Below are 56,042 nucleotides of genomic sequence, written 5' to 3' on the forward strand. Positions count from 1 at the left end.
CCCGTCGATCCATCGCCACCATCGACAAGCCCCCACCCATCAATCCCAGCATTCGCAAACCTCCAACCTCCCCAAACCAGATGGAGTTCTGCTATGGCTGATCTTCCCCGGACAGCCCTGCCCCTTGTGGGAGAGGGTGGACCGAATGAGCGTAGCTCATTCGAGACGGGTGAGGGGTCTGTCTCCGCGGAAACAACCCCTCATCCGCCTTCGCTCCGCGAAGGCACCTTCTCCCACAAGGGGAGAAGGGAAGGAACTACTCCCCCGCCTGCAGCTTGCGCGGGGCGGGGAACAGTTCGGGGGTGCTGTTCTTGACGAAACGCGGCACTTCCACCGGCGCATCGGTTTTGCTGAAATCGAGTTCCTCGATCCGTCCGGCACGCTTTTCGATCTTGTCAGCGGAGATCAGGATCTGGCGGACGTCCTCGTTGACGTCGCTAAAATGCTTTTGCAGCTTCAGCACGCGGTCGCGCAAGCGGCCCAGATCGTCGCCGAGGTTGAGAACTTCGGTGCGGATCTGGTCGGCGGCATCGCGCATGCGCGCGTCTTTCAGGATCTGCTGCATCACCTGGATCGCCAGCATCAATAGCGAGGGCGACACCAGCACGACGCGGGCGCGGTAGGCTTTCTGAATCACGTCGTCAAAGCCGTCGTGGATTTCGGCATAGACCGATTCCGACGGCACGAACATCAGCGCCGTATCCTGGGTCTCGCCGGCGATCAGGTACTTCTCGGCGATATCATTGACGTGTTTCATCACGTCGTTGCGCAGGCGCTGCGTGGCGAATTTGCGCTCCTCGTCGCTGCGCGCGTCGTGCAGCGCGGTCATCGCCTCCAGCGGAAATTTGGCGTCGATGCAGAGCGGGCGCTGATCCGGCAGGAACACCACGCAATCCGGCCGCTTGCCCGAGGACAGCGTGTATTGGAACTCGTAAGAACCCTGCGGCATGCCGTCCTGCACGATTGCTTCCATCCGCGCCTGGCCGAAGGCGCCGCGCGACTGCTTGTTGGCGAGGACGTCGCGGAGCGTGGTCACTTGAGAGGTCAGGTCGGTGAGGTTCTTGTGCGCATTGTCGATGATGCCGAGCCGCTCATGCAGCACGCGCAAGCTATCCATGGTGTGGCGCGTGGTCGCTTCCATCGACTGGCCGACACGGTGCGTCACCGAATCCAGCCGCTCGTTGACCGCGCGCGCCATCTCGGCTTGGCGTCCGGCCAGCGCCTGCGCCATCGCGTCGACCCGCCCCGTCGATTCGCTTTGCGCCCGCAGCATCTCGCTCAGCCGCTCTTCCAGCTCGTCGGCGCGGATCGCCTGGGCCATTGCCAGTTCCGCGCCGCGACGGCCGGAGCGGGCGATGACGATGGCAATCGCCAGCAGCAGCACCAATGCGAGCGCCGCGAAGCCCGCCAGCGCCTCGCCCACGTGAATCGGCAGGTCGCCGACGGTGAAGAGAATTTCCTTCATGTCAGCCTTGTAGCCCGATTCGCCGCTCGAGGCGAACGAAGAGGGAACGTTTATGGTAAACGATGGACCAATTTTCGTGGTTAACGCCGCCTTAAAAATCATGGTTAAGGCCGCCTTAACGGCTGCCGAGGCGGATTGACCCCGGCAGGTCAGCGGCTTAAATCCCGCGCCAGAGAAAAATCATGGCCATCAGAGAAATCATCATCCTGCCGGACAAGCAGTTGCGGCTCGTCTCCAAACCTGTCGAAAAGGTGACGACGGAGATCCGTAAGCTCGCCGACGACATGTTTGAAACCATGTACGACGCGCCCGGCATCGGTCTGGCCGCGATCCAGGTCGCGCAACCTTTGCGATTGATCACCATGGATCTCGCCAAGAAGGACGAGAACGGCGAGACCAAGCCGAAGCCGCGGGTGTTCATCAACCCGGAAATCATCTCCTCGTCCGAGGAAATGTCGATCTACGAGGAGGGCTGCCTTTCGATCCCCGAATATTACGAGGAGGTCGAACGCCCGGCGCGGGTTCGCATCCGCTACACCGATCTCGACGGGAAGGTGCATGAGGAGGACGCCGATGGCTTGTTCGCCACCTGCATCCAGCATGAGATCGACCACCTCAACGGCGTGCTGTTCGTGGACTACCTGTCGAAGCTGAAGCGCGACCGCGTGATGAAGAAGTTTACGAAAGCCGCCAAGCGCGCGGCGGGGTGATTTGCATCTCTCTCAGCCGTCATGCCCGGGCTTGTCCCGGGCATCCGCGCCTTTCTTTCTGGCTGCACTAAAGACGTAGATGGCCGGGACAAGCCCGGCCATGACGGAATAAACTAACGCCGTCCCGGGATTTTTCACCTCATGCCACTCCGCCTGATCTTCATGGGCACGCCCGACTTCGCAGTGCCGACGCTGCTCGAACTCGTGGCCCACGGCCATCAGGTCGTGGCGGTCTATACCCGTGTGCCAAAGCCGGGCGGTCGCCGTGGGCTGCAATTGCAGCCGACCCCCGTCGAGCAGGAAGCGCGGCGGCTTCGGATTCCCGTGCTGACGCCGGCGACGCTGAAGACACCGGAAGCGCTCGCCGAATTCCGCGCGCACAATGCCGACGCCGCCGTCGTCGTCGCCTACGGCATGATCCTGCCGCAAGCCATTCTCGACGCGCCGCGCTACGGCTGCTTCAACCTGCACGCTTCGCTGCTGCCGCGCTGGCGCGGTGCCGCCCCGATCAATCGCGCCATCATGGCAGGTGATGCCGAGACCGGCGTGATGGTGATGAAGATGGATGTTGGCCTCGACACCGGCGACGTCGCGATGGCGGAGCGGCTCGCGATCACGGACGCCATGACGGCGGCCGATCTGCATGACGCGCTGGCGCCGCTCGGGGCCGACTTGATGGTTCGCGCCATGGGCGGGCTCGAGCGCGGCGGGTTACAGCTCCAAAAGCAATGCGAAGACGGCGTGACCTACGCCGCCAAGATAGACAAGGCCGAGGCGCGGATCGACTGGAAGCGACCGGCGGGCGAGGTGCTGCGGCATATTCACGGGCTGTCGCCGTTTCCGGGCGCCTGGTGCGAGTTGGCTACCGACGGCGAGCCGGCGCGGATCAAGATTCTGCGCTGCGAGTTGGCGAAGGGTTCAGGCGCGCCCGGCGAGGTGCTCGACGATGGTTTGACGATCGCCTGTGGCGACGGCGCGATCCGCATTCTGGAACTGCAACGCGAAGGCAAGGCGCGGATGAAGGCCGCAGATTTCCTGCGCGGCACGCCGCTGAAGGCTGGTGCGCGCCTCTCGTGACGCTGTCATACCCCGCGACCCGTCTCCGCCAAGGCTTCGCCGGGGTTTTTGGAAAAATGGGTCCGCCGGAGCTTTAGCGGAGGCGACAGGCGGGGTATCCAGTACGCCGCGGCTTTTGAGATTGAACCGAGGAGCCGCGGCGTACTGGATCATCCGCTTTCGCGGATGATGACAGTTCCATTGGATTGAGATGCCCCGCTACAAACTCATCATCGAATACGACGGCACGCCGTTCTCCGGTTGGCAGATCCAGGATAACGCGCCGACCGTGCAGGGCGCGCTGGAAACTGCGGTAAAGGCGATCTGCGGCGAGGACGTGCGCGTCCATGGCTCGGGCCGCACCGATGCCGGGGTCCATGCGCTGGCGCAGGTCGCGCATTGCGATATCCAAAAGCCGTTTCCGCCGGGCCGGCTGCGCGACGGGCTGAACGCGCATTTGCGCCCGCATCCGATCGGCATACTGTCGGCGGAGATTGTGGCCGATGATTTCGAGGCACGTTTCTCGGCCAAGAGACGCCACTACCGCTACCGGATCACCAACACCAGAGCCAATCTCGCGCTCGACATCAAGCGGAGCTGGCGGGTGCCGCGGCATCTCGATACGGACGCGATGGACGCCGCAGCCAAGAGGCTGCTCGGCAAGCACGATTTCACGACGTTTCGCGACACCGAGTGCCAGGCCAAATCGCCGGAGAAGACGCTCGACCAGCTCGACGTGATCAGGGAAGGCGATCAGGTTTCGATCCTCACCTCCGCGCGCTCGTTCCTGCACAGCCAGGTGCGCTCGATGGTGGGCTCACTGGTCTGGGTCGGCGAAGGCCGCTGGAGCGCCGACGATCTCGCCGCCGCTTTAGCCGCCCGCAACCGCTCCGCCTGCGGCCCCGTCGCCCCGCCGGAGGGACTGTATCTGGTGCGGGTGGAGTATTAGATGTGCTCTCTTAACCTCGCCCCGCTTGCGGGGAGAGGTCGGATCGCTCTTGCGATCCGGGTGAGGGGGTACAGATCTATCAACCGCACACGACTCGTGGAGAGAGCCCCTCACGCCGACCCTCTTCCCGCAAGAGCGGGCGAGTCACCCAAAATACCGCTCCAGCACCCCGCGATAAATCCTCGTCAGCTTTTCCAGATCCGACACCGGCGTGCGTTCGTCGATTTGGTGCATGGTCTGGCCGACCAGGCCGAATTCGATCACCGGGCAATAGCTCGAAATGAAGCGTGCGTCCGAGGTGCCGCCGGAAGTCGAGAGCTCCGGCTTGCGTCCGGTGACTTCCTCGATCGCGCTTGCCGCGAGATCGGTGAACGCGCCCGGCTTCGTCACGAACACGTTGGAGTTGGAATATTCCCACACGATGCGGGCGCGGATGCGGTTGCCGCAGGCCTTTGCCAGCCGCTCCTCGACCAGCGCGCGCAAGCTTTCCTGCGTGTGGTTGTCGTTGTAGCGGATGTTGAATTTTGCACGCGCCTGTCCGGGGATGACGTTGCTGGCGGTATTGCCGACATCGACGGAGGTGAACTCGAGGTTGGAGGCCTGGAATTGCGCGCTGCCATGGTCGAGCGGCTCGTCGGAGAGCGCTACGATCAGCCGCGAAATATCAGGCACTGGATTCGACGCGCGGTGCGGATAGGCGACATGGCCCTGCACGCCCTCGACATAGAGCGTGCCGGACTGCGAGCCGCGGCGGCCGATCTTGATGCAGTCGCCGAGCACTTCGACGTTGGAAGGTTCGCCGAGCACGCAATGATCGAATTTTTCGCCGCGCTCGGCGCACCACTTCAACAGCTTGATGGTGCCGTTGACCGAAATGTCCTCTTCGTCCCCGGTGATCAAAAACGAGATCGAACCTTTTGGCTTGCCGCCATTGTCGGCGAGATATTGCAGCACGGCTGCGACGCTGCAGGCAATGCCGCCCTTCATATCGACCGCGCCGCGGCCATAGAGAAAGCCGTCCTTGACCTCGCCCGAAAACGCGCCGAGCGTCCACGCGGCCTCGTCGCCGGGTGGCACCACGTCAGTATGGCCGGCAAAGGTGATGTGCGGCGCCTCGGTGCCGATCCGGGCATAGAGATTGTCGATATCGGCGGCGCCTGGCTCGCCGAAGGTGACGCGATGCACCTCGAAGCCGGCGCCCTTCAGCAGACGTTCGAGCACGCCGAGCGCACCGGCATCGGCAGGGGTGACAGAGGGGCAGCGGACGAGATCGCGGGTAATGGTAACGGCGTCATTCATACCCCCGCTTAACACGCCAAACCGGCGGCGGGCCAGCCTTGTAACTCCAGGCGGCGGCAAAGCGCGCGGCGCGGTGGTTGGTCGCCCCGGGACGACTTCAGGTTCGAGCCCTAGTCCCGCAGCAATTCGTTGATGCTGGTCTTGGCGCGGGTACGTTCGTCGACGCGCTTGACGATCACGGCGCAGGCCGTCGATGGGCCGGGCTGGCCGTTCTTCAGGGGTTTGCCGGGCAGGGCGCCGGGAACTACGACCGAATATTCCGGCACTTCGCCGATGAAGGTCTCGCCGGTCTCGCGGTCGACGATCTTGGTGGAAGCGCCGAGGAACACGCCCATTGCCAGCACCGCGCCCTTGCGCACGATCACGCCTTCGGCGACTTCCGAGCGCGCGCCGATGAAGCAATCGTCCTCGACGATCACAGGCTCGGCCTGCAGCGGCTCCAGCACGCCGCCGATGCCGACGCCGCCGGAAATATGCACGCGCTTGCCGATCTGCGCGCAGGAACCAACTGTCGACCAGGTGTCGATCATGGTCGCCTCATCGACATAGGCGCCGAGATTGACGAAGGACGGCATCAGCACGACGTTGCGGGCGATGAAGGCCGAGCGGCGCACGATCGCGCCGGGGACGGCGCGGAAACCGGCATCGCGAAAGCGGTTCTCGCCCCAGCCCTCGAATTTCGACGGCACTTTGTCCCACCACGACGCCTTGCCGGGGCCGCCGGGAATCGCGGCCATATCGTTGAGGCGGAACGACAGCAGCACGGCCTTCTTCAGCCACTGATTGACCTTCCACTTGCCCGAGGCCTCGCGCTCGGCCACCCGCGCTTCGCCCTTGTCGAGCAGTTCAAGCGCGTGATCGACAGCCTCGCGAACCTCGCCCTTGGTCGCCGTCGAGACGCCGTCGCGGGCATCGAAGGCGGAATTGACGGTGGATTCGAGCGCGGACAGGGACATCGGGATTCCTCGGGGGATTGGGCAAAGTCGGTGGGCTTTTTCGGGATTTGGGAGGTGAGAGTCAAGGCAGGATGTCGTCCCTGCTTTCGCATGCGTTCGCAGGGACGACGGCGAAGGTCTATAGGCCGCGCGCCAATCGCTCCAAAAATCCCGTCAAATCATCCGTGACATGGTCGACGTAAGCTGCATCGCGGCCTTCCAGCTCCCAATCCTCGCGCACCACTTCCTTGGCGCCGTCAGGCACCACCAGCACCGTGGTCATGCCGAGCTGGTGCGGCACCACGAGGTTGCGGGCGAGATCCTCGAACATCGCCGATCTCAGGGGATCGACGCCGTGGACGCGCAGGAACCTGTCGTAGGTCTGCGGCGCCGGCTTCGGCTCCAGCTCGGCGGCGATGATATCGAACACCGCCTCGAAATGCGCAGCCAGACCGAGCCGCTCCAACACCGCGCCGGCATGATCGGTCGAGCCGTTGGTCAGGATCAGCTTGCGCCCCGAAAGTTTTGCGATCGCAGCCCCCATCGCCGGGTTCGGCTCCAGCGGCGAATGATCGATCTGGTGCACATAGGCGAGGTAATCGTCGGCGCGCACGCCGTGCTCAGTCATCATGCCGCGCATGCTGGTGCCGTAACGGCGGTAATAATCCTTCTGGATCACGCGGGCTTCTTCCGCGGAGATCTTCAAGTAAGCGCTGATGAACTCGCCGATCCGCGCGTCGACCTGCTGCCACAGATTGACGTGATGCGGGTACAGCGTGTTGTCGAGATCGAACACCCAGGTGTCGATGTGGCTGAAGGAGCGCGGAGATCTCATTTTTGTCACTGCCCTATCTACCCGTCGTCCCTGCGAACGCAGGGACCCATACGCCGCGGCGGTTATTGGTGAGCACAGTGCGCATTGCCTTTTGTCGCGGGTAGGATCTTAGCCAAAACTCGGTTCGGTGGTTATGGGTCCCTGCGTTCGCAGGGACGACGATGTTCGCAGGGACGACGATAGAGTGTGCGCCGTGCTTCATCACGGCATCGCAAATCGCAGCGTCTTGCCGCCGCTACTCATATCGACCGGCGCAAACCCGATTGCGGCAAGCCCGCGCGTACCGCAATCGCCCTGTTCGGAAATCTCGAACTTGCTTTCGCGCGTGCAGAGCTGTTTCGGGCCGCCCCAGTTCAACGGCTTGTCCCGGTACTTGATGGCGCGGCTTTCGCCGTCGACGGCTTCGGCAAAGCTATAGACCTGTTTGGGCTGGCCGATCACATCGGGATGCAGGCACTTGCCGGGATCGATGCGGTACCAGCCGCGGCTGGTCACCGCTTTGCCGTCGTCGGTGGCGACCGCCGCCATGACCTTGTGCGGCGTGTCGTTGCACCAGGTTAGCCCTGCTGAGGAGGGCTTTTGCACAGCGTCGATCATGGTGGCGAAGAAGTTTTGCGACTGCACGATTTCGGCCGCCAGTCCGCGGCTCTTCAGAAAGGCGCTCAAGGCGGCTTGCGTCTTCGGCCCGTCGACGCCGTCGATCGGCGCGGCGTCATGGCCCGCGATCACCAGGAGCCGCTGGATGCCGGCGAGCCGTGCCTGCTCGTCGTCATACTCGGAATCTTCGGCCAGATAGGCGACAAGGGTGCCGTCGTCGGTCCGCGTCGGCGTGATCTGGGTGAACGGCGCCGGCGTCTGGTTGCCACGGCACTGGCGGGCGGCGGCGATGACGAAATTGTCCGGCGCGATGCACAGTGTGTCGCTGCCGTTCTGCGGGATCGGCGAGGCGCCGTAGACACCGAGCGCACGCGCGTTCAACAGGATGCGGTCGGCAGTCAGCGCGCCCTGCAGCACCACGCGGCAGGCGGCCGGATCGATCCGGAACCAGCCGCGCGTCGCGGTGGCCGATTTCTCGTCGATGCCGATCGCGGCCTCGACGACGTAGCTCATGCGGTTGCAGAGCTTTAAGTCGGCAAACGCGGGCAGTGAAGCAACGAACAACGAGATCATTGCAGCCGGCAGCGACATCAGAATGCGCGTGAGAGCGGATAGAGGGCGTGGCCTCGTTCTCCACTCGACAAGCCCGGCCATGATGGCCTTTGTTCGCCTCGCCGCTTTGCGCATCACTTATGGATCAGCGTGCCGGTGCCCTGGTTTGTGAACAATTCGAGCAGCACCGCGTGCCGCATCTTGCCGTCGATGATGACGACGCCCTGCACGCCCTGTTCCAGCGCGTAGATGCAGGTCTCGACCTTCGGAATCATGCCGCCGGAAATCGTGCCGTCGGCGATCAGCTTTCGCGCGTCCTTCACCGACAACTCCGGAATCAGCTTCTTCGACTTGTCGAGCACGCCGGGAACGTCGGTCAACAGCAGCAGCCGCTTGGCCTTGAGCGCGCCGGCCACTGCGCCGGCAAAGGTGTCGGCGTTGATGTTGAGCGTGTGGCCGTCATGCGAGGTCGCCAGCGGCGCCAGCACCGGGATCAGTTCATAGCCGATCAACTGGTTCAACAGCGTAAGATCGACCTTGTCGGGATCGCCGACGAAGCCGAGATCGATCGCCTTCTCGATATTCGAATCCGGATCGACCATGGTCCGCGACGTCTTGGTCGCCTTCACCATGTTGCCGTCCTTGCCGGACAGTCCGACGGCCTTGCCGCCGGCTTCGTTGATGTAGCCGACGAGTTGCTTGTTCACCGAGCCCGCCAGCACCATCTCGACGATCTCGATCGTGGCGGCATCGGTGATGCGCAGCCCCGCGGCAAATTCCGACTGGATGCCGAGCCGCTTCAGCATGGTCGCGATCTGCGGCCCGCCGCCATGCACCACCACCGGATTGATCGCGGTCTGCTCCAACAGCACGATGTCGCGCGCAAATGCCTTGGCAGTTTCCTCCGCGCCCATGGCGTGGCCGCCATATTTGATGACGATGGTTTCCTCGTCATATTGCTGCATATGCGGAAGCGCTTCCGACAGGATGCGGGCCTGATCGAGCGGGCTGATATCTTGCGCTGATGTCATGAAGCGGGTCTCGCCATTTTCGGATGTCGGGCCGGGTTCTATCCGATTGGCGGGCAGGGCGCAAAGTGCGGGAATTGCAGGGGCTCGTGCCCCGGACGCAGCGCAGCGCGCGAGCGGTGCGCTGCAGAGCCGGGGCCTATGTGGCTGCCACGGGTCCCGGCTCTGCGGAGCAGCGTTGCACGCTGCACCGCGTCCGGGACACGATATCTGGGCGTTACCTCTGCTTTGGCCAGGCCGCCGAAACCGCCAGCACCAGCCAACTCGCGATCAGCAGTGTCCCCCCGGTGGGTGCGGCCATCGTAAACAGCCCATGCCCGGCATAGTGCCGCAGCGTCAAATCGCCGGCGAACAGGCTCGCTGCGAGAACAAAGCCGAAAGCGGCCGCGATACCGATTTTCGCGTGAACCATCCCGCGCTCGGTCAACGCGACGGCTCCCAATACCGCGCTGGCGTGAAACAACAGCATCGACGACGCCGACACCAGCCGCGACGCATCCGCGCCATGGGCGGAGGCTGCCGCCAGCATGACACCATCAGCGCCCATGATGGCAGCGAGCACGATCAGGATGCGGCCGGCGCGGCTCATCAGCGACGCTCTTTCAACAGCCGCACCATCGCCGCGCGCAGTTCCGGCATGCCGGCGCTGGTGCGCGAGGAGGTCACCGATACGTCCGGAAACGCCGCCGGATGCTTGGCGAGCGCGGCCGTGGTCTCGGCGATGTTCTTTTGCAACTCAGCGGGCTTCACCTGATCCGCTTTCGTCAGCACCACCTGGTAGCTCACGGCGGATTTATCCAGCGTCTTCAGCACGTCCTGATCGACATCCTTGATGCCGTGGCGCGCGTCGATCAGCACATAGACCCGCGCCAGCGTGGCGCGTCCTAACAGGAATTGATGAATCAGCTTGGTCCAGGAGGCGACTTTGGTTTTCGGCGCCGAGGCATAGCCGTAGCCGGGCATGTCGACCAGCCGCAGCCCGGCCTTGTCGGGTCCTTCGAAGAAGATCAGTTCCTGGGTGCGGCCCGGCGTATGCGAGGTGCGCGCCAGCGCGTTGCGCCCCGTGAGCGCGTTGATGAGACTGGATTTGCCGACATTGGAGCGGCCGGCAAACGCCACTTCCATGCCCGCCATCGGCGGCAGTGTTTCGATCGAGGGCGAGGCCCAGACGAACTTCCACTCGCCGGCGAAGAGTTTTCGTCCCTCTTCGATCAGCTCCGCATCGGTTTCGGCGGTCATGCGAAGGTTCTTTCCCGGCGCGTCATTCCGGGATGGTGCGTCAGCACCAGACCCGGAATCTCGAGTTTCCGGGTTCGATGCTTCGCATCGCCCCGGAATGACGATGTCATATCACGTCTTCTCGGCGGCCTTCTTCGGCGCGAACGTCGCCTTGAGATTGTCGAGCAGCTCCACCTTCACGCCGTTCTTGCGCATGATGTAGCTCTGCTGGATCACCGAGAGCAGGTTGTTCCAGGCCCAGTAGATCACGAGACCCGCCGGGAAGCCGGCCAGCATGAAGGTGAAGATCAGCGGCATCCAGTCGAAGATCATCTTCTGGGTTGGATCCGGCGGCGTCGGATTCAGCTTCATCTGAATCCACATCGTGATGCCCATGATGATCGGCCAGACGCCGAGCGCGAGGTAGTAACCGATCACCGGTATATGCGTCGGATCGAAAGGCAGCAGACCGAACAGATTGAACAGGTTGGTCGGATCCGCCGCCGAGAGATCCTTGATCCAGCCATAGAACGGCGCATGCCGCATCTCGATGGTGACGAACAGCACCTTGTAGAGCGAGAAGAACACCGGGATCTGCAGCGCGATCGGAAGGCACCCGGCGATCGGGTTGATCTTCTCCTTGCGGTAGATCTCCATCATCTCCTGCTGCTGCTTCTGCCGGTCATCGGGATACTTGTCCTTCAGCGCCTGCAGTTGCGGCTGCACCGACTTCATCTTCGCCATCGACTCGTAGGACTTGTTGGCGAGTGGGAAGAACAACAGCTTGATCAGCAGGGTCACCAGCAGAATGGAGACGCCGAAATTGCCGAACACGTGGAAGAAGTAGTCGAGCGCCAGGAACATCGGCTTGGTGATGAAGTAGAACCAGCCCCAGTCGATCAACAGGTCGAAATGGTTCAGTCCGAGCTGCTTGTTGTAGCCGCCGTGGCCAGCGAACGGGAAATTGATGCCGACGACGCCGGCTTCCTTGGCCCCCGCAAACAGCCGCGCATTGGCGCTGCCGGTGCCGCCGATCGCAATGGTCTGCGGATCCTGCAGGTAGTCGGCCTGATAACGAACCTTGGCGCCGGGTTCGGCGAGGAAGCGAGCCTTGAGGCGCGCCGACGTGTCGGGCAACAGCGCCGCGGCCCAATACTTGTCGGTGATACCGAGCCAGCCATTTGTCACATTAAACTCGAAGCCGCGCCCGCCATTGCCCAGAACGGGCGCCTCGGCGACGGCCTTGTAGCCGTGTTCCTGCAGGCCCTTTTCGCCGAGATAGCCGATCAGGCCTTCATGCAGGATGTAGTAGCCCGAGACCTCAGGCGTGCCGTGGCGCGAGATCAGTGCAAACGGATAGAGCGTGACCGGTGCGCTGCCGACGTTGGTAACATCATCCTTGATCGTGAAGAGATAGCGGTCGTCCATCGCGATGGTGCGGCGGAAGATGAGGCCTTCGCCATTGTCGTATTTGAGCGTCACCGGGTTGCTGGGCGTCAGGCTGCCGGAACCCTCCTGCTGCCACACCGTCTCACGGTCGGGAAGCCGCGCTGTCGAGCCCGAGGCAGCGACCCAGCCGAACTCCGCGTAATAGGGGTGTGCGGTGTTCGACGGCGAAAACAGCACGATCGCGGGCGATTTGGGATCGACGGTATCGCGGAATTTCTCCAGCGACAGGTCGTCGATGCGGGCGCCCTTCAGCGAGATGCTGCCGGAGACCCGCGGCGTCTCGATCTTGATGCGCGGATTGGCGGCAATCGCGGCATCGCGGCTGACGACCGGCTGGCCCGCGCTGGGCTGGCTGGGAGTGCTGGCCGACGGCGTCGAGCCCGGCTGCGGGGCGGTGCCTGGGGTCGCCGGCGGCTGCGACTTGTTAAGTTCAGCCTGGGTCTGCTGTTGCGCACGCTGCCGCTCCATCTGCGGCATGTTGTAGAAATACTGCCAGGCGATCAGCACGAGGCCGGACAGAATGACGGCGAGGATGGTGTTGCGGTTGTCGGTCATCGTTTTTGAGGTCTCGCCATTCAATTCGGATGTTTGGTCGGCTGCCGGTCGAGGCGATGCAGCGCCGAGCGGAGATCGTCGAGCATGGTTGCGAAGTCGCGGGTGAGCGCGGCGCGACGGCCTACCAGCACATAATCATGGTGCGGTCGCATTGATATGACGTCCAGCCGCTTCACCAGTTCGCGAAGTCTGCGCCGGATGCGATTGCGCTCGGTAGCAGTACCGTTCTTTTTGCTAACGGTGAAGCCGATTCGGATCGGGCCGTCATCGTCGCGGGCCCGGCGCTGCACCACGAAGGCAGCGCTGTTGGCCCGCGTGCCATTGGCAACGGCGAGAAAGTCCGCCCGCTGCCTCAGCCGATCCATGAATGAAATCTCCGGAAAGGTTCCGGCTCAGGCGCTCAGACGCTTGCGGCCGCGCGCACGGCGAGCGGCGAGAACCTTGCGACCGCCTGCGGTGGCGAGACGGGCGCGGAAGCCGTGACGGCGCTTGCGCACCAGTTTGCTGGGTTGATAAGTCCGCTTCACGGGTAGTTCTCCGCTGACCGGGCAATTTGCCTGTTGGATTGAGATGCGTCCGATGATGCGGGCCGGCCCGAAAATGGGCCATTTACGGCCCAAAGCGAGCCGCCCCCGGTGAAACCGGGCCATCGCGGACAATTGGCGCGGCTTATACGGGAGCGACCTGTTTTCGTCAATGTCGGGGGCTGCCGCATCAGCCCTTCTTTGAAACGTCGCAATTGGGGCGAATATATCTGTTTTCGTGGGGTTTTGAGGGGCAGGACGGCGACGCGCCCGGACCATTGGAACCACAGGACATTAGCGATCGGTAATTTGACCGTTCGGTGGCCCAAACGCATCCTCGGAATCACGGGAACGCGAACTTATATGGGCCGCGCGGCCTGGGTTCGGCGGGCTCCGAAAGCAGAGATATCAAGGCGGATAATCGTGTCAGCGACCGACCAGCCGACTCTTCCAGCGCCGCGGCCTTCGGGCCCGCGGCGGCTCGGCCTGTCCGGCAAGCTCCTGCTGCTCACCATCCCGCTCGTGATGATCGCGCTCCTGATGATCTACGTGCCTTCGATCGCGAATTTCTGGACCAACCGGCTGAACGACCGCCTCGCCGCGGCCAATACCGCCGCTCTGGTGCTGGACGCCGCGCCGCTCGGCATGGTCCCGGATTCGCTGGCCCGGCAGATTCTAACCAGCGTCGGCGCGCGGGCGGTCGCCATCAAGATGGGGCAGCAGCGTCGGCTGCTCGCCAGCGCCGACCTGCCGCCGGCGATCGACCGTGACATCGACATGCGGACGCTCACGGTATGGTCCGCGATCGTCGAGTCCTTTGAGACCATGCTGGAGCGAGGCAACCAGACCATCCGCGTGGTGGGGCCCGCGCCCGGCGGCGCGCAATTCATCGAAGTCGTCATCGACGAAAAGCCGTTGCGGCTGGCGATGTACCGCTTTTCCAGCAACCTGCTGCTGGTCTCGCTAGGGATCGCGATGCTCGCCGCGGGGCTGGTTTACCTCGCGCTGCATTATCTGTTTGTCCGCCCGATGCGCCGGCTGACCGCCAATCTCGTCGGCTTCCACGAAAACCCCGAAAGCGCGGCGCGCATCATCGTGCCGAGCCAGCGCAGCGACGAGATCGGCGTCGTCGAGCGCGAACTGTCCGACATGCAGCGCGACCTCGTCTCGATGCTCTCCCAGAAGAGCCGGCTTGCCGCGCTCGGGCTTGCGGTGTCGAAGATCAACCATGATCTGCGCAATCTTCTGGCGTCCTCGCAATTGCTGTCGGATCAATTGGCCAGTGTGCCCGATCCACGGGTGCAGCGCTTTGCGCCGAAACTGATGCGCTCGCTGGAGCGCGCCATCGACTTCTGCCAATCGACGCTGTCCTATGGCCGGGCCCAGGAAGCCGAGCCCGACCGCCGCTTGATCCTGGTCGAACCCGTGGTCACCGAGGTGCGCGAATCCGCCGGCCTTGCCGCCGATGCCTCGATTACCTGGATCAATGCGATCGAGCGCGGGCTTTCGATCGACGCCGATCCCGACCAGCTCTTCCGCGTGCTGCTCAACCTGGTGCGCAACGCGGTGCAGGCGCTCGACAGCCGCCCCAAGGGCGACACCGCGACGTTGCAGATCCGAATTACCGGCCGCCGCGAGGGCTCGGTCGCGATCATCGAGGTTTCCGACACCGGCCCGGGCGTGCCGGCAAAGACGCGCGAGCACCTGTTCGAGGCGTTCCAGACCTCCGGCCGCCCCGGCGGCAGCGGGCTGGGCCTGGCGATCGCCGCCGAATTGGTCCGCGCCCATGGCGGCGACATCCACCTGGTCGAAGGCACCATTGGCGCCACCTTCCGCGTCTCGATTCCCGACCGCCCGGTGGAACTGCTGAGCGTGCGCAACGAGCGGGCGCGGGCGTAACCGCTTGGTGTACCACGTCATTCCAGGTCTGAGCGGGATTTCCGACGTGACGGCGCGCATTTGCGCTTCCACTGGCGCAGGCCCCGAAATGACGTGAAATCGCTAACCATTTATTGGTCCAGGAAGCGCCTTTCCGGACCTTGCAAAGCGAAGCCGGAGCGGGTAGCTAAAGCGCTCTTCGCGACCGTCCGAGGCTTTTGTCGGACGCATCCGGGCCCTGAAGCCCAAATGCCAAGCGAAAAACGCGCCCGTAGCTCAGCTGGATAGAGCACCAGACTACGAATCTGGGGGTCAGGAGTTCGAATCTCTTCGGGCGCGCCATTCTTCGACGTCGGTCAGAACAGCATGGCATTTAGTCGTTAGGCCGGGATTGCGGATGGGCGTTGCCCTGCCAGGAACCAGATGAGGATATCGCAGGCGTTCAAATTCGAGGCGGCACATCGGCTGCCAAACGTGCCCGAGACGCATCGATGCAGCCGGCTGCACGGCCATTCCTATCGTGTCGAGGTTCATCTGGATGGACCGGTAGACCCGCACACGGGTTTCGTTGCGGACTTCTTTGATATCGAAAAGTGCTTCGCCGGCATCGTGGACGCTCTGGACCACAGATGCCTGAACGACGTCGAGGGACTGGAGAACCCGACCGCCGAGAATATTGCGGTATGGATATGGGACCGATTGAAGCCGGGTCTTGAGCAAATCTCGGCCGTTCGGGTCTACGAAACGGCGGACTGCTGGGCCGAATATAAGGGGCGGTGACGATAACCGCACGCCGACCCATTTAGATATCAAGAGCTCCCATGGCCAGCAGGAGACGCGGCCTGCGCTATCAGATTTCTCGGCGCTCCGGCAAAAGCAGGCTTCTTCACGGCGGGCTCCGGCTCGGGATTCCTGCTACGACATCCGGCCGATTCTTCTCAAGCCAGGCCACAGCCTCTGAGCCGTCAACGATACATTCGAAAGTATTCCAGGTCGGGTCCTCCAGAGATTCTGCTTGCAGTCGCTTCGCCGCATACTCAACGAGGTCATGCAAGTGTGCGTATCCCGGGCGGCGTTCGAGAGCTTCCGCAATTGCCGCGCTGGTCCACCCTTTCTGGGCCAGATCGATAATGCTCGGCGCATCAGCCTCGCTGAACCATGGCGTGGCATCGAACTCGAGACACAGGACATTATCGGCGGTGTGGCAGGTAGCGCGGATCATTGGGGCGCTCTCTGCCGTGCGTGTCCGTTAGCCAAGTCCCCCAGCAAATTGGCCGCCACCGTCAGCTTGGCGAGCGTCAGGCCGCTGGCCGCGATCTCCTCGACCGAGCGGCGGATGCGGATCGCCTCCGGATGAGCCGCCAGCCAGTTGCCGGCGGCCACCCGTCCGGACTCGCCGTTTGCCAGCATGTTGGCGACCAGCCCTCGTTCTGCGGCCGCGATCTGGTCAACGGCGCGATCGATGGCGAGACGTTCGAAATTATCGGTTGCCGGCACACTGCGCGCGGCGGCGATGATGCGATCGAGGCTGAAATCGGCCTCGGCGGCGAAGAAGGTCGTGGCGGCGTCACCGATGGCGCGTTTGGTGCGCTCGGCGACGATCACGATGTCCGGTGCCGACATCAATGCATCGAGATCAGTGAGCTCGGCAGCAAGGTCTGCCGGTACGCCAGCATCGATCAGGCCCCGCCGCCGCTTGGTGCGGCCAGCCTGCAAGTCCCCCGGCAGGGCCTGGTCGAGCCCGGCGGCGATCTGGCGGATTCCGGGGGCGAAGCGCGCGATCACAGCATCCAGACCGGCATTGAAGTCAACATTGCGCACATACCAGACCATGCGGGAGAGCAGGAGATCCTGAAGCGCCGCGTAGAGGCCAAGTTGCAATTGCCCGTCGATGCGGGTGTCAAGTGCGTCGATCGCGGCACTCAGCCGCTTGAGCCCGTAGGTTTCATCGACCGCCACATAGGCCATGACGATGGTCGGAATATCGGCGTCGGTCTCGTCGATCAGGCGTACGACACAGGCCGGGCCGCCGCGGTTGATCACGGCATTGGCGAGATTGGTCGCAATGACCTCCCGCCGGAGCCGATGCAACTGCACCGCTGTCGGGAATTTGTCCGTGAGTTCGCGCGGAAAATACTGGGACAGTTCGCGGGCGAGATAAGGATCGTCGGGCACGCCGGTGGCGAGCAGGTCATCGTAGAGCGTCAGCTTGGCGTAAGCGAGCAACACTGCAAGTTCGGGCCGACTCAGGAGCTGGCCCCGCCTCGAGCGTTCGGCGATCGCCGCATCATCGGGCAGGAATTCGACAGCGCGGCTAAGCAGGCCGCGCTGCTCGAGCGATTGCATCAGGCGGGTGAGAAAGCCGATCTCGGCCAGACCTTTCCGTTCGGCAAGCGAGAGCGCCAGCGTCTGCAGATAGTTGTTGCGCAGTACCAGCGCGCCGACCTCGTCGGTCATCGCGGCGAGCAGGCTGTTGCGGTTGGCCGTACTGATGAGGCCCTCACGCTCCGGGCGCGCCAGTGCGATCTTGATGTTGACCTCGACGTCGGACGTGTTCACGCCGGCCGAATTGTCGATAGCGTCGGAGTTGAGCTTTACGCCCTTCTGCGCCGCCTCAATGCGGCCGCGCTGGGTGACGCCTAGATTGGCGCCTTCGCCGATCACCCGGGCACGGACATCGGCGCCGGTGATGCGAATCGGATCGTTGGCGCGGTCGCCGGCCTGATCGTCGCTTTCCGCCGACGCGCGGATATAGGTGCCGATGCCGCCAAACCACAGAAGATCCACGCGCGCTTTCAGGATCGCCGTCATCACTTCGAAGGGCGTCGCTTGCGGCTTGTCGAGGTCGAGCAGGGTGCGCAGTTCCGGCGTGAGCGGAATTGCCTTGAGCGAGCGCGAGAACACGCCGCCGCCTGACGAGATCAGCGACTTGTTGTAGTCCTGCCAGCTCGATCGCGGCAAATCGAACAGGCGCTTGCGCTCAGCGTGACTGATCGCCGGATCGGGCGAAGGATCGATGAAGATGTCGCGGTGATCGAAAGCTGCGACCAGCTTCGTCGCCGGCGAGAGCAGCATGCCGTTGCCGAAGACATCGCCGGACATGTCGCCCACGCCGGCCGTGGTGAACGGCACGGTTTGAATGTCGGTGCCGAGCTCGCGGAAGTGACGCTTGACCGCCTCCCAGGCTCCGCGCGCCGTGATACCCATCTTCTTGTGGTCATAGCCCTGGCTGCCGCCAGAAGCGAAGGCATCGCCCAGCCAATGGTTCTTCTCGGCCGAGATCGCGTTGGCTATGTCTGAGAAGGTGGCGGTGCCCTTGTCGGCGGCGACCACGAGGTAGGGGTCGTCGCCGTCGTGTCGCACGGTAGAGTCCGGCGGCACGATGGTGTCGCCGTCGAGATTGTCGGTGAGCTCGAGCAGCGAGCGAACGAAGATGCGATAGGCTTCGGTGCCTTCCGCCAGCCAAGCCTCGCGATTGGAGGGCGGCGGCAGGCGTTTGGGCACGAAGCCGCCCTTGGCGCCGACCGGCACAATCACGGCGTTCTTGACCTGCTGAGCCTTGACCAGGCCAAGGATCTCAGTGCGGAAATCCTGCGGCCGGTCGGACCAGCGCAAGCCGCCGCGCGCTACCTTGCCAAAGCGTAGATGAATACCCTCGATACGGGGCGAATAGACGAAAATCTCGTAGAGCGGTCGCGGAGCCGGCAGGTCTTCGATCCTGTGTGCGTCGAACTTGAAGGAGATCACTGGACGTGGATGCCCGTCGTCGCCGACCTGCCACAGGTTGGTGCGGATGATTGCCTGCACCAGATTGGTGAATCGGCGCAAGATGCGATCTTCATCGAGCGCGTCGACAGATTTGAGCTGTTCCTCGATCTCCGCAAGCAGGGCGGTCTCACGCGCCGAACGTTCAGCTCCGGTGACAGCGAGGCGTGGATCGAGGCGGGTCTGGAACAGGGCGACGATGTTGGCGGTGATCGCAACGTTCTTGCGCAGGGTTTCCCACATATAGTCCTGGCTGAATGGCGCGCGAATCTGGTGCAGGTAGCGTGACAGTGCCCTGATCGTCGAAATTTCCCGCCAGCTCAGCGCCGTGCGCAGGATCAGCGCGTTATAGCCATCAGATTCGGCGCGATCGCGGATTACCGCCATCATCGAGGCTTCGAGGCGGCGATTGAATTCCGGGCTGATCGCAAGCGGCTTGCCGTCGCTGGTCTCGATCGTCATGTCGTGCAGCCACACCGGCGCCGGCCTGGCGCCGGGCGCGATCTGATACGTACGTTCGTTGACCACGCGCAGGCCGTGATTCTCGATCACCGGCACGCGGTAGGATAGCGACAGCGGTGTGGAGTCCGAGAAGACCTTCAAGCCGAAACGCCTGGGATCGTCGTTGCCCTCGTCGCGGTGAACCGAAATCGCCACGGGACGCGCCGGCGTAAGCTTTTCGATAGTGGCGATGTCGGCGATCGCCTGTTCCGCGCTGAAGACCTCGGTATAGCCGCCGGCGAAGGCCTGGGCATAGCGGTTGGCGAGCATGCGCGCGCGCATGCCATCGGTAGACGCGTTAAGCGCGGCTTTCAGCTTGTCGGCCCAGGTCGCGGCGATCGCGCTGATCCCGGCTTCGAGTGTCGCGCGCTCAACGACGGGCGTTTTGCCTTCATAGCGCCCGATGATGTAGTGGACCCGCGCAAGTGATCCTTCGGGGAACGACACGTAGGAGGCGGCCAGGGTCCCCTTGTAGGCCTGCGCCAGGAAATTTGCGACGCGCGTGCGCACGTCTGTGTCGTATTTCTCGCGCGGAATGAAGACGAGGATGGAGACGAACCGATCGAACTTGTCCACCCGTGAAAGCGTCCGAACGCGGGGGCGCTCGTAGAGGATCAAGATCTCCATGACGAATTTGTAGAGGGTGTCGACGTCGACCTGGAACAGTTCGTCACGCGGATATTCTTCGAGAATATGCGTGAGGGCCTTGCCCGAATGGCTGTTCGGGTCGAAGCCGGCGCGCTGCAGCACTTGCTCCACTTTGTGGCGGACATAGGGGATCTGCCGAGCCGAGCGTGTGTAGGCGCCCGAGGTGAACAGACCGACTAGGCGCAATTCGCCCTCGAGCCGGCCATCGGGCGTATAGAGCTTGATGCCTACATAGTCCATCTGGATACGGCGATGAACGCGGCTTGAGACATTAGCTTTGATCACGATGAGCAGCGTCGGCTCGCGCATGAACTCGCGAATTTCCGGCGTCATCACCACCATTTCGCTACCGCGGCGCAGGACCTTCACGTCAGGATCGCGCAAGATGCCGAAGCCTTCACCGGTCGAGATGTCGTCCACGTTATCGGGCGAGAAGCGATATTCGCGCACGCCCAAAAAGGTGAAATTATCCGCGCACAGCCATTGCAGGAACTGGTTGGCTTCGGCGACCTCGTCTATCGGCAGCGGCGGCGGATTGGAAGAGAAGGTCTTGATCGCTTCCTCGATCCGGCCACGCATGGGTTTCCAGTCGGTGACGCAGGCACGTACGTCATTCAACGTTCTGGTCAGCCTGTCGATCAGCTTCTGGCGGTCGGCTTCGACGTCCATGCGGGCGATGTGAAGATGTATCAGGCTTTCGCGTGCGCCCCTTGCTCCCTCCGGTAGTGTATCGCCGTGGAACCGCATGAGCTTGCCTTGCTCGTCGCGCTCCACGGCGATGATCGGGTGAGCGACCAGGGCGACTTCGATGCCCAGCTCGGCGAGCTCCGCCAGGGTGGAATCGAACAGGAAGGGCATGTTGTCGTTGAGAATTTCGAGCACGGAAATCTCGCGGCCGTCCGGCATCATGGGATTGATGATACGGATATCGGCTCTGCCCGGCGTGCGCCGCTGCACATGTTCCCAGGCCTGGTTCGCCAGGAAGGCCAGCGAGGTGGCATCGTAGTTGGCGAGATCCTCGCTATTGGTGTGGCCGAACAGCAGCTCGGCGAACGTCCGGGGAGTTTTGCCCAGTTGCGCGCTTCCGGCTGCCTCGCGGATCAGGGTTGCCCGGGCCTTGTCGTCTCGCCACGCTTCCATAACGTCCTCCATTTCTCACGCGGTCCGACCGCAGTCGCGATCGTCGGCCTGATTCTGGAGTGCACCTGTTCGAGCGCCGTTCTTTGGCCGCGGTTCGATTGCTACCAAATCTCCGGTCTCATGGCTTCGACAATACTATCACCCCGGAGCGGCCAAGGCGCGCAGAGTCTCAGGGGCGCGCGTACGGAAATGCCCACGGTGGCGGCGGGACCAAACGGCTTCGAGAACCGACGAGCCGTCGGCTGCGTCCGACAAAATCATAAGCAATTTCAATTGAGTGCGAGTTCGTAGATTTATTCGAAATGGCGCGCCATTTTACGATTTTGCGCGATATCATCGTTGCCGGTCGGTCGCAAATGCGCTCGCAATCACGCCCCGCTGGACGGCGCGTCGCGCTCCGCGACGCGAGAGAGCGCAATCATCCGGTCGAGCCGCGCATGTCAAAGCGACGCCGAGTCGCGTGAGTCCGGCTGGGAGAGCGCTGGCACCGCGAAGGCGATGACGAATCCCTCGCCCGGTCTCAGAAGCCGCCGTCCGTTCACGTTGCGAGGGGCAGCCCGAGCGTGGGCATTCATGCGCACTTCAAAACCAGTTGCGATATAAAATCAGTCGATCTAGCCTACAACCGATTGCATAGCGCAATCAGAACCGCGTGCCGCGTAGAGAAAGGAAGTGGTATGGCCAAGCTCGTGTTCGGAATGAACCAATCCCTGGACGGCTACGTCGACCATATGGCCTTTGCGCCAAGCCCCACGCTCTTCCGCCACTTCATCGAGGAGGCTCAGGGGCAGGCGGGCAGTGTGTACGGCCGCCAAATGTATGAGATCATGCGTTACTGGGACGACGATCATCCTGAGTGGGATGCAGAGGAACACGCCTTCGCGGCGGCGTGGCGGAAACAGCCGAAATGGGTCGTCTCGCGCTCGTTGAAGTCGGTCGGCCCCAACGCCAGGCTTGTTGAGGATGATCTCGAGGGCGCGATCCGCAAGCTGAAGGCCGAGCGCGACGGAGAGATCGAAGTTGCTGGCCCGGACTTGGCGCGAAGCCTCACCGAACTTGGCCTGATCGATGAGTATCGTATCTACCTGCACCCCGTCGTGCTTGGCCACGGCAAGCCATATTTCGCCGGACCCCGGCCGCCGCTTCGCCTTGTGACTAATGATCGGATTGGCGAGGATGTGATCAGGTTGACCTACGTTCCTGCTTAATCTCGCGACTCGCCGGATGGAAATCGCAGCGATCTGCGCTCGCTAGCGGCGCTGGCGAAGTAGGAACGGCAGATTGTATTCGAGTGCATTGTCACCGTAATCCCGTACTACGCCGGTATACCTCCAGCAGACCGCGAATCGTCAGGTCGGGATCGAAGTGATCTATCGCCTTGGTGGCGTCGTGGAACAACGATGCGACACCGCCGGTGGCGATGACCGTCATTGCTTCGTTCCGCTCAGCCTTAATGCGAGCAATCATTCCTTCGATGAGCGCAACGTGACCCCAGAAAATACCGGACTGCATGGCGCTAACCGTGTCATCGCCTACCACCCGTCGTGGCTTTTGCAGCGCAATTCTGGGAAGCTTCGCGGCGGCTGCATGCAGGGCCTCCATCGACAGGTGGACGCCTGGCGCGATCACACCTCCCTCGAAACCGCCATCACTCGCGATCACGTCCAGCGTGATGGCGGTCCCGCTGTCGACAATGATCAATGGCCCGGAATAGAGCTTGAGCGCGCCGAGCGCATTGACCAGACGGTCCGATCCGACCTCCGAGGGCTTCTTGGTCCGCACCTCGATGCCCAGCTCGGTGTTCTCACCAATGATCAACGGCTCGGCGTGCAGGTAGCGACGCGACAGGTTTCGCAGGTTGAAGATCGACTGCGGCACTACGCTCGATATCACACAGGCATTCAAAAGGCTGAGCTCAAGTTTGTGCATCGCCATGAGCTGCGACAGCCACACGGCGTACTCATCGGCTGTACGGCTAGGCTCGGTAGCCGATCGCCATTGGGCGATCCAATGGTCGCCGTCGTGAACCGCGAACAGGCTGTTGGTGTTTCCCTGCTCAATTGCCAGAAGCATCGATCAAGTCCTGCGTTACAGCTTCACATTATTTGGGCGCGGCGCCACGGCGAAGCAATAGTGCCTATCTCGCGCCAACAGCGAAAGGCGGAAGCGCGCCATGTGGATCAGCGGGCGTGCTTGTCCGGCGCAGCCGTCAATCCTTCGAGATAGTCGTCAAGCTCAGCATCATCCACTTCGACAAAATCTACGCGGTCAAGCGCATCGATGCCGGCCTTGATCTGCGCGCGCAGGGCCTTCAGTTTCAACGCATCCTCTCGACGCCGCTGCTGCAGCGCTTTGGCGCGCCTTGCGCACTGCTTCACTCGCGTTCTGGTACTCTCCTGATTTCACGACCTTTTCAACGAAGGCGTCCTGTTCGTCAGTCAGGCTGATACTCCGAGTGGGCATGTCTGCTTTCTCCCGTATGTCGCGACAAATTATCAGCTATGGCAAACTTTGCTAACTCTCGTGGACAGCCACGCGCAAAGGGCGCCTCACAAGCCAAGTCCGATCAAGAGCCTGCCATTTCCTGCGCCCCGCCGAGCAGCGTGATGTTGAGTCTGCCGCCAGTGAACAACATGTCGTCCAGCGCTTCGCTGATGTCGCCGGATTCGACCGTCGAACCGTCATCCCGAAAAATGCTCGCTTGCGCGATACGCCGCATCAATTCCTTGATGAACGCGGCGCTGACGCCCTTCGTGCGGCTCACGGCCTCATCAATGATGGTCTGATCCATCGGCAGGTTCTTGCCATAGAGCTGAACAAGCTTGCTGCGGCCGATGCCGTCGGGCAGCGGCACTTCAATCGCCTGGTCGATACGTCCGGGCCGGCCGGCCAGCGCGCCTTCAAGCTGCTCCGGCCGGTTGGTGGTGAGGACGAACAGGATGTCGGAGTCTTCCTTCAGCCCGTCCATCTCGTTGAGCAGCTTGTTGAGCAGCGGCTCTTCACACGATCCCATCTCCTCGCGATCGCGGGCGATGAGGTCGACGTCTTCGATCACTACCATCGTCGGCTGCAGCAGGCGCGCCAGCTTCATATAGGCGCCGAGCAACCCCACCTGCTCGGCCGTGATGATCAACGTCGTATGTCCGGGCAAATTGGTCGCGAGGTAACGGATCGTGTGCGTCTTGCCGGTGCCTGGCGGGCCGTAAAGCAAGATGCCCTTGCGGGTCGATTGGCCCAGCTTGCGGAGCGCCGCGCGATTGCCGACAAAGCCCATGACGTTGCGATCGAGCAGCTTCAGCGTCTGTTCGGGCAAGATGACTTCCTCCCGTCCGACTGCCGGCAGTCGGTGCACCATGATCCCGCTCGACCGTCCGCGATAGTCGGATCCACCTTCGAGCGAAAGGATCTTGCCGCGATAGGAACGCGCGGCGTGCACCGCCTCTTCAAGCTCGGCGAATGAACGTTGCACCAGTGCGTCGCCGGCGGCGCCGGCCGGCACCGCGATCTCGATGCGTATCGCAGCCTCATGCTGGTATTCGCGATGAAACGATAGCAGCACCGCGTAGCGGAGCTCGCCGGCCCTGCACAGCCACAGTCCGTTATGCAGGCATTTCACCGGCTGCGCTTCACCGATCTCGACGTCGTGGTACTGCGCCGGCGCAAGCGCGGGTGCGTTCCGGCCCTCCTTCATCAGGGCCGCAAATGCCAGCGTCTCATAGCGATACTCCTCGTGAATGCCGAAGAAGTGCAGCGGCGAGGCGAGCAACTGGTCGACTGCGACCTGGACGTCGGCGCGCATGTGGCCGGGAAACTGCCGCGCTCTCGTCACCAGTTGGTTTCGCGGGATTCCGGCAAAGTGCCAGTCAAGCGCAAGCCAGGCGTATTTGAACTCGTTCTCCAGGCACGGCCTCCGATGCGCGCCTGATGGCAAGCAGGCAGCTATTGCAGAGGCACGCTGTCCCGCCGGCGAGCAGGATTTTACTGCCAGTCGCCGGTGCTCCGCAAAGATCGCACGCGCCTTTCGTGGCCGCGGTTTCGCTGGTGATCAGCAAACCATGACCGGCGGCGCTGATGCTTTGCCGTGCCGAATCCAGCAGCGCCTTGGCGACCGGGCCCGGGTAGGGGCCGCAGGCCACCTTCTCTTCGTTCTCGATCAGCGCGGTGAATGCGATCGCTTCCCGTTCCGACTTGCCGAAGACGTTGCGAAGGAGCTGCCGGACGAATTCGACCGGCGTATCGTCGTCATTATGAATGAAGAGCGTGATCGACCCGGCGTCGGTGCAAATGTCATGCATGAAAGGAAAGGCCTCGTATGCGTTGTCTAAAGAACAAAAAGAGAACATAGCCGGCGAGCCGCGTCAAGCGGTCAGAGAACCGCCGAGGGCGTACTTCGAGAGTTCAAAGCGCTTTGGCGTGTCATCTGCGCCTAGGACTTGGACTGGATCAGGTCCCAGCGGTTGCCGCAGATATCCTCGAAAACCGCCACGACGCCATAAGCCTCATGCCGTGGCGCCTCAACGAACCGCACGCCGGCGGCGGTCATGCGCACATGATCGCGCTCGAAATCATCCGTTTCCAGAAACAAGAAAACCCGCCCTCCGGTCTGATCACCGATGCGCGCCGCTTGGGCCGGACCATCCGCCCGCGCCAATAGCAGGCCGGAGCCGACGCGGCCCGGCGGACGCACGACCACCCACCGCTTGCCGTCGCCGAGTGGCGTGTCTTCGCAGAGCTCGAAATTCAGGGCGCGGGTGAAGAAGGTGATTGCCTCGTCATAGTCCTGGACCACGAGACTGACGAGGGAGAGATGCTGATTCATATCGCCCAACCAAGTGAATTACGAGAAGTTGGCTCTCAGGAAGGCGAGGATAACATTATGTCGGCTCAGCTGTTGCAACGTCTAAACAGGCCGCCGCCTCGGAACGTCTCCGGACATCCCCCGTTAGGCGTGATGGGAAGCGCCCATGGATGGACGACTCTACTGCAAGGTTTTGCTTGTAGCTGCGGCCAGCGCGCTCGGCGCACTCTCTCCTGCTGCGACCCAGACCGCGCCGACTGTGACCGTCGACGCTGGGATAATAAGGGGCGTCGCTTCGAACGACGTTGCTGCCTTCAAGGGTATTCCGTACGCAGCGCCGCCGGTTGGGGCCTTGCGCTGGCGCGCACCGCAGCCAGTTGCGGCCTGGCGCGACGTAAGTCAGGCCGCTGAATACGGCTCCGATTGCGTACAGAAGCCAACACCGGGCGCTGCTGCCGCGAGCGGTGGCAAGTTCGACGAGGATTGGGTGTTCCTCAATGTGTGGCGTCCGGCGGCGTTTAAGCCAGGCGATCGGTTGCCGGTCCTGGTGTGGATTCACGGTGGCGGCTTCATCGCTGGCGGAGCATCCGCGCCGACCTTCAATGGCAGCGCGCTCGCAGGCCAGGGCCTGGTCGTGGTGTCGCTGAATTACCGCCTGGGGCGGCTCGGGTTCTTTATGCATCCCGCGCTGACGGCGGCGGGCGAAGAAGCACCCGGCAATTACGGTTTCCTCGATCAACTCGCCGCGCTGCAATGGGTGCAGCGTAACATTGCTCAGTTCGGTGGTGATGCAAAGCAGGTGACGATCGCGGGCGAGTCCGCCGGCGGGGTTTCGGTGATACACCACTTGGCGTGGCCCGCAGCGCGCGGCTTGTTTCATCGCGCCGTGGTCATGTCGGGCGGCGGCCGCACCTATGGGATCGGAGCATCGCGTGCGCGGGCCGAGCAGGTCGGCGTCGCCTTTGCGCAGAGCGTGGGTATCACCGGAAGCGGCGCCGACGCGCTTGCGGCGCTGCGGGCCCTGCCGGCGCAGAAGGTGAGTAACGACCTCGGCGTGGAGGCGTTGCTGGGAAAGGTGGACACCTATGCCGGCGGTCCGATCGTCGACGGCAAGATCGTGACCGGCATGAATATGCCCAGCGAAGTGCTGCGCAATCGCACGGCGGCCCAGGTGCCGGTGCTGATCGGCACGACGAGCGACGATTTGCCGATGCTGTTTCCGTCCCGGGATGATCCCCTGTCGTTCTTTGGCGCGGATGCGCCGGTCGCGGAGGCCCTGTATTTCGCAGGCGCGGCCGACCCGGGCGCCGCGATCAAGAACATCGCTGTGGATATCACGATGCACGAGCCAGCTCGTTTCGTCGCGAAACAGGCGACCGCCGCCGGCCAGCCGGCGTGGCTCTACCGGTTCGGATATGTCGCCGAATCGCTGCGCCCGAAAGGCACCGCGGAGCATGCCAAGGAAGTGCCGTACCTCTTCGGCACGCTAGCTGCGACGTACGGCGCGGCCGCAACGGCAAAGGACCGCGCGATGGCTAATCAATTTATGGGCTACATTGCTGAGTTCGCCAAAACCGGCGATCCGAACCGCAGCGGCCTGCCGAGATGGCCACGCTACGATCCCGCAAAGTCCGAGCTGATGCTGTTCGCGCCTGACGCCACTGCGGCCGTGCAACCCGACCCCTGGAAATCGCGGCTCGATCTGATCGAACGCGCGGTCGAGAGGCGGGCCGAACCACCGCAGTAGTCGCTGCGTAGCGGCTTGCGGCATCCCTCATCGACCGTGGCGCGCCGGCTTCGATCACACCGGGGGTAAGCTCGGCCCAGGCCCGCGAAGAATGTTCCACCCAGCTTGCACAAGCGAACGGGCGGTTGGCAGAAAAGCCGTGAGCCTCGCTCCGACGCCTAGCTCGCCGCGTCCTTGATCGCGGCTTCGAAGGTCTTGGCGTCGAAGGCCGGCATACTTTGGATCCGCCCCAGACCTTGGCCCGCATACCAGACCGAGAACGCGAGCATCGCCGCCTCGTTTGGAGCGTCGACGATATCGACGAAATCATAGTAGCCTTGCGTGTAGTGGATCGACTCGACCTTGATGCCTAGCTTGTCGAGTTTTGTCTTTGCCTTGCCGACCCGCTCCGATTGCTTGCTTGCCCACTCCGGGCTCAGATTACCAAGCAGCACATATTTCATGGCCACCTCCACGAGAGTTTGATCATTTTGCGCGAAGGACCACACAATTATACGCCTTCCCACGACCCATGCCCATGCCGATTTCCGGAGCGGGAACGGCGAGGCACGGGTTCCCCGGCGCTGGTCCCTGGCCGACAAGCGCCCTATAGCCAGCGCCGTACCCGCGCGCGATAGCGGCGATAGACGTCGCCGAACTTGCGCTCGAGATAGGCTTCCTCGCGGGCGATCACACCGTAGCGGATGACCAGCGCGAAAGGCACCAGCGTCACCAACAGCCAGAGGCTGTTGAAGGCAATGGCCAAGCCGATCAGCCCCAGCACCATGCCGAGATAGATGGGGTTGCGCGTGAAGCGGTAGGGGCCGGCCTCCACGATGGTCGTGGTCGGCAGGTTGGTAGGCACGTTCGAGCCGGCCCGGGTCATGGTAGAGATCGCCCACGCGACCAGCGCCAGCGCAGCAGCAAACACTATCGCGCCGAGCCAGCCTGCAGGTAGCAAAAATGGCAAGGGCATGAGCCAGTGGAGCGCGAACCCGGCAAGCACCGCGAGCCCCCATGCGATCGGCGGCCGGACAATGACGCCAGCGGTATCATCTGCTATGTCAGCCATAACGGGACCGGTGAAACAGCGCTTGATCTGGCTGAAGGCTATTTGCAAGCATAGCACAAGATCGCAGGCAGGGCCGAGATTTGCTCGCTGCACCGGGACGCGAAGGATGGGAAGCGGAATTCAGATGATGCCGTGTTCCTTCAGAACGGCTTGCTCGTCCCCTGATACCCATCCAAAGATCTTTGGTGTGTCTTCGAGCTGCTGCACCAGATAATGGACCTCAAAATCAATGGAAACATCCACTTCGCTGCCACGGTCGTAGATGGCGGTCCAAGCGACGTGCGCCAGGCAGTGGTGCTCGTCGATAGGTGCGATGCGGACGTTACGAAGTCGCATATCCTTGGTGCCGATCCGGCGATAATGTTCAAACCCCTGTTGCATCATCTGCTTCAGATGTTCGTCATTCCGGCCGACATTGACGCCAGCCGGAGAGGCAGCAACGAATGCGGTGGCGTATGAAGACGTCACCTGGTCCATGTCCACTTGATCCCTGAGCGCCATTCGGAACAGCTTCACATAGCGCTCAAACAAGTCCTTTACGTTCTTTTCCATAGGGTGCCGCCTCCTCACTATGGCTCTCTTGGCTCAACGCATTCTGCGCAAGGTGGTTTAGTGTGGTCTAGCAAGACTGGCCGGGTCCAGCCGCCAAACATGTTCAGAATGCTGTGAGGGGTAGATGGAGAAGCTGGATCTAAAGAAGGTGCGGAAGCCACTCTTCACCGCTCCCCTTAACCGTTTCGTGACGATCAATGCGCCGCCGGTTTCCTACCTCATGGTAGATGGTCGTGGTGACCCGAACACCGCCCAAGCTTATAGGCTCGCCGTCGAAAGCCTCTACGCGACCGCCTTTACGATCAAATTCTCCTGCAAGGCAAACGGGAAAGACTTCGTCGTGATGCCATTGGAGGGACTTTGGTCAGCTCCCGACCCTGAGAGCTTTTCTGCACGCCGCAAGGACGAATGGGAGTGGACCATGATGATCATGGTGCCGGACTATGTAGATGGCGAAACCTTCCTGGCTGCCAGGATCAAGGCGCGAGAGAAACTCGGCGCGCTTCCTGACAGTCTGAGGCTCGAAAGCCTGGAGGAAGGGCTCTGCCTCCAGGCATTGCACGTGGGCAGCTACGACGACGAAGGACCGCTGCTCGCGAGGTTGCACGGGGAGATCATGCCCTCGGGCGGCTACGACTTCGCCGGTCGGCATCATGAGGTCTATGTGAGCGACCCTCGCAAGACGGCGCCTGAAAAGCTCAAGACCGTGATCCGCCAACCCGTGCGCCAGAACTGAAAGTGGAGCTTGATCAGCACGTCAAGCGCCACAGAGGCCGGCTACGGAACTTGCAGCTAGTTCGCGGCGCGAATGCCCCGTTCACGTATGATCGCGCCGAACCGCTCGGAGTCTTTGCGGGACTTTTCCTTGAACTCTTCCGGAGACATCGGTGCGGCGATGTTTCCGAGGGTCGCGATACGCTCGTTCAACGTGGCGGTTGCAAGCGATCGATTAACTTCCTTGTTCAAACGCACGACAACATCGGGTGATGTTCCGGCTGGCGCGTAGATGCCGAATACGGCATCCGCATCAAAGCCGGTCAGGCCGAGTTCGTCGAGCGTGGGTACATTCGGAAGTTGGGGCGATCGTTGCGGGCTTCCGATCGCAAGGGCACGCAGCTTGCCGGCTTTCACGTGCTCGATGGCGATGCCGGGGTCGAACAGGAAGTCGAGCTGCCCGCCGAGCAGGTCATTGAGCGCAGGCGCTGCGCCGCGGTAAGGCACATGCACTGCGCTTGTGCCGGTCATGTTTTTCAACATTTCTGCCGCAAGATGGGGAGAGCTGCCGATACCGGGCGATCCAAAATTCCGCTTTTCAGGATTGGCCTTCAGGTCAGCAATGAATTCCTTGAAATCCCGCACCGGGCTGTCCGCGCGAATGACGAGATAGAAAGGCACGCGCGCAACGGAGGCGACGGGGATGATGTCCTTCGTGGGGTCGAATGGCATCCTGGCATACAGATGCGGATTAATCGCCACCATCCCGCCTGAGGACATCAGCAGAGTGTAGCCATCCGGCGCCGACCTCGCCACGAATTCTCCGCCCAGATTTCCGCCGGCGCCTCCCCTGTTTTCGATCACGACCGACTGACCGAAAGCTTCGCTGAGAGGTTGACCTACAAGGCGCGCGAGCTGATCTGCTGCTCCTCCCGCGGGAAAGTTGACAGTGAGGCGAATGGACTGGGTGGGCCAAGTCTGTACCTGCGAAGTCTGCGCCAGCGAAGTGGATATCAGGCCCGCGGTGAAGGCGATCGCGACCACAATGGCTCTCATGATTATCTCCCTGGATCTTACTATTTGAAGGAATAGCGATGGATCGCTCGATCCATCCGCAGCATCCCGTTCCGCATATGAAAGCGAGCGGGTGGTCAAATCATTTTCAACCCGCGAGGAAATCGCCGATCGCCGCGACACAGGCGGGGTCTTCCTGCATGGCGAAGTGCCCAACGCCGGGCACGATATGAGTGCGGGCTTTTGGAATCGCGTTTGCCCAGAGTTCCGCCTGACTGGCAAGTGCTACCCTGTCCCTGTCGCCCCACACGATGAGCGTCTCATTGGGAATCCGGCTTAACCACCGACCGAGATTCGGGTGTCCCATGCCGTGAGCCTTCTGAATGTTGCTCAGCGCCTTGGCTTCCTTTTCCCTTGCCGCGATGAACTGCTTTGGCGGAGGTGCAAGCGAGCCTCCGGGAAAGTATCGGGCTGCAACTTCCGTTCGATGCGCCAGGTAGCCAGGCAAATCTTGCGGAGCGACTTTGGTGGGGTCGGCGCCGCGATGGTCAGGGTGGTTGAGCCCGGCAGGCGCGTTCAGCACCAGACGAGCAAAGCGTTCGCCGGCGACCACCGCCATTTCTGCCGCCATCCAGCCGCCCATGGAATGACCCACGAGGTGCGGCCGATCCAGGCCCAATGATGAGCCGCAAATTGTGGACGATCAAATCCTGCATCCCGCAGATATACGGCGCAGGTCCGCTTTCGCCGAAGCCGGGGTGGAATGGCAGATAGATCCGAAACCTGTCGGCCAAACCGCGCGCCCATTCTTGCCCCTCGATCGTTGCCGCTCCGTGAAGCGCCAGCACGGCCGGACCCCTTCCGATGACTTTTATGACCGTGTCCACGGCATCGATCTCGAGCTTTATCGTTTCGAATACCACGTCAAACTCCTTCCTGACCGCGAGCTGGCGCTACGGTTGGACCATCGTGTCTGTCGAAAAGGAGTGCGCTGCCAATCTGCCGCGAGATTGCATGCGCACGAAGTCGATCACCTGCTGCCCAACCGTCTCAAGCTGACGTCTGGTTGCCGCATCGGTGCAATTTCCCTCGGCGTCGAACAGCGCGCTGGATGTGTTCAACATCGCGCCTAGCGGCGTTGGCCAGCCTCTGAGGGAATGAGCAATCGTTCGAAGCGCGGCTAATGTTTGCCCAACTGCCTGCCAGCCGCCAGCACAGGCGATGCAGCCGACGGGAATTCCATCCAGGTAGGCGCGTGTGTCCGTTCTGAGTTCTTCCGCGTAGTCGAGCGCGTTCTTTATCAGTCCAGATATCGATCCGTGGTAGGCAGGCGACGAAATGATGATGCCGTGGCAGGCACGAAGCGCGGCCAGGAGACGCGAAGCCTGATCGGACTGTTGCTGTCCGGGCATATACATCGGCAGAAGCAGTTCTGCGCCGGAGAGAAGCAGGTGCGCCTTCATCCTCGGCGGCCTTGAGGCTGATCACGAGCGCGCGTTCGGACGATGACCCGCGCCGCGGGGTTCCTCCTATTCCGAGAATAAGAGGCTTATCCTCAATCATGCTTCGCTCCAGTTGTTGCGCTGCAAGCCCGCGATGTTCGCCGATCCAAGCGGGCGATCTGCGTAGCTGCGTAGGGTGGGCCAAAGCGGAGCGTGCCCACCACAACACGCACCGCTCGTGGGCGGTGGGCACGCTCCGCTTTGCCCGCCCTACGAAGACGCTGCGCTAGCTCGCATCAAGCGATCTCAGCGCGTCGCAATTGGGGGATTACTTCCTCGCCGAAGAGAGCGAGCGTTTCACGGCGACGCGGCGTAAAGCTCCTTCCCAGCATCGCGAGAAAATGGCCTGCGCCGCATTTGCGGCATTGATCGATGATTTGTTCAGCGACCTGCGCGGGCGTGCCGGCGATGTAGTCGTCGTCATGCAGTGAAAAGCCGGCTCCAGCCCTCGGCGCGTCGAGCAATGAGGATGTGCCTTGGACAACGCGCGGATCGCCCGCCACAACTTTCAGTGTCGCTGCCTTCGCGGCATGGGATTCCTCGCGCGCCTCAGCCGCATCGTATGAAATGGAGACATTGCGCCGGATTGCGAGCTGATCGGCCCCTGCCGGAAATCCCAGTTTGGCGGACTCCGCGCGATACACGTCAAAAATTTCCGATATGCGAGCGACGGATTCGAAGCCGGTGCAAATCTTCGACCGCCTTTGAGCGGATTTCTGCGCGGATCCGGTACTTACAACAGTTGTCCATTTTGGCGGAGACGGTTGCAGGAAGACGTTCGGCATCAGGCCGAGGTTTTCGAGTTTCCAGTACTTTCCGCTGTGGCTGACGACGTGGTTCGCGAGGGCGGCATCGAGTATCTCCAAAGCCTCGTTGAACCGCTCGCGGGCCTCCTCGATCCCTAAGCCTATCCGCGCGAGCTCCTGCGGCACGCCGGCTGCAAAGCCGATCTCGAGGCGCCCCCTTGTGAGGTGATCGAGCATAGTCAGTTCTTCGATGATGCGCCATGGCTCATAAAGCGGCACCACCATTCCCATCGTTCCCAGCCGCAGCCGGGTCGTGTGGCGAGAAATAGCTGCGATCAAGATGTTGGGAGAGGGACTGTACGAGTGACCGAAGTGATGCTCGCTAAAGAATATTCCTTCGAACCCCAGCTTTTCGGTTTCGAGCCAATGCGCGTAACCTTCGTCGAACACGGCAGTGACAGTACTCGGCAGGGTCTCCCCGTCGCTCAGGTTCGGGGCCTGCATGAATTCAAAGATCCATGGCTTGATCAAAGCGTTTCTCCCAATGCGCGACTTATTTCTTGATTGCGTCTTGAGTACACGGGACTTTTAAATTTGAAAAATCGATTGTATTGATCTGTGATATTTGAACGGTGGATGAAGCCGATGCGCTTCGAAGGCCTGGACCTCAATCTCCTGATCGCGCTTGATGCGATCCTTGAAGAGCGCAGCGTCATGGGAGCCAGTCGACGCCTTCATCTCAGCCAGCCGGCGATGAGCGCCGCTGTTGGCAGATTGCGTCAGTATTTCAACGACGAGATTTTCACGATTTCACACCGAAAGCTGGTGCCGACGCCGCTGGCGCAATCGTTGGAAAGACCAACGCGGGACATCCTGCTGCGAATCCGGGCCAATTTGATCTCGCCGCCGAAATTCGACCCGGCGAGTTCTGAGCGGCGTTTCCGGCTGGTCGTTTCCGATTATGCGAGCATCGTATTGATGCACGCCGTCATGAAGCGCGTTTATCGCGCCGCACCGCGGGTTTGCCTTGAAATTCTTCCCTTCGGTGATCGCGTCGATGACCAGCTTCAGCGAGGGGAAGTCGATTTCGTCGTGATCCCCGATACGAATCTCATTGATGGTCATCCCAGCCAGCATTTGTTCGCGGACGAATTCTGCTGCGTCGCCTGGCGCGGAAGCCGCAAGATCGGGCGCTCGATCTCGCTTGGCCGCTATCTTCAGCTTGGACACATAACGGCTCAGCTCGGGCCCATTCATGGAGTATCCTTCGATGAACGCGCCCTCGTCCAGTTAGGTTATAAACGCCGCATCGAGGTCATTGCCCCGAACTTCACGGCGATGGCTGCCATGGTGATCGGAACGGACCGCATCGCGACAATGCATCATCGCCTCGCTGTAATTTTCGCGCGAAACTTTCCGCTGAAGCTGCTGCGTGCGCCGGTCCGCATCCCCGCATTCCGAGAAGCCCTACAGTGGCCGGCGTCCTTTCACCTGGATCCCGCACTTGTTTGGCTGCGCGAGATAATTACCGACGTTGCTGCCGAGGTGGACCGGACTCCGGCCACGCAAATGAAGGTTGGGTAAAAGCTGACCTCTCAGAAATGATGGATCCCCAGCGCCGAGAATGCGCCGTCATGCGGCTCATGGCCTTCCATCGGCTGGCCGAGAAAGCCGAGCTGCAGCGGCATCGGATGTAGCAGCGAGGTCGGTATCGCGCCTGCGGTGTCGAGCAGCGGTATGTCGGGTTGCGCGGCGCCGGAGAAATCCGTTGTGCTGGATGTCGGGCCGGAAAGGGTCGTCGTCAGCGGCTCGATCAGGCCAGTGGCTGGCGCGTCCTGGATCAGGCCGGTCAGCGTGCCGGTTAAACCGTCGAGGAGATGGCTCGCAGTGTCGGTCACGGTCGTCGTTAGTTGCCCGACGGTGGAACTCACGCTTGCGATCGTGTTTGATACCGTCGCAACTGCGGTGTCGACGATGCCGGTGACGGTGTCCGTGATCGTGTGAACGGTTGCGCCGAGGTCGAGCGAGGGTGGGGCGATGCTGCCGACCGACCCGTTGCCCGCGCCGACCGAACGCGCGTGATCCAGCGATGCATCGAGGCCGGCTGGCGCGGCTGAGGATGCCAGAATTTGCGTGCCGACCACTTGGCCTGACGGCGCGTTAGTGACGGTCTCGATCGTATCCTGCGGAGACGTCGCGGCAGTGGCTTCGGCATGGAGCGCTGGTGCAAGCTCGTTTGCCGGAGGTTCGATCATGCCGGCATGCTGGTCGTCATGGCCGGGTGCGGGATCGGCCGGCTGCAGCGCGGCCGGGACGATCGCTGCTGGAGGCGGGTGCAGGGCAGCCGGCTGCGCCGCGCGGGCTTCCCCCTCGTGCTCCAGGCGGTGCAGCCCGGTGTCGGCGTCGTTGAGCAGGCCGAGCAGCATGGTGGCGAAGGCAACCGATTCGGTTGCCGCGAGATGACGGCTACGCTCAGCTTCATCGGAGCGGCGGGCGTTCTTGACGGCGTCGGCCATGACCATCTCCTCCTCAGCGCTCGCGGAACGCGCGGGTGATCTCGTCGCGCAGCGGACCGAGCAGATATTCGAACAGGGTGCGCGGACGCGTCGGCACGATCACTTCGGCGGGCATGCCGGCCTGCAGATCGATGCGCGACTTCTTGACGTCGTCGGGATCGAGCGCGACCTCGACGGCGTAATAGCCTTGCCCGGATTTGTCGTCGGTCAGGCGGTCGGCGGACACCGTGTGCACGGTGCCGTAGAGCCGGGGACGCTCGATATAGTTGACGCCGGTGAGCTGCACCTCGGCACGGTGGCCGACGGCGACGTCGTTGATATCAGAGAGCTTCAGTCTTGCGGCGGCGATCAGCGGATTGTCGGTGGGCACGATGTCCATCAGCCGCGCGCCGGGTTGGATCACGCCGCCCTCGGTAAAGACGTCGAGGCCGACCACCGAGCCGGTCGCCGGCGCCGTAATCCGCGTGCGGACCAACACGTCCGTGGCGGCGTCGATCTTGGGCGTCAGTTCCGCGAGCTTGTTTTCGGTCGCGCGCAACTGGTCGGTGATCTCGCTCATCCGTGCGCGTTCCACCCTGGCGATCTCGAGATCGTTCTGCGCGATCTGCTGCTGCATGCCGGCGATGCTGGCCTGCTGCGCGCCAATATCGGCCTTCAGCCGGGCGTCCTCGCGCTGCAAAGCAAGGATGCGGGTCTTTGGCGTATAGCCTTGCGCGAACAGATGCTGCGCGCCGTTCATCTCGTCGGTCAGCAGTTCCCGCTGTTTCTCGGTGCCGGCAAGCTGCGCCTGCGTGCCCGCGATCTGCGCTTCGAGCTCCTTGATCTTGCCGCGCAGCACCGCCGTCTCGGCGGCGAACTGGTGCTTTCGCGCCGCCATCATCGCGGTCTCGTTGGCCATGGCCTGGCGCGCCGCGGATAGTTCGCTGCGCGCGCGGAGATGTTCGTCGAACTCCGGCGCATCCTTTCGGTCGCGTTCGGCGACCAGCCGTGCGCGCGCGGCCAGCGCAGCGTCGCGATCGGCCGCCAGCACATCGAGCTTGGCGCGCGGGTCGCTGTCGTCGAGCTGGATCAGGAGCTGACCTTTTTCGACGCGCGCGCCGTCGCGCACGGTGAGCTGGCGCACGACGCCGCCATAGGGGTGCTGCACGCTCTGCCGCCGCCCCTCGACCTGGAGGTTGCCGCTGGCAATGGCTGCGCCAGAGATCGGCGCGAGCGTCCCCCACATCGTCATCGCGGCAAGGAACGCCGCCACCACGCCGGCGCCTAGCAGCGCCGGCCGCGAGGGGCGTGCGTAGCGCGCACGGTCGCGCATCGGGGCGAAGCCGTCGCCGATCGCCGTCATGACGCGCGCCCCGCGGCGGCCTGCTGGAGCGCGTGGTAGACCTCGCCCGGCGGACCCAGCATGTCGAGCATGCCGCCGCGCAGCACCATCATGACGTCGACGATGTCGAGAATGGTGGTGCGGTGGGTGATCACGATGATGGTGGCACCCTCGCTCTTGGCCTGCAGCAGCGCCACCTTCAGCGCCTCTTCGCCGGGAGCGTCGAGATTGGCGTTGGGCTCGTCGAGCACGAGCAGCGGCGGGCGGCCGAGCAGCGCTCGCGCCAGCGCCAGACGCTGGCGCTGGCCGCCGGACAGGCCGACGCCGCCGGGACCCAATCTGGTGTCGTATTGCTTCGGCAGGTCGAGCACCATCTCGTGAATGCCGGCGCGCTTGGCGGCGTCGATGATCTCGTCCGTCGAAGCATCGCCGAAACGGGCGATGTTCTCGCGTACGGTGCCGGCGAACAGGCCGACGTCCTGCGGCAAATAGCCGACATGGCGGCCGAATTCGAGCGGGTCCCAGTGGCTGTAGTCGAGCCCGCCGAAACGCAACCGTCCATCGGCCGGTAGGATGGCGCCGACCAGAAGGCGGGCCAGCGTGCTCTTGCCGGAGCCGCTCGGGCCGACGATGCCGAGCGCCTGGCCGCCGCCAAGCTCGAACGTCAGGTCCCTGATGACGGGCTCCTTGCGCGCCGGCAGCAGGCAGCGCAGTTCGCGCACTTCGATGGTGTTGCGCGCCCGCGGCACGATGGTGTGCGGCGGCGTCAGGTCGATCTCGCCGAGCAGCTCGCGCACCTCCGCATAGGCCTCGCGCGCGCCGATGAACTGCTTCCAGGTGCCGACCGCCTGTTCCACCGGGACCAGCGCCCGGCCCATCACGATGCTCGCGGCGAAGATGGTTGCCGGCGTGATCGCGTGGTCGATGGCGAGCCAGGCGCCGGTGCCGAGCATCAGCGATTGCAAGAGCAAGCGGAAAAAGCGGATGGAGGAGGTCATCACCGCGTTCTTGTCGCTGGCAAGCGCCTGCTGCACCAGCATCGACGAGCGCTGGCTCTGCCAGTTGCGCTCCACCGCCGGCTGCATGCCCATCGCGCGGATCACGTCGGCATGGCGCAGGATGTTTTCGGTGAACACGTAGGACTGGTTGCCAGCGGCCTCGGCTTCCTTCATCGGCTCGCGAGTCATCACCTCGTTGAGACCGGCGAGGCCAAGCAGCAGAACCGCGCCGATGGTCGCGACGATGCCCAGCAGCGGATGGATGAAGAACAGCAGCATCAGATAGATCGGGATCCACGGCAGGTCGAACGCGAAATAGATGCCGGGGCCGGTCACGAAGGTGCGGAACTGATCGAGATTGCGCAATTGCTGCGCGCCGCGCGATGCGCCGCGCTGCGCCGAGCGCACCACCAGCGCCTCGAACACGCGCGCGGACAATTCCATGTCGAGGCGGATGCCGCAGCGGATCAGGATGTACGAGCGCACCGCGTCCAGCGCCGCCATGGTGAGCAGCGCGATCGCCAGGATCAGGGTGAGGAGGACGAGCGTGGAAACGTTCTCGTTGAGCAGCACGCGGTTATAGACCTGCATCAAATAGAGCGGCGAACTCAGATAAAGCAGGTTGATGGCGCTGGAGAACAGTCCGGCCCAGAGGAATTGTGGCCATAGCGCGACCAGCGCCTGGCGAAGATCATCGATCCGTCGCGCCGGCGCGACGGAGTCGTCAAGAGTGGTCAGCATGCCCGTAGGCATTCGGCGATCACCTTAAGCGAGTTGATGTGGCGCTGCGCGATCTATTCGTGCAGCGCATATGATATTGGAGACGTGGCGTGGGGATGCGCTCCCCACGCCGCGCAGTTTTGAAATGTCCGAACTCAACTGGAGTTAGGCGAGGCCGTGGAGAAGGCCACCGACATCGAGATGGCCGACATCGGCGCTGGCGCCGATCAAAGTCGGTGCGGAAACCGAGGCGTCGACACCGTTGAGCCCTGCCGAGAGGTCGATGCTCGGGTTAGTCTCAACTACTGCGCCGAGATCGAACAGGTTCGACAGGTCCGCTGTGCCGCTGGCGCTGGCAGAAGCGCTACCGCTGGCGCTTGCGCCGCCAAGTACACCGGTGGCGGTTCCAAGCAGGCCATCGACGGTACCAAGCAGGTTTCCGAGTAGTGCAGCCATATAGTCAACTCCTATGAAGGTTGGCTGGAATGCGACGAACGTCGCGGTGCAAGAAGCCACGGCAGCCAGAAAGGTTGCGGACTCACATGCGGCGTTTTGGTGATGATTTGTTGGGAAGGGAACTTTCCGCTGTTGCCGGTCGGCGGCGGTCCGACCATGATGCAAGGTCTCCTTTGTAAGATTCCCTTGGGAAGGTGTTTGGAAAGTCGATGCCGGAAGATAAAGCGGATGTTGTGGTGCTCGGTGCGGGCATCGTCGGGGTATCGACGGCGTTTGCCGCGCGGCAGCGCGGAATGTCGGTCGTACTCGTCGATCGGCACGAGCCGGGCAGCGAGACCTCATACGGCAATGCCGGCATCATCAGCAGCGGCTCGATCACGCCGCTCAACAATCCATCGCTGTGGACGTCGCTGCCGAAATACCTCAGCAACCGCCATGCGGCATTGCGTTGGAATCCGCTTTGGGCGGTGCAGAACGCGGGCTGGGTCGCGCGCTTTCTGGCCAATTCGGCCGCGTCGCGGCTTGGGCCGCGCGCGACCGCGCTGCATGGCTTGATCGGTGCATCGGCGAAACTGCATCGGGAATGGATCGTGCAAGCGGGAGCGGGACATCGCATTCGCGAGACCGGCTGGCTCAGGGCGTGGCGCAGCGATGCGGTTCTCGCGGCGAAGCGGGAGCAGGCCATGCTGGCCGAATACGGCATCGCCAGCGAATGGCTCGACCGCCAGGCCATCTCCGCGCTCGAGCCGGATATTGTGCCCGTTTATAAAGTGGGCCTGCTGCACAGCCAGACCGCCTCGGTCGACTCGCCAGGCGAAGTGGTCAAGGCCTATGCGCGGATGTTCGCGAATGCCGGCGGCCGGGTGAGGCAGGCGGACATCAAGGCGATCATACCCGACGGCGATGGCTGGCGCGTGATGCTGGCCGATGGCGAGATTTCGGCGCGTCACGTCGTGGTCGCGCTGGGACCGTGGTCTGCCGATATGGTGCGGCCGCTCGGCTATCGCGTACCGCTGGCCTATGAGCGCGGCTACCATCGCGAATTCAAGCCGAACCCGGCGCGGTCCTTGCGCCGTCCGATCTATGACATCGATGGCGGCTTCATCATGACCCCGATGGAGCAGGGCATCCGCGTCACCTCGGGCGTCGAACTGACCGACCGCGATGCGCCGTCCTCGTTCGCCCAGCTCGACCAAGTGGTTCCGCTCGCGCGTGGCGTCCTGGAGTTCGGCGACGCTGTCGGCGATGCATGGCGCGGCTCAAGGCCGACACTGCCCGACAGCCTGCCAATGATCGGCCCGGCGCCGCGGCATGCCGGGCTTTGGCTTGCGTTCGGCAACCAGCATATCGGCTTCACGACTGGTCCCGCAACCGGCGCCGCCATCGCCGCCATGATTGCCGGCGCGCCGCTGCCTTACGATGTGACGCCGTTCGCGCCGAGTCGCTACATTCGAGACTGAGATGGCGGACCCGGCGGCCAAACTGGACTCGTTCGGACTCTTTTGACCGCAAAAGTTGCACCGGACCAGGTGCTTGTCGCATGATTGCAGCCTGCAATGGCACACACATTGCATCGTCGCAACAGGCAGGCGTCGCGTTGGGAAATCGTTGCAATCGTCCCTTGCATGGGACGACAGTTTGGTGACACTTGCCCTTGCTTCGCCGACCCGAGGAATGCGCCTGCGCGCCGGTCGGCGCTGGAGTTTGTTGATGTTGCGTCTGATTGCCCGGCGTCTTGCTCTCGGTGTGCTGGTCGCGCTGACCGTCATGACGCTTGCATTCCTGCTGACGCGGCTGTCGGGCGATCTTGCGGTTTCGATTGCGGGTCCGCAGGCGACGCAGGCCGACGTCGAAATCGTGCGTAAGGCCTATGGCCTCGACCGCCCGCTCTATGTCCAGTTCTTCGCCTGGACCGGCCGCGCCATGGTCGGCGACTTCGGCCAGAGCTATTTCTTCAAGGACAGCGTGGCGAACCTGATCCAGAAGCGCCTGCCGATCACGCTGACGCTCGGCCTGGTGGGCTTAAGCCTCGCCTTGCTGATCTCGCTTCCGCTCGGCATCCTGGCGGCGCTGCGCGAAAACACCTGGATCGATCGCGGCGTCACCCTGTTCACGATGGTGGGGCAGGCCGTGCCGAGCTTCTGGCTGGCGCTGATCCTGATGATCGTGCTCGGCCTGCAGCTCGGCATCCTGCCCATCTCGGGCACTGGCACCTGGCAGCATTTCGTGATGCCCGGTATCGTGCTTGCCTTCACCGCGATCCCGGCGCTGACGCGGCTGACGCGCTCCGGCATGATCGAGGCGATGGCCTCCGATTACATCCGAACCGCGCGCGCCAAAGGCCTGTCGCGGGCGCGCATCATCTTCAAGCACGCGCTGCGCAACGCCGCCATCCCCGTGGTGTCGATCGCCGCGGTCCAGCTCGGCTTCATGCTGGGCGGCTCCATCGTCATCGAAACGGTGTTCGCGCTGCATGGCGTCGGCTATCTCGGCTGGGAGAGCATCGCCAAGAATGATTTCCCTGTCGTGCAGGCGGTGGTGCTGGTGCTGGCCGTGTTCTATATCGGCCTCACGCTCTTGGCCGACATCCTCAATGCGCTGCTCGATCCGAGGCTGAGGACCGGATGAGCGAGCCGATTGCCATTCAGGCGCCGCAGCCTTCGAGCATAGGTAGCTCGCGCATCGGCGCCGCCGGCTTTGCGATCGGGATTGCCATCGTCGCGCTCGTCGTTGCGGCGGCGCTCGTCGGCAACGCGCTGGTGCCGCAGGACCCGTTCACCCAGGACCTCGGCAATCGCCTCAAGCCGCCGTTCTGGATGGAGGGCACCCAGCCGGGCCATTGGCTCGGCACCGACCAGCTCGGCCGGGACTATCTCGCGCGGCTGGTCTATGGCGCGCGCATTTCGCTCCTTATCGGCATCATGACGGTGATCACGTCGGGGCTGATCGGCATCACGCTCGGCGTGCTCGGCGGGTTTTTCGGCGGCCGTGTCGACGATTTCGTGCTGTTCGCCATCACGACGCGATTGTCGATCCCAGTCGTGCTGGTCGCGCTTGCGGTGGTCGGGCTGATGGGATCGGGCCTCGGGCTCGTCGTCGCCACCCTCGGGCTGTTGTTATGGGACCGCTTCGCGGTCGTCGCGCGCGCGACCACCATGCAGGTTCGCAACCACGACTACGTTAGTGCGGCCTGGTGCGCCGGCGCCTCGATGCCGCACATCCTGATCAAGGAGATTTTGCCGAACATAGCGAGCCATCTTGCCGTGGTGGCAACGCTGGAGATGGCGCTGGCCATCCTGCTCGAGGCTGCCCTGTCGTTCCTGGGGCTGGGCGTGCCGCCGCCGCTGCCGTCCTGGGGGCTGATGATCGCCGAGGGCAAGGACTACATGTTCTTTTCGCCCTGGGTGATCATGATCCCCGGCGCAGCCCTGGCAGTTCTGGTGCTTGGCATCAATCTGGTCGGCGACGGGCTGCGCAATCTGCTCGGCGCGGAGCGGCTGCGATGAGTGCGCTCTTGGACGTGGAGGAGCTTCAGGTAACGTTCGGCCGCACCGCGGCGGTGCGCGGCGCCTCGTTCCGGGTCGAGAGGGGCGAGACCCATTGCCTGGTCGGCGAGTCCGGCTGCGGCAAGTCGGTCACGGCGCTCGCGGTAATGAACCTGCTCGCCCGCGGCGGCCAGCGTTCGGCGAAAAAGATGAGCTTCGCCGGCACCGACCTCACGTCGTTGTCGGACCGCGAGATGGCGCGCCTGCGCGGCAACCGCATGGCCATGATCTTTCAGGAGCCGATGACCAGCCTCAATCCGGCTTTCACCATCGGTTCGCAGATGGCGGAGGTGATGACGCGCCACAAGGGCGGCTCGCGCGCGGCGGCCCTTGACCGCGCCGCCGAACTGATGGGCCGCGTCGGCATCACCGCGCCTGGCATGCGGCTCGGCCAGTTTCCGCACCAGCTCTCCGGCGGCCTGCGCCAGCGCGTCATGATCGCGATGGCGCTGATGTGCGATCCGGAACTGTTGATCGCCGACGAGCCGACCACCGCGCTCGACGTCACGGTGCAGGCGCAGATCCTGCGGCTGCTCGCCGGTCTCAAGCGCGAGCTCGGCCTCTCGATCCTGCTGATCACCCATGACCTCGGCATCGTCGCGCGCGTCGCCGACCACGTGTCGGTCATGTATGCCGGCGAGGTGGTCGAGCGCGCGCCGACTGCGGACCTGTTCCGCGCGCCGCAGCATCCCTACACCCGCGGTCTTCTGTCCTGCGTGCCGGTGCCCGGCCGCGTGCAGCGCGACCGGCCGCTCGGCTCGATCCCCGGCGTCGTGCCGGCGATCGGGCCCGGCTTTGCCGGCTGCGCCTTTCGCTCGCGCTGCGCGCACGCCGACGAAACCTGCACGCGCGCGATACCGCGGCATCAGGCGGGCGATGCGCATGATTATCTTTGCCGGCTCGAGCCGGACTGGGCGGAGCTGCAACCCGCATGACTGCCGCGATCGAGGTCGAGAACCTGCGGTGCGAATTCCGCGTCCACACCGGGCTGATGTCGGCGGAAAAGCGCGTGGTCGCGGTCGACGATGTCACCTTCAGCGTGCCGGCCGGTAGCGTGCTCGGCATCGTCGGCGAGTCCGGCTGCGGCAAATCCACGCTGGCGCGCCTGATCCTCGGGCTGCTCAAGCCGACGGGGGGAAGCGTGCTGGTCGATGGCAAGCGCCTGTTCGACCTCGACCGCAAGGCGCGGGCGCGATTGATCCAGCCGGTGTTCCAGGATCCGTTCGCCTCGCTCAATCCGCGCCGGCGCATCAAGGATATCGTCGCGCTGCCGCTTGCCGCCCAGGGCACGTTCTCGCGCGGCGAGATCGAGCGCCGGGTCGGCGGCATTCTCGAGCGCGTCGGCCTGTCGGCTGCGATGGGTGAGCGCATGCCGGCGCAACTTTCCGGCGGGCAACGCCAGCGCGCGGCGATTGCCCGCGCATTGGTGCTGGAGCCGCGGATCGTGATCTGCGACGAGCCGACCAGTGCGCTCGACGTCTCGGTGCAGGCGCAGATCCTCAATCTCTTGGCCGACCTGCGCCGCGACCTCGGGCTGACTTACCTTTTCATCAGCCACAACCTCGCCGTCGTCGAGCATGTCGCGAGCGAAGTCGCGGTGATGTATCTCGGCCGGTTCGTCGAGCGGAACGAAACCGACGCGCTGTTTCGAAAGCCCCGCCACCCTTACACCCAGGCGCTCCTGGAAAGCGTGTTGACGCCGGAGCCGGGCAAGGGCGTACCGGACATCGGCCTCGGCGACGCCATGCCGGATCCGTCCAATATTCCGCCGGGCTGCCGGTTCAACCCGCGCTGCCGCATCGCGGTCGAACGCTGCCGTCATGAGGCGCCAAAGCCCATGGTCCGCCCGCCCCGGGGGATGGTAGAATGTCACTTGGCATAGGGCGTGTTTTGCGCCGTCTGTAATAGAAAAAATGGAGAGCGATATGCGTATGCAAAAAAAGCTCGGCGTTGCAATTCTGGCGGCGGTTCTGTCGGGTGTCGCTGCTTTGCCCGCTTCTGCGCAGAAATCCGCCGACGCGCTGCGGATCGTGATGCGCGACGCGCTGCCCAACATCGATCCCTTCTATAACAATTTGCGCACCGGCGTGGTGATGCATCACCAGGGCTGGGACGCGCTCGTCTACCGCAATCCGGACACGTTCAAGCTGGAACCGCTACTCGCAACCGAATGGAAGCTGCCGGATCCGACCACGATCGAGTTCACGCTGCGGCCGGGCGTCAAATTCCATGACGGCAGCGAGCTTACGGCTGCTGATGTCGTCTACACGATCAACCTCGTGGCCGATCCGGCGAGTCGGGTGTCGACGCCAGCGAATTACAACTGGATCGACAAGGCCGAGAAGATCGGCGATCTGTCGGTGCGCGTCACGTTGAAGCGGCCGAATCCGGCGGCACTGGAATATTTCGCGCTGGTGCTGCCGATCTATCCCAAGGCCTATCGCGAGAAGGTCGGTGCGGAAGGCTACGCCAAGGCGCCGGTCGGCGCGGGTCCGTACAAGATCACCAAGGTGGAGCCAGGTGTTTCCATCGACTTCGAGCGGTTCGACGATTATTGGGCCGGCAGTCCCAAGGGCAAGCCTGCGATCAAGAAGATGAGCGTGCGCTTCGTGCCTGATGCCGCGACCGAGATGACGGAATTGCTCGCCGGCCGCGCCGACTGGATCTGGAACATGAATCCGGACCAGCTCGAGTCCGTGAACCGGATGCCGCATCTGCAGGCGGTGCGCAAGGAATCGATGCGGATCGGCTATCTCTCGCTCGACTCCGCGGGCCGCACCGGCGCCGACAATCCCCTGACCAAGCAGAAGGTGCGCCAGGCGATCTGGCACGCTATCGACCGCAAGGCGATTGCCGAGAAGCTCGTCACTGGCGGCAGCCGCGTTCCCGCCGCGCCCTGCTTCCCGTCGCAGTTCGGCTGCGATGCCGAAGCGGCGGTGGCTTACGACTACAATCCGGCAAAGGCCAAGCAGCTTCTCACTGAAGCCGGCTATCCCGACGGCTTTGACGTGGAGCTCGCAAGCTATGTACTCCCGCAATGGGGATCATCGGTGCAGAACTACCTGCACGCCGTCGGCATCCGCGCCAAGCTCAACCAGCTCCAGACCGCGGCGCTGATCCAGCGCGCCAAGGCGGGCGAGCTGCGCGCCTATCTCGGAAGCTGGGGCAGCTACTCGATCAACGACGTCTCGGCCATCATGCCCAATTTCTTCGACGGCGGCGCCGACGACTATGCGCGCGATCCCGAGGTGCAGAAGCTGTTGGTGCAGGGCGGGTCGACCATCAATCCGGAAGCGCGCAAGGAGGCCTATTCGGCGGCGATCAAGAAGATAACCGAGCAGGCCTACTGGGCGCCGCTGCACACCTATGTGACGACCTACGGCCACTCCAAGCAGCTCGATTTCACGCCATACCCGGACGAACTGCCGCGGTTCTATCTGGCGAAGTGGAAGTAGAGGTTCTTGTCGCGTCGGCCGTTCGACCAATCGTCATGTGGACGCCGGGCTGCTTCCCGGCGTTCCACTCGCCGCGATCGCGCGCCGCTTAGGATGATGCTGCCAAGCCGCGGTTGTAACCTCGGTCGCCGAATCGCTCGATAATATCCGCGAGTGGGATATGGCCGACACAAGCGCCTAGTCCCGAACCAATGTCTCCGCTCTCCAGTGCCGTTGCATAGATGACGGCGGGGTCGGCCTCAATGCGCCGGCGCACCGCGGCGAGTTTTGGCCAGCGTGCCGGATCGGCGACTTGATGGAAGTCGAGCCATCGCGCGACGCCGACCAGAATGCCGTCGGCCAGCGTCGGGCGCTCACCCATGAGAAAAGGATGATCCCCGATCATGGCTTCGAGCTTGTCATGCCGCTCGATCACCCGTGCGGCGCCGAACTCGCGTAGCGATGCCTGCATTTGCGGGTTCGGATTCGCCATCTCCATCGCGGCCCACAACGGCGCGAAGGCGCCGGTGAAGCCCGTGTTAACAAAGCCGATCAGTTGATGCATCCGGTCTGCTTCCGGCGAAAGCGGTGCGAAGCTGATGCGCCGCTCGCTGTCTCTTGCCTCGAGCCAGGCGGCGATCGCCATCGTCTCGGTCAGCGCCCGCCCTGCATCCGTGATCAAGACCGGCGTTTCATGTCGCGCATTGATGCGGGCATAGGAAGGGTCGCGCATCTCGCCGAGCATATCGACGCGGCACAGCCGATAGGGTTTGCCAAGCCATTCAAGGGCGGCGACGAGCCCCATCGAGCTTCCGGCCGGGAAGCCATAAACAAGAATCGGTTCCATTGGTATGTTCTCCGTGATTTCTGCCGATCACGCTGCGCAGCGTGACTGGAATCTACGGATGGCGCTGCCCAAGTAAATTACGCACCTTTTTGTAACCACGAGTGATCAGATGAAAGATCTCGTCTCCCGCTGTCCCATCGAAGAAGTGATGCAGGTCATCAGCGGTCGCTGGCCCAGCTTGCTGATTTACTATCTGAAGCAGGGCACGAAACGGTTCAGCGACCTGCGCAGGGACAACCCCACCATCTCGCACAAGATGCTCACCCTGGAGCTTCGCAAGCTGGAGGAAGCTGGCATTGTCGAGCGCAGTGAGTTCGAGGGATATCCGTTGCGCGTGGAATATGATCTGACGCCGGCCGGTCTCAAGCTCGTGCCGTTGCTTGACGCCCTGGGCGACTGGTGGGATGCGACGGCCGCTGGCCGCAGTACGTTGCCGGTCCAGCTAACGGAATAATCCGGGAGACCAACAGGTCAGGTCAACGCTGGTCCGGCTCCGGCTGGTCTCTGTTCCGGATCGTTAGCCCATTGACTTCACACCATTCCCTCAGGCCTTTTCGGTCGCCTTCTTCTCGAAATCGTACCATCGGTCGAGCGCCCGCCTTCTCTCCTGCTTACCCGGCGATGCCGCTTCCCTCTCGCGCTGCCCTAATCAAAATCGAGTCCACATGCTATTGTTTGACTTGCGCGCTGTTCAATCCCTCGTCACATGAACGCCGGACGTGCGCCCCCCATTCCACTTGCCACCGATCGCGCGCTCGATCTGCGCCGCGAGTTGCAGCAACAGCCCGTCATTCGCCTGCTTCGCGATGGCCTGGATGCCGAGCGGCAGGCCGTGCTCGTGGGTGGCGAGCGGCAGCGAGATCGCCGGGATGCCGCAGAGATTGGCGAGTGGGGTAAAGGCAAAATTGCGCCAGAGATTGCCGAACCAGTTCAGCACGTCGGGATTGTCGCTGATCGTGAGATATTCGGTGGTGCCGACCTTTGGCGTCGGCAGCGCGGTGATCGGCGTCAGGATAATGTCCCAGTCCTCGAAGAACGCGCCGAAGCCGCGCGAGGTCGTGTTGAACACGGCCTGCATGCGGGCACGGTCGGCGTAGGACGTGTGTCGGCCATGCTCCCAGATCCGGATGTTGATCGGCTCGATCAGATCTTCCGGCGGCTGTTCGAGGCCGCGCGCCGCCAGCATGTTGGAGATCACCACGGCAAAATTGCTGATGTAGCAGGTGGTCTGCGCCGCGAAGGCTTCCCCATAGTCCAGATCGGGCAGGGCGTAATCGACGTGATGGCCGAGGCCTTCGAGAAAGCGCCCAGCCTTCTGCAGCTCGGCTGCGATATGCGGCGTCGCGCGATAATCGCCCCACTGGTACGACAGCGCGATTTTCAGCCGGGCAGGATCATGTGTGATCATCCGCGTATACGGCTCCGGCGGACTCCAGAACGGCATGAATTCGCCCGGTGCCGGACCGCGGCAGGCATCGACGAAGGCCGCGGTATCGCGCACCGTGCGCGACTGGCAGCCTTGAATCGAAACCAGTCCGCTCAAATCGGAGAGGTGCGGCGACAGCGAGAACACGCCGCGCGAGACTTTCAGTCCGATATTGCCGTTGACGCCGGCGGGAATCCGGATCGAGCCGCCGCCATCGGTCGCATGCGCGATCGGCACCGCGCCGGCGGCGACCATCGCAGCGCTGCCGGCAGACGATCCGCAGGTGGTGTAGTCGGTATTCCAGGGGTTGCGGGTAACGTAGACGGCGGGATTGTCCGCCGAGCTACAGACGCCGAATTCCGGCGTAGTCGTGCGCCCGATCAGATTGAGCCCGGCCGCCCGCATCTTCCGCGTCAGGAAAGTATCCGCGGTGGCGCGATTGCCGCGCATGAACAGCGAGCCCATTTCCTGCAGCCGGCCCTTCAATGTCGGACCGAGGTCCTTCATCAGGAACGGAAGTCCGGCAAACGGGCCGCCGAGATTGGTGCCATCGGTGGCGGGATCGGCGACCGCGTCCTCGAACACTTCGACGACACCCGACAGTGCGGGATCGACCTTGGCAATGGCGGCGGCGGCCTGCGCCGCCAATTCTTTGGCCGTCAGCTCGCCCTTCGCGACACGTGCGGCCAGTGCCACGCCATCATGATCGGCCCATTCGTCCCAGCTCATCGGCAAGTTCATGCAATCTATCCTCTTGGCGGCGTCAGTATCGGATCGTCAATCGCAGCAAAGTTTTCTTCGATCGGCTTCATCGTCTTGAGCAGAGCGAGCAACCCGCGCTTGCGCACCGGCTCGATTATCAAACGCTCACCGTCACGATGCATCATCGCCTCGTCGCCAGGTAGTTCGAATTCCACAGGAATACGAACCGCCTGATTGCGACCGTTGCGAAATAGTCTAACCCGTCGGTGCTGAGACATGGGCCGGGTACCTCAATGGCGTTATTCTGCTCGTTTGAGATAGCTCAAACCTTGATCAGCCGCACCCTTGTCCCCCAGGGATCGGCAGCCTCGATGCCGTTCGTAATAGCGGTTGCCGGCGCGCTCGCCTGCCGCAAGCGCTGCTCCTGCGCCTGCAGGATCTCCTCCGAGGCGATTTCGAGCGAGAACCATGCAAGTCCCGTGGCCGCATCATCCCGTCGCCCAGCGCCGGCGCTCTGCCAGACATTGATGCCGAGGTGATGGTGATAGCGCCCCGACGACAGGAACGCAGCGCCGGTGCGCTTGCGGGTCGGGTCGAAGCCGATGGCGCCGCCATAGAAACGGTCGGCCTGTTCGAGGTCGCCGACGCGCAGGTGCATGTGGCCGATGCGAAGGCCGTCGGGAGCACCGGCATAGTTGGAGATGCGCGGATTCGTCAGCGTCAGCAGGCCGCCGATATCGAGCGGGTCGGTCGCCATCGCGACCGTGCCGCCATCCCATTTCCAGCTTTCGGGCGCGCGGTCGGCGTAGACCTCGATGCCGTTGCCTTCGGGATCGTCGAGATAGACGGACTCGCTGACGAGATGATCGGCAAATCCGGAGAGCGGCACCTTGTTCGTTGCGGCGTGCACCAGCCAGCGGGCGAGATCCTTGCGGGTCGGCATCAGGAAGGCGGTGTGATAGAGGCCGGCGGCATTCCGCGCCTCGCTGGCGGCGCCCGCGCGCAGGGTGAGATCGAGCAGCGGCACGCCGCCCGCGCCGAGGCGGGCGCCGGTTGCCGTGCGCTGCAAAACGGCGAGCCCGATGGCGTCGCGATAGTAATCGGCGACGAGATCGAGATTACGCACGCGCAAGGTCACCATGCCGATCCGCATCGGCGTGCGGTTGGCGAAGGTCGGCCCGGCAGCGCCGTCGGCCCTTCCTTCCGCCAGCGCTGCCGCCGTGGCGGCCGCGCTCAACGACGAGGCGCTGGCCAGGTGGAGGAGGGTGCGGCGGGTCAGGTCGATGCTCATGTCAGCTCCGTTTTTCGATCGGCTCAGCGAAGTAAATCCCGCGCCGGTTCTATGCTCCGCAGCGTCGCAACAGCGCCGGCCGGACGATCGTTGCAGCAGAAGGTTTTGCTCCGAGCAAGCGATTTTTCAGCCACCCATAGGGTGGGCAAAGGCGCTCCTCGCGCCGTGCCCACCATCTATCATCGAGCACGTTTCCCGATGGTGGGCACGCTTCGCTTTTGCCCACCCTACGAGTTGCGAACTGATTAGCCTCGCGCCCAAGCGAAATTTCCATGCGCTTAGCGTGAGGGGCAAATCAGTCGCATCACTCTGCCGTCACCCATTGAGGGGCGCTCGCGATCGTCACGAACGTGCGGTGAGATGCGATGGACGCGGAATGCGCGAGACGTAGGCGCAGGAAGCGTACGGCGAAGTCGTGTGGTTCGGGCGCCGCGGTGCTGGCGTTAAGCTGCGTGAAACTCTTTGCGCAGCGACGGAGGTAAAAGAGCCGTTCTCCGGAAGTAAGCCGTAAAGCCATTGCGCAGGGAAGGCCGGGATGCTCCCGCTGTACCTGTATGCTCGTGTGCATGTTCTTTTGCGCACTTTGCACACGAGACCGCGGGTGCGGCGCGCACCCGGTCTTCCCTGCGCCCTCTGATCGGAGAGGGCGAAGCGAAGATGCAAACCTCGGGCGCAATGCGTCGCGAGAACTTCACCTCATACTCCGTTGTCGTCACCCGCGAAGGCGGGTGACCCAGTATTCCAGAGACGCCAGTGATTGAACCGATAAGCCGCGGCGTACTGGATCCCCGCCTTCGCGGGGATGACAGTTGTGCGTGGGCTACGCCCCCGCCGGCACCTGGTCGAGGAAGCCGGTGATGCTGCGGATGCGGCCGTCGCTGAGGACTGCGAAGTCCGTTCCCTTGATCGGGCTGTCGCCGCCATCGGGGCCGAGGCCCCAGGAGAAGCGGACGTGGTCGCCAAAACCATTGGGCTCGCCGATCAGCCTGAACCTGAAATCCGGAAACTTTTGCTGCACACCCGCGATCAGCGCGTCGACGCCGTCGTGCCCATCGCCCGACATCAGCGGGTCGATATAGCGGGCATCGCTGGTCCAGTTCTGGCTGAGAATTTCGCGGCGGCGGCTTGGCGTCCGCTCGTTCCACAGATCGATGTAGGTGCGGGCAATCTTGTTGATGTCGGTCATCATGCTCTCCTTCGTTTCGGCCGAATGGGCCGGCTGACCGACTATCGAAAAATCCGACGCGCCAATCGATTACCTCAGAGGTCAAGGATTTCGATTTTTGGCAATCATGCATGTTGCGGATGCGGTGCTGACCTATTTCCGACGATCGATCGGGCTAGGGCCTGCGCCGGATCTGGCGTAAAAGCATGCGACATCGGCTCTTGCCGCCCTCATTATGGTGGGACGATCAATCGGGGAACGGCTGTGGCAGAGAAACCCAAGACGCCGAAGATGCCGGAGCAGCATGCGGGCGCCGACTGGGCGCAGGTATGGCTGTGGCCGCTGGAAGCGACGCGATTGGCGCTCGACAGCTACGCCCAATGGTTCGCCGATCCCAAGCCCGCGCCTTCCCACGCGCCGGAGCAGATGCCGCTGGCCTGGACCACGCCAAACGTCGTGGCGCTGCAACTTCCGTCGATGCGGCTGCGGGCGTTTTCGCGAGGCAATGCGGGGCAGCCGGTACTCGTTTGCGCGCCCTATGCGCTGCACGGCGCGCTGGTCGCGGACTTCGCGCCAGGCCACAGTCTGGTAGGGGCGCTGCAACGAGACGGCATGAACCGCATCTATGTCACGGACTGGCGCTCGGCCACGCCGGAAATGCGCCACCTGTCGATCGACAATTATCTGGCCGAACTCAATGTGGCGATCGACGAGATCGGTGCGCCGGTCGATCTTGTCGGCCTGTGCCAGGGCGGGTGGCTGTCGCTGGTCTACGCCGCTCGTTTCCCCGGCAAGGTGCGGCGGCTGGTGCTCGCCGGTGCGCCGGTCGATGTTTCCGCGCCGTCAGAGCTTTCGAAGATGGTGGCCGCACTTCCGCAGGGCGCTTTCGAGCAGATGGTGCAGCAGGGTGAAGGGATCGTGAACGGCGAGCACATGCTGCGGTTCTGGAACATTCCATTCAGCCAGCATGACGTCGAAGCCGTGCTGCAAAGGAATCTTCGCGATGGATCGGACGAGGCGCGCATGCTGCTGGACCGATTCAAGCGCTGGGATCGCGAGACGCTGGACCTGCCGGGAGCCTATTATCTCGAGGTGACCGGCCGGGTTTTTCGCGAGAACCAGATCGCTGAAGGGCGTTTCGTCGCGCTCGGCCGCAGGATCGATCCCGCCGAGGTGCGCGTGCCGGTCTTCCTGCTGGCGGGAGAGAACGACATCGTTGTCCCGCCCCGTCAGGCGTTCGCAACCGCGCGGCTTTTGGGCACGCCGCCGGCATGGCTGGAACGGGCGTCCGAGCCATGCGGTCATCTCGGCCTTTTCATGGGGCGCAGGGCCTTGCGCCATTCCTGGCGCCGGATCGCCCGGTGGCTTCAGGCTGATATCGGCGATGTCACGGGCGCACGGATCAGCGCGTGAAAGGCAGATGAAAATGCCCCGGATTGCGCCTGCAATCCGGGGCAGCAAGATGGGTATCGGTTGGCTGACGTTACTTCGCCGCGACCACCATGATCTCGACATTGTACTGCGGGGCGGCGAGCTTGGCCTCGACGGTGGCGCGCGCTGGCGTGTTGCCGGCCGAGACCCAGCCGTCCCACACCGCGTTCATCTCGGGAAAGGTCTTCATGTCGGTGATGTAGATCGTGGCCGACAAGAGCTTCGACTTGTCGGTGCCGGCCTTGGCGAGATGGCCGTCGATGATCGAGAGAATGTCCTGAGTCTGCTCGGTCACGCTCTTGCCGGCGGCCTTGCCGGCAACGACGCCGGCGAGATAGACGGTGTTGCCGTGGACGACGGCCTGGCTCATGCGAGGTCCGGTTTCGAAGCGCTGGATGGTCATATTGTTCTCCTGATAGGGGGCGGCGGTTACTTAGCGCGCTCGTGTCCTATGCGCCACTGCGTTATTTGCATTGAGATTGGAGCCGCCATGCCGGGACAAGCCCGGCCATCGCGGCAAGAAATCAGGAAGCCGCCTTTGCCGCTGCGCGTCCCGCATTCCTCCCCGAGAACAGGCAGCCGCCGAGGAAGGTGCCTTCCAGCGAGCGGTAGCCATGCATGCCGCCGCCACCGAATCCGGCGGCTTCGCCGGCGGCGTACAGGCCCCTGATGATCTCGCCGTTGGTGCCGAACACGCGCGAGTCGAGATCGGTCTCGAAACCGCCCAGCGTCTTGCGCGTCAGGATGTTAAGCTTGACCGCGATCAGCGGGCCGTGTTCGGGGTCGAGAATTTTGTGCGGCTTTGCGGTGCGGATCAATTTGTCGCCGATGTAGCGGCGCGCATTGTGCAGGTTCATCACCTGCGCGTCCTTGACATAGGGATTGGTGATCTCGCGGTCGCGCGCCTCGATCTGCGCCTTGATGTGATCGTGCTTGAGCAGGTCGCTGCCGGCGAGCGCGTTCATCGCGCTGACGAGTTCGCCGAGATTGTCGCGCACGATGAAGTCGGCGCCATTCTGCTTGAACGCTTCCACCGGCGCCGGTGCCCCCTTGTTGGTGGCGCGCTTGATGGTCATGCGCCAGCTCTTGCCGGTGAGGTCGGGATTCTGCTCGGAGCCGGAGAGCGCGAACTCCTTTTTGATGATGCTCTGGGTCAGGATGAACCAGGAGTAATCGTAGCCGGTCGACATGATGTATTGCAGTTGGCCGAGCGTGTCGGAGCCGGGGAAGAGCGGGGCGGGCAGGCGCTTGCCCGTGGCGTCGAACCACATCGAGGACGGGCCGGGCAGGATGCGTATGCCGTGGCGCGGCCAGATCGGGTTCCAGTTCCGGATGCCCTCGACGTAGTGCCACATCCGGTCGCGGTTGATCAGCCGCGCGCCGGCGGCCTCGGTGATGCCGATCATGCGGCCATCGACATGTTCGGGCACGCCGGAGATCATGAATTTCGGCGGCTCGCCCAGACGCTTCGGCCAGTTCTGCCTGACCATGTCATGATTGCCGCCGATGCCGCCGGAAGCGACGATCACGGCCTGCGCACGCAGCGTGAAATCACCGACGACCTGGCGCGAGGAGCTCTTGCCGCGCTCGACGCTGTCGGGCTCGAGCACGGAGCCGCCGACCCCCTCGACCGCGCCGTTCGCCATCATGAGTGTGTCGACGCGATGGCGGAACTTGAACGTTAACCGGCCATTTTTTTTTGCTTCGCGCGCGCGGCGCTCGAACGGCTCGACGATGCCGGGGCCGGTGCCCCAGGTGACGTGAAAGCGCGGCACCGAATTGCCGTGGCCCATCGCGTCATAGCCGCCGCGCTCGGCCCAGCCGACCACCGGAAAAATACGGTGACCCATCGAGCGCAGCCAGTCGCGCTTCTCGCCGGCCGCGAACGCGACATAGGCTTCCGCCCATCGCTTCGGCCAATGATCGTCGTCGCGGTCGAAGCCCGCGGTGCCCATCCAATCCTGCAATGCGAGATCAAACGAATCCTTGATGCCGATCCGGCGCTGCTCGGGAGAGTTGACCAGAAACAATCCGCCGAACGACCAAAAGGCTTGTCCGCCAAGGCTTTGTTCGCCTTCCTGGTCGACGACAATGACGCGTTTGCCGGCGTCTACGATCTCCGTCGCCGCGACCAGTCCCGCCAAGCCACCGCCGACCACAATTACGTCTGCATCGTCAGCCATCGTTTCCTCCCCCGTGCCGTTTTTGATTCAAGCCCGCGTCTTCGCGCGCGGTCAACGGCAATCGGATTCTTGCCTGTGGCTGCGTCGCCATCTCGGCAAGAGTCGTTTGTTCCAGTTTGGGACCTTTGCGCGCGGAGGGTGCAGCGGCCAAGCAACACTTGATTTGAATTTGTTTTGACTGGCTGTGGCTGCCTAGACAAAATCACGATCTCAAACGACGCTACGCCACGTCTTGCATCACAAAGACGATCAGATTCGGTTTCGACATTTCTAGACTGGGGCAGGATATGAAGCTGGTGACGGGGTTGCTTGCCGCGGTGCTGCTGCTGGCGGGAGTGGGGGCGAGCCAGGCAGTGGTGCGGATAGCCGATGATCGCGGCGGCCGGATCGGCACCTACGTCGACAGGTATCAGGGCCTCCGCTCCTCGGGCGAAACCGTCATCATCGATGGGCTGTGCGCGTCGGCCTGCACCATCGTGCTCGGCGCGGTTCCCCATGACCGGATCTGCGTTACCTCGCACGCCAATCTCGGCTTCCATGCCGCCTGGGATTTCGGCGCCAACGGCCGTGCCATCACCAACCCCGAAGCAACCCAGATGCTGTATTCGATGTATCCGCCGCCGGTACGCAGGTGGATTGCGGCGCGCGGTGGCCTGACCCAGCGCATGCTCTTCCTGCGCGGCAAAGCGCTTCAGGCGATGTACAGGCCCTGCTATCTCGACGCCCAGGCCTCCTCGAACAAGCCTGCTTCACGCTGAACCAGCGCAGCCGTTTCGCCA

Annotated in this window: 54 protein-coding genes and 1 tRNA gene; 19 read left to right on the top strand and 36 right to left on the bottom strand. The window is 63.2% G+C overall.

The features are described 5' to 3' along the window. Positions 1-256: 256 nt before the first annotated feature. The gene (locus YUO_RS0114555; protein ID WP_028347934.1) at positions 257-1,465 is read right to left on the bottom strand and encodes a DNA recombination protein RmuC; all 1,209 of its coding nucleotides are present in this window, start codon (positions 1,463-1,465) and stop codon (positions 257-259) included. 182 nt (positions 1,466-1,647) lie between these two features. Here YUO_RS0114555 and def point away from each other — a divergent pair, with 182 nt between their 5' ends. The 3 genes from def to truA all read left to right on the top strand — a co-directional run bounded on the left by def (position 1,648) and on the right by truA (position 4,180). After that, positions 1,648-2,175 carry a peptide deformylase gene (gene def, locus YUO_RS0114560; RefSeq protein WP_028347935.1) on the top strand — a complete coding sequence of 176 codons (528 nt, stop codon included), beginning with the start codon at positions 1,648-1,650 and terminating at the stop codon, positions 2,173-2,175. Between the two features lie 141 nt (positions 2,176-2,316). After that, entirely contained in the window at positions 2,317-3,252 is a 936-nt protein-coding gene (gene fmt, locus YUO_RS0114565; RefSeq protein ID WP_028347936.1) for a methionyl-tRNA formyltransferase, read from the top strand. A 190-nt stretch (positions 3,253-3,442) separates the two neighbouring features. After that, positions 3,443-4,180, top strand: coding sequence for a tRNA pseudouridine(38-40) synthase TruA (gene truA / locus YUO_RS0114570; protein WP_028347937.1), 738 nt, complete (start codon positions 3,443-3,445; stop codon positions 4,178-4,180). 144 nt (positions 4,181-4,324) lie between these two features. On the opposite strand, the gene dapE is transcribed toward truA, so the two are convergent. The 10 genes from dapE to rpmH all read right to left on the bottom strand — a co-directional run bounded on the left by dapE (position 4,325) and on the right by rpmH (position 13,175). Beyond that, positions 4,325-5,479, bottom strand: coding sequence for a succinyl-diaminopimelate desuccinylase (dapE, locus tag YUO_RS0114575; RefSeq protein ID WP_028347938.1), 1,155 nt, complete (start codon positions 5,477-5,479; stop codon positions 4,325-4,327). Between the two features lie 110 nt (positions 5,480-5,589). Further along, positions 5,590-6,435 carry a 2,3,4,5-tetrahydropyridine-2,6-dicarboxylate N-succinyltransferase gene (gene dapD / locus YUO_RS0114580; protein ID WP_028347939.1) on the bottom strand — a complete coding sequence of 282 codons (846 nt, stop codon included), beginning with the start codon at positions 6,433-6,435 and terminating at the stop codon, positions 5,590-5,592. 118 nt (positions 6,436-6,553) lie between these two features. After that, positions 6,554-7,249, bottom strand: coding sequence for a pyrimidine 5'-nucleotidase (locus YUO_RS0114585; protein ID WP_028347940.1), 696 nt, complete (start codon positions 7,247-7,249; stop codon positions 6,554-6,556). 201 nt (positions 7,250-7,450) lie between these two features. Next, the gene (locus tag YUO_RS0114590; RefSeq protein ID WP_028347941.1) at positions 7,451-8,437 is read right to left on the bottom strand and encodes a DUF1036 domain-containing protein; all 987 of its coding nucleotides are present in this window, start codon (positions 8,435-8,437) and stop codon (positions 7,451-7,453) included. A gap of 95 nt (positions 8,438-8,532) precedes the next feature. Then, positions 8,533-9,429, bottom strand: a complete 897-nt coding sequence (argB, locus tag YUO_RS0114595) for an acetylglutamate kinase (protein ID WP_028347942.1) — start codon at positions 9,427-9,429, stop codon at positions 8,533-8,535. Positions 9,430-9,643: 214 nt separating this feature from the next. Next, the gene (locus tag YUO_RS0114600) at positions 9,644-10,015 is read right to left on the bottom strand and encodes a DUF423 domain-containing protein (protein WP_028347943.1); all 372 of its coding nucleotides are present in this window, start codon (positions 10,013-10,015) and stop codon (positions 9,644-9,646) included. Beyond that, positions 10,015-10,665 (bottom strand): ribosome biogenesis GTP-binding protein YihA/YsxC, encoded by a 651-nt coding sequence (gene yihA / locus YUO_RS0114605; RefSeq protein ID WP_028347944.1) that lies wholly within the window; start codon positions 10,663-10,665, stop codon positions 10,015-10,017. Before yihA ends, YUO_RS0114600 begins: the two co-directional genes overlap by 1 nt. Positions 10,666-10,776: 111 nt before the next feature. Next, positions 10,777-12,648 carry a membrane protein insertase YidC gene (gene yidC / locus YUO_RS0114610; protein ID WP_028347945.1) on the bottom strand — a complete coding sequence of 624 codons (1,872 nt, stop codon included), beginning with the start codon at positions 12,646-12,648 and terminating at the stop codon, positions 10,777-10,779. A 20-nt stretch (positions 12,649-12,668) separates the two neighbouring features. Continuing rightward, positions 12,669-13,013: a ribonuclease P protein component gene (gene rnpA / locus YUO_RS40715; RefSeq protein WP_035726758.1), complete on the bottom strand. Its 345-nt coding sequence runs from the start codon at positions 13,011-13,013 to the stop codon at positions 12,669-12,671. A 27-nt stretch (positions 13,014-13,040) separates the two neighbouring features. After that, positions 13,041-13,175 carry a 50S ribosomal protein L34 gene (gene rpmH / locus YUO_RS0114620; protein WP_008542748.1) on the bottom strand — a complete coding sequence of 45 codons (135 nt, stop codon included), beginning with the start codon at positions 13,173-13,175 and terminating at the stop codon, positions 13,041-13,043. A gap of 360 nt (positions 13,176-13,535) precedes the next feature. On the opposite strand from rpmH, the gene YUO_RS0114625 reads away from it, so the two are divergent. The 3 genes from YUO_RS0114625 to queD all read left to right on the top strand — a co-directional run bounded on the left by YUO_RS0114625 (position 13,536) and on the right by queD (position 15,830). After that, complete coding sequence (locus YUO_RS0114625; RefSeq protein WP_083754589.1) at positions 13,536-15,071, top strand: sensor histidine kinase; 1,536 nt, start codon at positions 13,536-13,538, stop codon at positions 15,069-15,071. Positions 15,072-15,315: 244 nt separating this feature from the next. Then, positions 15,316-15,392, top strand: a tRNA-Arg gene (locus YUO_RS0114630). Positions 15,393-15,473: 81 nt separating this feature from the next. Then, a complete protein-coding gene (gene queD, locus YUO_RS0114635) occupies positions 15,474-15,830 on the top strand; it encodes a 6-carboxytetrahydropterin synthase QueD (RefSeq protein WP_028347947.1) in 357 nt (118 codons plus the stop codon). Between the two features lie 106 nt (positions 15,831-15,936). Here queD and YUO_RS0114640 read toward each other — a convergent pair whose 3' ends face one another. Both YUO_RS0114640 and YUO_RS0114645 read right to left on the bottom strand, forming a co-directional pair. Continuing rightward, entirely contained in the window at positions 15,937-16,272 is a 336-nt protein-coding gene (locus tag YUO_RS0114640; RefSeq protein ID WP_028347948.1) for a hypothetical protein, read from the bottom strand. Next, the gene (locus YUO_RS0114645) at positions 16,269-21,116 is read right to left on the bottom strand and encodes an NAD-glutamate dehydrogenase (RefSeq protein WP_028347949.1); all 4,848 of its coding nucleotides are present in this window, start codon (positions 21,114-21,116) and stop codon (positions 16,269-16,271) included. The genes YUO_RS0114640 and YUO_RS0114645 overlap by 4 nt, the downstream gene beginning before the upstream one ends. 665 nt (positions 21,117-21,781) lie before the next feature. Between YUO_RS0114645 and YUO_RS0114655 the strand changes: the two genes are divergently transcribed. Then, positions 21,782-22,312 (top strand): dihydrofolate reductase family protein, encoded by a 531-nt coding sequence (locus YUO_RS0114655; RefSeq protein ID WP_028347950.1) that lies wholly within the window; start codon positions 21,782-21,784, stop codon positions 22,310-22,312. Between the two features lie 91 nt (positions 22,313-22,403). On the opposite strand, the gene YUO_RS0114660 is transcribed toward YUO_RS0114655, so the two are convergent. From YUO_RS0114660 to YUO_RS0114675, 5 genes are all read right to left on the bottom strand, one after another. After that, positions 22,404-23,177: a type III pantothenate kinase gene (locus tag YUO_RS0114660; RefSeq protein ID WP_028347951.1), complete on the bottom strand. Its 774-nt coding sequence runs from the start codon at positions 23,175-23,177 to the stop codon at positions 22,404-22,406. 107 nt (positions 23,178-23,284) lie between these two features. Then, a complete protein-coding gene (locus YUO_RS47725; RefSeq protein ID WP_235782714.1) occupies positions 23,285-23,425 on the bottom strand; it encodes a hypothetical protein in 141 nt (46 codons plus the stop codon). A gap of 245 nt (positions 23,426-23,670) precedes the next feature. After that, on the bottom strand, positions 23,671-24,933 hold the full coding sequence (locus YUO_RS40725; protein WP_235782715.1) for an AAA family ATPase: 1,263 nt from the start codon (positions 24,931-24,933) through the stop codon (positions 23,671-23,673). Between the two features lie 34 nt (positions 24,934-24,967). Next, the gene (locus YUO_RS47730) at positions 24,968-25,447 is read right to left on the bottom strand and encodes an ATP-dependent Clp protease adaptor ClpS (protein ID WP_235782716.1); all 480 of its coding nucleotides are present in this window, start codon (positions 25,445-25,447) and stop codon (positions 24,968-24,970) included. 83 nt (positions 25,448-25,530) lie between these two features. Next, positions 25,531-25,923: a VOC family protein gene (locus YUO_RS0114675; protein WP_028347952.1), complete on the bottom strand. Its 393-nt coding sequence runs from the start codon at positions 25,921-25,923 to the stop codon at positions 25,531-25,533. Between the two features lie 145 nt (positions 25,924-26,068). Between YUO_RS0114675 and YUO_RS0114680 the strand changes: the two genes are divergently transcribed. Continuing rightward, positions 26,069-27,649: a carboxylesterase/lipase family protein gene (locus YUO_RS0114680; RefSeq protein ID WP_028347953.1), complete on the top strand. Its 1,581-nt coding sequence runs from the start codon at positions 26,069-26,071 to the stop codon at positions 27,647-27,649. A gap of 158 nt (positions 27,650-27,807) precedes the next feature. Here YUO_RS0114680 and YUO_RS0114685 read toward each other — a convergent pair whose 3' ends face one another. The 3 genes from YUO_RS0114685 to YUO_RS0114695 all read right to left on the bottom strand — a co-directional run bounded on the left by YUO_RS0114685 (position 27,808) and on the right by YUO_RS0114695 (position 29,252). Next, positions 27,808-28,092, bottom strand: a complete 285-nt coding sequence (locus YUO_RS0114685) for a GYD domain-containing protein (protein ID WP_028347954.1) — start codon at positions 28,090-28,092, stop codon at positions 27,808-27,810. Between the two features lie 143 nt (positions 28,093-28,235). Continuing rightward, positions 28,236-28,700 carry a methyltransferase family protein gene (locus tag YUO_RS0114690; protein ID WP_028347955.1) on the bottom strand — a complete coding sequence of 155 codons (465 nt, stop codon included), beginning with the start codon at positions 28,698-28,700 and terminating at the stop codon, positions 28,236-28,238. A gap of 120 nt (positions 28,701-28,820) precedes the next feature. Continuing rightward, the gene (locus YUO_RS0114695) at positions 28,821-29,252 is read right to left on the bottom strand and encodes a DUF6841 family protein (protein WP_028347956.1); all 432 of its coding nucleotides are present in this window, start codon (positions 29,250-29,252) and stop codon (positions 28,821-28,823) included. A gap of 124 nt (positions 29,253-29,376) precedes the next feature. Between YUO_RS0114695 and YUO_RS0114700 the strand changes: the two genes are divergently transcribed. Further along, positions 29,377-29,988: a GyrI-like domain-containing protein gene (locus YUO_RS0114700; protein WP_028347957.1), complete on the top strand. Its 612-nt coding sequence runs from the start codon at positions 29,377-29,379 to the stop codon at positions 29,986-29,988. A gap of 56 nt (positions 29,989-30,044) precedes the next feature. On the opposite strand, the gene YUO_RS0114705 is transcribed toward YUO_RS0114700, so the two are convergent. From YUO_RS0114705 to YUO_RS40740, 4 genes are all read right to left on the bottom strand, one after another. Beyond that, a complete protein-coding gene (locus tag YUO_RS0114705) occupies positions 30,045-31,022 on the bottom strand; it encodes a Bug family tripartite tricarboxylate transporter substrate binding protein (RefSeq protein WP_028347958.1) in 978 nt (325 codons plus the stop codon). Between the two features lie 106 nt (positions 31,023-31,128). Continuing rightward, complete coding sequence (locus YUO_RS47735) at positions 31,129-31,623, bottom strand: alpha/beta fold hydrolase (protein ID WP_235782717.1); 495 nt, start codon at positions 31,621-31,623, stop codon at positions 31,129-31,131. A 310-nt stretch (positions 31,624-31,933) separates the two neighbouring features. Continuing rightward, complete coding sequence (locus YUO_RS40735) at positions 31,934-32,443, bottom strand: NADPH-dependent FMN reductase (RefSeq protein ID WP_198028033.1); 510 nt, start codon at positions 32,441-32,443, stop codon at positions 31,934-31,936. A 275-nt stretch (positions 32,444-32,718) separates the two neighbouring features. Next, the gene (locus YUO_RS40740) at positions 32,719-33,759 is read right to left on the bottom strand and encodes an LLM class flavin-dependent oxidoreductase (protein WP_051379441.1); all 1,041 of its coding nucleotides are present in this window, start codon (positions 33,757-33,759) and stop codon (positions 32,719-32,721) included. 105 nt (positions 33,760-33,864) lie between these two features. On the opposite strand from YUO_RS40740, the gene YUO_RS40745 reads away from it, so the two are divergent. Continuing rightward, positions 33,865-34,812: a LysR family transcriptional regulator gene (locus tag YUO_RS40745; RefSeq protein ID WP_051379442.1), complete on the top strand. Its 948-nt coding sequence runs from the start codon at positions 33,865-33,867 to the stop codon at positions 34,810-34,812. An 11-nt stretch (positions 34,813-34,823) separates the two neighbouring features. Here the strand turns inward: YUO_RS40745 and YUO_RS0114730 are convergent, their stop codons facing one another. The 4 genes from YUO_RS0114730 to YUO_RS0114745 all read right to left on the bottom strand — a co-directional run bounded on the left by YUO_RS0114730 (position 34,824) and on the right by YUO_RS0114745 (position 39,239). After that, positions 34,824-35,744 (bottom strand): hypothetical protein, encoded by a 921-nt coding sequence (locus YUO_RS0114730; protein ID WP_156908631.1) that lies wholly within the window; start codon positions 35,742-35,744, stop codon positions 34,824-34,826. Between the two features lie 13 nt (positions 35,745-35,757). Next, on the bottom strand, positions 35,758-37,086 hold the full coding sequence (locus YUO_RS0114735; RefSeq protein WP_028347960.1) for an HlyD family type I secretion periplasmic adaptor subunit: 1,329 nt from the start codon (positions 37,084-37,086) through the stop codon (positions 35,758-35,760). Next, positions 37,083-38,816 (bottom strand): type I secretion system permease/ATPase, encoded by a 1,734-nt coding sequence (locus YUO_RS40750; RefSeq protein WP_235782718.1) that lies wholly within the window; start codon positions 38,814-38,816, stop codon positions 37,083-37,085. Before YUO_RS40750 ends, YUO_RS0114735 begins: the two co-directional genes overlap by 4 nt. A 132-nt stretch (positions 38,817-38,948) precedes the next feature. Next, positions 38,949-39,239 (bottom strand): hypothetical protein, encoded by a 291-nt coding sequence (locus tag YUO_RS0114745; RefSeq protein ID WP_028347961.1) that lies wholly within the window; start codon positions 39,237-39,239, stop codon positions 38,949-38,951. A gap of 209 nt (positions 39,240-39,448) precedes the next feature. Here YUO_RS0114745 and YUO_RS0114750 point away from each other — a divergent pair, with 209 nt between their 5' ends. From YUO_RS0114750 to YUO_RS0114775, 6 genes are all read left to right on the top strand, one after another. Beyond that, positions 39,449-40,699, top strand: a complete 1,251-nt coding sequence (locus YUO_RS0114750; RefSeq protein WP_028347962.1) for an NAD(P)/FAD-dependent oxidoreductase — start codon at positions 39,449-39,451, stop codon at positions 40,697-40,699. A 250-nt stretch (positions 40,700-40,949) separates the two neighbouring features. Continuing rightward, positions 40,950-41,867, top strand: a complete 918-nt coding sequence (locus YUO_RS0114755) for an ABC transporter permease (protein ID WP_028347963.1) — start codon at positions 40,950-40,952, stop codon at positions 41,865-41,867. Further along, positions 41,864-42,745: an ABC transporter permease gene (locus YUO_RS0114760; RefSeq protein ID WP_028347964.1), complete on the top strand. Its 882-nt coding sequence runs from the start codon at positions 41,864-41,866 to the stop codon at positions 42,743-42,745. The genes YUO_RS0114755 and YUO_RS0114760 overlap by 4 nt, the downstream gene beginning before the upstream one ends. After that, a complete protein-coding gene (locus YUO_RS0114765; RefSeq protein ID WP_028347965.1) occupies positions 42,742-43,719 on the top strand; it encodes an ABC transporter ATP-binding protein in 978 nt (325 codons plus the stop codon). Before YUO_RS0114760 ends, YUO_RS0114765 begins: the two co-directional genes overlap by 4 nt. Next, on the top strand, positions 43,716-44,666 hold the full coding sequence (locus tag YUO_RS0114770) for an ABC transporter ATP-binding protein (RefSeq protein ID WP_028347966.1): 951 nt from the start codon (positions 43,716-43,718) through the stop codon (positions 44,664-44,666). Before YUO_RS0114765 ends, YUO_RS0114770 begins: the two co-directional genes overlap by 4 nt. A 43-nt stretch (positions 44,667-44,709) precedes the next feature. Further along, positions 44,710-46,239, top strand: a complete 1,530-nt coding sequence (locus YUO_RS0114775; RefSeq protein ID WP_198028034.1) for an ABC transporter substrate-binding protein — start codon at positions 44,710-44,712, stop codon at positions 46,237-46,239. A gap of 88 nt (positions 46,240-46,327) precedes the next feature. Here YUO_RS0114775 and YUO_RS0114780 read toward each other — a convergent pair whose 3' ends face one another. Continuing rightward, the gene (locus YUO_RS0114780; protein ID WP_028347968.1) at positions 46,328-47,065 is read right to left on the bottom strand and encodes a glutathione S-transferase family protein; all 738 of its coding nucleotides are present in this window, start codon (positions 47,063-47,065) and stop codon (positions 46,328-46,330) included. 109 nt (positions 47,066-47,174) lie between these two features. Between YUO_RS0114780 and YUO_RS0114785 the strand changes: the two genes are divergently transcribed. After that, positions 47,175-47,519, top strand: a complete 345-nt coding sequence (locus YUO_RS0114785; protein WP_028347969.1) for a winged helix-turn-helix transcriptional regulator — start codon at positions 47,175-47,177, stop codon at positions 47,517-47,519. 237 nt (positions 47,520-47,756) lie between these two features. Here the strand turns inward: YUO_RS0114785 and YUO_RS0114790 are convergent, their stop codons facing one another. The 4 genes from YUO_RS0114790 to YUO_RS0114805 form a co-directional block, all read right to left on the bottom strand. Further along, the gene (locus tag YUO_RS0114790; protein WP_028347970.1) at positions 47,757-49,232 is read right to left on the bottom strand and encodes an amidase; all 1,476 of its coding nucleotides are present in this window, start codon (positions 49,230-49,232) and stop codon (positions 47,757-47,759) included. A gap of 5 nt (positions 49,233-49,237) precedes the next feature. After that, positions 49,238-49,471 carry an antitoxin gene (locus YUO_RS0114795; protein ID WP_028347971.1) on the bottom strand — a complete coding sequence of 78 codons (234 nt, stop codon included), beginning with the start codon at positions 49,469-49,471 and terminating at the stop codon, positions 49,238-49,240. Positions 49,472-49,515: 44 nt separating this feature from the next. Next, on the bottom strand, positions 49,516-50,484 hold the full coding sequence (locus YUO_RS0114800) for a VOC family protein (RefSeq protein WP_028347972.1): 969 nt from the start codon (positions 50,482-50,484) through the stop codon (positions 49,516-49,518). An 820-nt stretch (positions 50,485-51,304) separates the two neighbouring features. Then, positions 51,305-51,670 carry a nuclear transport factor 2 family protein gene (locus tag YUO_RS0114805; RefSeq protein WP_028347973.1) on the bottom strand — a complete coding sequence of 122 codons (366 nt, stop codon included), beginning with the start codon at positions 51,668-51,670 and terminating at the stop codon, positions 51,305-51,307. 270 nt (positions 51,671-51,940) lie between these two features. Between YUO_RS0114805 and YUO_RS0114810 the strand changes: the two genes are divergently transcribed. Beyond that, positions 51,941-53,062: an alpha/beta fold hydrolase gene (locus tag YUO_RS0114810; protein ID WP_083754604.1), complete on the top strand. Its 1,122-nt coding sequence runs from the start codon at positions 51,941-51,943 to the stop codon at positions 53,060-53,062. 70 nt (positions 53,063-53,132) lie between these two features. Here the strand turns inward: YUO_RS0114810 and YUO_RS0114815 are convergent, their stop codons facing one another. Continuing rightward, the gene (locus YUO_RS0114815; protein WP_028347975.1) at positions 53,133-53,483 is read right to left on the bottom strand and encodes a RidA family protein; all 351 of its coding nucleotides are present in this window, start codon (positions 53,481-53,483) and stop codon (positions 53,133-53,135) included. A 121-nt stretch (positions 53,484-53,604) separates the two neighbouring features. Then, a complete protein-coding gene (locus YUO_RS0114820) occupies positions 53,605-55,263 on the bottom strand; it encodes an FAD-binding dehydrogenase (protein ID WP_028347976.1) in 1,659 nt (552 codons plus the stop codon). A 287-nt stretch (positions 55,264-55,550) separates the two neighbouring features. On the opposite strand from YUO_RS0114820, the gene YUO_RS0114825 reads away from it, so the two are divergent. Further along, complete coding sequence (locus YUO_RS0114825; protein ID WP_028347977.1) at positions 55,551-56,021, top strand: hypothetical protein; 471 nt, start codon at positions 55,551-55,553, stop codon at positions 56,019-56,021. Positions 56,022-56,042: the final 21 nt, after the last annotated feature.

Source organism: Bradyrhizobium murdochi (assembly GCF_000472965.1).
In the GTDB taxonomy this organism is placed as follows: domain Bacteria; phylum Pseudomonadota; class Alphaproteobacteria; order Rhizobiales; family Xanthobacteraceae; genus Bradyrhizobium; species Bradyrhizobium murdochi.

Coding starts and splice junctions, on each gene's coding strand:
- YUO_RS0114765 (WP_028347965.1), top strand. CDS start 42,742: ATGAGTGCGCTCTTGGACGTGGAGGAGCTTCAGGTAACGTTCGGCCGC.
- YUO_RS0114805 (WP_028347973.1), bottom strand. CDS start 51,670: ATGACCGACATCAACAAGATTGCCCGCACCTACATCGATCTGTGGAAC.
- YUO_RS0114590 (WP_028347941.1), bottom strand. CDS start 8,437: ATGTCGCTGCCGGCTGCAATGATCTCGTTGTTCGTTGCTTCACTGCCC.
- YUO_RS0114625 (WP_083754589.1), top strand. CDS start 13,536: ATGGGCCGCGCGGCCTGGGTTCGGCGGGCTCCGAAAGCAGAGATATCA.
- YUO_RS0114655 (WP_028347950.1), top strand. CDS start 21,782: ATGGCCAAGCTCGTGTTCGGAATGAACCAATCCCTGGACGGCTACGTC.
- rnpA (WP_035726758.1), bottom strand. CDS start 13,013: ATGGATCGGCTGAGGCAGCGGGCGGACTTTCTCGCCGTTGCCAATGGC.
- YUO_RS0114755 (WP_028347963.1), top strand. CDS start 40,950: ATGTTGCGTCTGATTGCCCGGCGTCTTGCTCTCGGTGTGCTGGTCGCG.
- YUO_RS47735 (WP_235782717.1), bottom strand. CDS start 31,623: ATGGGCGGCTGGATGGCGGCAGAAATGGCGGTGGTCGCCGGCGAACGC.
- truA (WP_028347937.1), top strand. CDS start 3,443: ATGCCCCGCTACAAACTCATCATCGAATACGACGGCACGCCGTTCTCC.
- YUO_RS0114815 (WP_028347975.1), bottom strand. CDS start 53,483: ATGACCATCCAGCGCTTCGAAACCGGACCTCGCATGAGCCAGGCCGTC.
- YUO_RS47730 (WP_235782716.1), bottom strand. CDS start 25,447: ATGTTCTCTTTTTGTTCTTTAGACAACGCATACGAGGCCTTTCCTTTC.
- YUO_RS0114745 (WP_028347961.1), bottom strand. CDS start 39,239: ATGGCTGCACTACTCGGAAACCTGCTTGGTACCGTCGATGGCCTGCTT.
- YUO_RS0114705 (WP_028347958.1), bottom strand. CDS start 31,022: ATGAGAGCCATTGTGGTCGCGATCGCCTTCACCGCGGGCCTGATATCC.
- YUO_RS0114645 (WP_028347949.1), bottom strand. CDS start 21,116: ATGGAGGACGTTATGGAAGCGTGGCGAGACGACAAGGCCCGGGCAACC.
- queD (WP_028347947.1), top strand. CDS start 15,474: ATGAGGATATCGCAGGCGTTCAAATTCGAGGCGGCACATCGGCTGCCA.
- YUO_RS0114600 (WP_028347943.1), bottom strand. CDS start 10,015: ATGAGCCGCGCCGGCCGCATCCTGATCGTGCTCGCTGCCATCATGGGC.
- YUO_RS0114735 (WP_028347960.1), bottom strand. CDS start 37,086: ATGACGGCGATCGGCGACGGCTTCGCCCCGATGCGCGACCGTGCGCGC.
- YUO_RS0114800 (WP_028347972.1), bottom strand. CDS start 50,484: ATGAGCATCGACCTGACCCGCCGCACCCTCCTCCACCTGGCCAGCGCC.
- YUO_RS0114785 (WP_028347969.1), top strand. CDS start 47,175: ATGAAAGATCTCGTCTCCCGCTGTCCCATCGAAGAAGTGATGCAGGTC.
- YUO_RS0114585 (WP_028347940.1), bottom strand. CDS start 7,249: ATGAGATCTCCGCGCTCCTTCAGCCACATCGACACCTGGGTGTTCGAT.
- YUO_RS0114780 (WP_028347968.1), bottom strand. CDS start 47,065: ATGGAACCGATTCTTGTTTATGGCTTCCCGGCCGGAAGCTCGATGGGG.
- def (WP_028347935.1), top strand. CDS start 1,648: ATGGCCATCAGAGAAATCATCATCCTGCCGGACAAGCAGTTGCGGCTC.
- YUO_RS0114820 (WP_028347976.1), bottom strand. CDS start 55,263: ATGGCTGACGATGCAGACGTAATTGTGGTCGGCGGTGGCTTGGCGGGA.
- YUO_RS0114680 (WP_028347953.1), top strand. CDS start 26,069: ATGGATGGACGACTCTACTGCAAGGTTTTGCTTGTAGCTGCGGCCAGC.
- YUO_RS0114700 (WP_028347957.1), top strand. CDS start 29,377: ATGGAGAAGCTGGATCTAAAGAAGGTGCGGAAGCCACTCTTCACCGCT.
- YUO_RS40735 (WP_198028033.1), bottom strand. CDS start 32,443: ATGAAGGCGCACCTGCTTCTCTCCGGCGCAGAACTGCTTCTGCCGATG.
- dapE (WP_028347938.1), bottom strand. CDS start 5,479: ATGAATGACGCCGTTACCATTACCCGCGATCTCGTCCGCTGCCCCTCT.
- YUO_RS0114690 (WP_028347955.1), bottom strand. CDS start 28,700: ATGGCTGACATAGCAGATGATACCGCTGGCGTCATTGTCCGGCCGCCG.
- YUO_RS0114750 (WP_028347962.1), top strand. CDS start 39,449: ATGCCGGAAGATAAAGCGGATGTTGTGGTGCTCGGTGCGGGCATCGTC.
- argB (WP_028347942.1), bottom strand. CDS start 9,429: ATGACATCAGCGCAAGATATCAGCCCGCTCGATCAGGCCCGCATCCTG.
- YUO_RS0114675 (WP_028347952.1), bottom strand. CDS start 25,923: ATGAATCAGCATCTCTCCCTCGTCAGTCTCGTGGTCCAGGACTATGAC.
- YUO_RS0114640 (WP_028347948.1), bottom strand. CDS start 16,272: ATGATCCGCGCTACCTGCCACACCGCCGATAATGTCCTGTGTCTCGAG.
- YUO_RS0114730 (WP_156908631.1), bottom strand. CDS start 35,744: ATGGCCGACGCCGTCAAGAACGCCCGCCGCTCCGATGAAGCTGAGCGT.
- YUO_RS0114790 (WP_028347970.1), bottom strand. CDS start 49,232: ATGAACTTGCCGATGAGCTGGGACGAATGGGCCGATCATGATGGCGTG.
- YUO_RS0114685 (WP_028347954.1), bottom strand. CDS start 28,092: ATGAAATATGTGCTGCTTGGTAATCTGAGCCCGGAGTGGGCAAGCAAG.
- fmt (WP_028347936.1), top strand. CDS start 2,317: ATGCCACTCCGCCTGATCTTCATGGGCACGCCCGACTTCGCAGTGCCG.
- YUO_RS0114660 (WP_028347951.1), bottom strand. CDS start 23,177: ATGCTTCTGGCAATTGAGCAGGGAAACACCAACAGCCTGTTCGCGGTT.
- yidC (WP_028347945.1), bottom strand. CDS start 12,648: ATGACCGACAACCGCAACACCATCCTCGCCGTCATTCTGTCCGGCCTC.
- YUO_RS0114775 (WP_198028034.1), top strand. CDS start 44,710: ATGCGTATGCAAAAAAAGCTCGGCGTTGCAATTCTGGCGGCGGTTCTG.
- YUO_RS0114795 (WP_028347971.1), bottom strand. CDS start 49,471: ATGTCTCAGCACCGACGGGTTAGACTATTTCGCAACGGTCGCAATCAG.
- YUO_RS0114770 (WP_028347966.1), top strand. CDS start 43,716: ATGACTGCCGCGATCGAGGTCGAGAACCTGCGGTGCGAATTCCGCGTC.
- yihA (WP_028347944.1), bottom strand. CDS start 10,665: ATGACCGCCGAAACCGATGCGGAGCTGATCGAAGAGGGACGAAAACTC.
- YUO_RS40750 (WP_235782718.1), bottom strand. CDS start 38,816: ATGCCTACGGGCATGCTGACCACTCTTGACGACTCCGTCGCGCCGGCG.
- YUO_RS40745 (WP_051379442.1), top strand. CDS start 33,865: ATGAAGCCGATGCGCTTCGAAGGCCTGGACCTCAATCTCCTGATCGCG.
- YUO_RS0114695 (WP_028347956.1), bottom strand. CDS start 29,252: ATGGAAAAGAACGTAAAGGACTTGTTTGAGCGCTATGTGAAGCTGTTC.
- YUO_RS0114810 (WP_083754604.1), top strand. CDS start 51,941: ATGCCGGAGCAGCATGCGGGCGCCGACTGGGCGCAGGTATGGCTGTGG.
- YUO_RS0114825 (WP_028347977.1), top strand. CDS start 55,551: ATGAAGCTGGTGACGGGGTTGCTTGCCGCGGTGCTGCTGCTGGCGGGA.
- YUO_RS0114760 (WP_028347964.1), top strand. CDS start 41,864: ATGAGCGAGCCGATTGCCATTCAGGCGCCGCAGCCTTCGAGCATAGGT.
- YUO_RS0114555 (WP_028347934.1), bottom strand. CDS start 1,465: ATGAAGGAAATTCTCTTCACCGTCGGCGACCTGCCGATTCACGTGGGC.
- dapD (WP_028347939.1), bottom strand. CDS start 6,435: ATGTCCCTGTCCGCGCTCGAATCCACCGTCAATTCCGCCTTCGATGCC.